Consider the following 56,646-nt stretch of genomic DNA (forward strand, 5'->3'; position numbering starts at 1 on the left):
CCAGCTGCTCCAGCCATAGAAGATACCTGGGATAGGGACTGGGCAAGTTCAGGAATGGTTGTCAGGCCTTGGCGAACGGTTTGGAACAGGACATCGGAATAACGACCAGCCTCGTCAGTGCTGGCCCCGTATGCGTTCATCACGGATTCCAGCAACTTGGTTGTGCTGTACAAATCTGCCCGGCCTGCAACAGCAAGCTGTTCGGCCTGGGCTATGTATTTCAGGGCATCTCCATATTCAATGCCTGCGCTCAAAGCTGTATAAATGGATTTATTTATGTCCTCGATGGACTGGGTAGATGTATTGGCATATTCGCGGATCTGCATCCGGAACTGATCGACTCCGTCACCCGTGTCATCAATCAAGGTGGCGATTTCACGGAACTGGCTGTCAAAATCCGCAGCAGCATTTATGGATAGAGCAAGACCACCGATGGCCAAAGCACCCAGGGCAGTCTGGAGCTTGAGGATCCGGTCGTGCATGTTGGCCAGGGGTTGAGTTGCACTTTGAACACCACCGGCAAGCTTGTCCATTTCCCGGGAAATATTGCGGATTACTGTTCCGGTATTATCCACTCCCTGGAACACAATCTGAACAACTCGCTCAAGGTCCCTGCTCATCATTTATCCTTGTTTAATTCTGCATAAAACATTGACCAGATTTCGTTTTCCACAGAGGTTAAATACCCATGGGGAAAGATATCAGGCCGGAGTTCATAAAGCATCTTGCCCCTGGCATGTCCTAAGTAGCAGGCCGTTTTGATTTCTTCTTTCTGCCAGAGGCTGGCTGCTCCCCCAGGGTCATTCCCTGTCCTGATAAAACCAGGATTTTATTGGTCAGGGCATATCCGTCCACCGGGGCAACCCTGAAGATTTTGCTTGCATTTTGAATATCAAGAACTGGCTCAACACAGCCCATGGCCAGGACTTCAATCCGTTTGGCAAGATCGCCGGGCATGTCGTCTCCAAGTCCCATTACGTCTTTTAATCCTTTGATTTTTTCATTCTGGGCCTGGCCAGCAATAGCTTCCAGAATAGCAGCAATATTCTTTGACTTATTCAGGGCTTCGTTGGCTCTGGCCATTTCTTCGCCTGTCAGCCCACGCACAAGAAACTCCGGCTTACTGTCTTCTTCAAAAAAATCAGCTAGAGCTGGAACCGCAACGGCCTCAGTCCTGGCCTGAAATTTTGCCTTGCTGAATTTTTTCAGATCAAAGCTCATACAACCTCCCAGGTTAAGCAGGGCAGGGTGGTGCCTGCCCTGCAGTATTACTCTGCAACCTCTATGGCAGGGCCGTCAGCGGTCAGGGTGCAGGCTGCCTGAATTGAGTCGCCAGCCGGAAATGTCCGGCTGATGCCAAGGATTCCCTGGGCCAGCAGGTGCGGAGCACGTAAGCGATGTGGATAAAACCTGAACCACAATTTTTGATTCTTAAGGGCCAACAAGGGGTCAGTCACCCCGTCTCTCAGATAGGCGGTAAAGCTGCCCTGGTTCAGAGCGCTTGAGCTTGCTCCGATGGCTCCTCCATATACCCCGGTCGAGGTCTGGCTATGGGTGGTTTCAGGTGGGATAAATTCAGAAGCAGGCTCAAGGTTTGCAAAAGATGGTGTGTAATATTCTGCAAACACGCTCTTGCATGTCCTGGTCACGCCGTTGTCATCACTGTGTATTTCAGGCAATGCTGAAATAAACTCGATTTTTCCTTCTCCGTAATCCTCGGCATAAAGTGGAAAGTCGTATCTTTCAGTTGAAACACCGACAACCTGCCTGACTGCATCAGCCGGGACAATCTCCGGATCAGATCCCTCAAGCCTGATCTGGGCAATCTCAATATGGCCTTCAGGAATCCAGGGTGGTCCGCCTGCCGTGCCACGGGTGCCGCTGAAAGCAGGGCCTTCATCCACACCAGAAACGATTGCAATTTCTCCTGCATCAGTAATGGTCACGCTGTTGATCCGGAATTTGTCCGTTGAATTAGTGGATCTCGTGACTGTCTGGGTGGCGATACTGGTCAGGTCAACCTGTTCTCCACCAAGATAAGCAGTTAGATTGCTGATATCGATTTCATTGTTTCCTGAACCTGGGGTGACTGTTCCACCGGTGATCAGTCCGTCCGGCCTGACCACCGGTTCATAACCGGCCACTCCGGACCAAGGTGCATCTGAACTTGAAAATGTCTTATTATCATTGGTTGACAATGCCTCCATGGCCACAAATTCTTGCCCCGCTTCATACTGGATAAGGGCTTGATCTGCCTGATTTGCTCGTAATGACATGATAATATCCTCCGTAAGTTATTCGTTGTTGCATGGATTGCCTGTTGCTGTTTCGAACGTAACAGTAATGGTTACAGCTATGGTGATAAGGGCCGGGCCAAGTTCAGACGGGTAATCAACAATTCCCCCGCCAGTGTAGATCAGGGCCACATAATCGTCACCGATTTGGATTTCACCACCGTCAAAACATGCTTTGTGAAGCTCTCCAAAAGCCGGTTCTCCAATATCAAACGCCTCCTTGCCATCTGCCAGGGAAAGCAGGGCAGACACATCAATTTGCATTGTACGCAGATCCGTACCGTACCTGGTACGTTCTGATGTTTCTGTCCCGGCTACAATTGTGACCACCGGCAAGGGGTCTTCATCCGGGTCAAATATTGTCCTGCCAGCATGAATTTCCGGCTCAAACTCTGCCCAGGAATATGATTGTAGCCTGGCTTTCAGGGTCTCGATAATTTGCTGTCTGACTGTCATCCCCATTTTCCCTGTTGTTTGCGAAATTCAGCATCAATTTCTCGTTGGATGTTCGTGTCCAGCCGCCTGGCAACTTCGGTCTGGATTCGAGTCCAGTTTTCCGGTGAATTGTACAGCACTTCGGGATGGGCCGTGGTTATGGCCTGGATCGGATATCTGGGAACAAGCCTGGAAATCTGCTTCGGTGGGTCGCCTTGTCTGCGGAAGACTATCTGCTTGCCGCTGATTCTTCCTGATGCCTTGAACGCCCTGGGAATCACGCGTCGGCCTGTACTTTTTCGGACATCAACGCTAATCCCTTTTTTTGTCTGTCTGGTTCCAGTGATGTCAGTCAGATGAACAGGTCCGCCTTTCGACTGAACATGGCCTCTGATGTTCTGCCGAGTAGCCTTGGCAATGGTGATGCGCTTTCTTAGGGCAGCTGCCTTGTAATTGTACCGTTCTCTGATAATTGAAACCAGGTCCGTCTTTACGCCGGTCATGGCCTTGTTCAGAGCCCGGACTGCAACCCAGGGCATTTCATTGGCCATGTAGTTAAGGTCGCGCTGGGCAGATCTGATATCGTCTGATGATATGCTGATAGTCGGCTGCATCACACACCATAGTTCAAGTTCTTGGTTTCACGGTCCACCTGCAGTGTCCAAAGACCGGCATCAAGACTGGGTATCCCGACCACATGGTAGACATGTCCACCATGGGTGATCCTGTCCCCTTGTTTGCAGACAGCCACTTGATCCGCCTGGACATACAGGGTTAAACTGGTGACAATCACTCCAGGGGTCCCTGCGGATTGGAGCATTGCTTCATCTGGTATGATTTCAACAGGTTCTCCATTGTAGGTTGCCTCTTCTGCAAATTCGTCCTGGTTAAAAAAAACCTCAGCCAGGTCTGATTTTATCTGGTCTTTAAATTCCATTTTTTTACCGGTAAAACAGTTTACTCGCCTCAAAATGCCGATCCCAATAGCTACCTCTCCAGTGGGTAGCTTTGGTCGGTCCGGTGCTTGATCCTGAGTGCCAGAACTCGGGTTGCTCAATGTGCATCCCCAGATGGCCGTAAGGTCTGCTCGGCTGCAGCGTCCACCAGACAACATAGCCGCATTTCGCCTCTGACCAGTGCTGATCCGGACCTGGAGTGGACAGGTAATAGCGTTGGCTTGTTGTCCGGGGGACAGGGCGGCCGATGAGTTTGGAAACCTTAAAAATTGCTCCAGAACAATCAAATCCACCAGCTGCAAAAGAGTTTCCACCCCAAACATATGGAGTGCCTTCAATGGTCAGCCATGCCTCCTGAATATCCTGGCAAAGGTCAGAAGCTTGCGCTGGCGATGACGAGTGACAGCCCCAGAATAAAAGAGGCAACAACAAGACCCAGGGCCATAGGATTTTCATAGAGCTTGTCCCAAATGTTATAGGCTTGACGTTTGTTCACCACCCAGATCCCGCTGATGAGCAGGACCGCGCCCAGCAGTCCAGCAAGCAGGCTGGTCAACAGATAAAGCTGAATACTCATTTGACTTCCTCCTGCCATAATTGGATCATGTCTTTATCCTGGTTATGTTTTTCTATGATCTCCAGCAGATCAATTGCATAATGCAGCAGGTCACTGTTGGTTTCGCCATCAAATTCAAGGGGATGACGCTTGACAAGCCAGGCAGCTGGAGGGGTCATGTAGATATACTCAGTCTTGGTAACTGTCTGGATCTGTGGCTTGCCGCAGCCGCTCAACAATAGGAGCAGGCAAAGGATCAAGAGCCCATTTCCGGGCTTCCAGTTCCAAACTATGCATGTCCTGTCTGAGTGTCTGATACTCATGTTTTAACTCCTGAACCTGCAATTCACGCAGAGCAAATAGCCTTTCAATGCGCTCTCGCTCAGCTTCGATTTCAGATATCCTTTGTTCCATGTCTTTAAGATCCTGTATCTGCTGTATGATAATCTGGGCCTGTCTACCGGTCTCTCTTAGGGCGTCTTCGAAGCGCCACCAGACAAAACCGGCTACACCGGCTAGTAAGAAAACCATAATCAAAGGAATGATGATTTTTTTAGATTTAAATATGGCGAAAAGGCCCATCATTATTGACCATTTCCTTCATTCAGTATTTTTGACCGGATCTCAGGCGTAAGATCAGGCATATAGCTGACCAGGCTTCGAAGCATCTTGAACTGAATGTTTGAAGTTTTATCCAGCTTTCTCAACTGGTCATGCAGTTCATTTACAGTCTGTTTGTATAAATCTTTGCGGACAAAACAGCGAAGCATGACAAAAATGGTGCTGACCACCCCTAAAATCATAGAGACCAAGCCGATTAAGATTGCTTCCAGGCCGGTGAAAGTCATTTATTTGTGTCCTTTGTTTTGTGCTGAAACAGCCATTCATATTTCTTGCAGATCCGTTCGGCCTGGACTCGGCTGATTCCAAATCCTCTGAGTCTGCAAAACAGGTGCAGGCTGTTGGTGTTGTGCTGCCACCAATTTATGGCTTTACGTTTCCAGTTCATTTTCCTTTGTGTCCCGACCGGGCGGGAGGTAGTGAATAACCCGGCCGGAACTGGCGGTGGAGTGTGGTTAAATGCCAACGTTAATCTTGATCAGACAAGTGGTGGCGGCACTGGCAGCGTCCTCGTATGCAATGCCAATGCAGGGCAGCTCAGGCTCAGATCCGGGTGTATTGGAAACCTTGCCTGTGGTAGCGTTCCAGTACACCTTTTTTCCCTGATCCAGTTCTTTTCCGGAGGGATCGGCTTCCTTGTCCAATTCCCAGACGTTTTCGATGGCGGCTGATCCCTTCTTAGTGTTATCGATATCGGTGATGCACACTGCTGCAATGTCCCCGACAATGACCAGTTCGCCGGATTTCAAGTCTGTGCCGGCAGTAATATCCATTACCCTGCCTTCGTATCTGTAATTAGTGGCCATGACTTATTCCTCATGCATTGCGGAGCGGTTTTATGCTCCGGTTAAGGTTTGGTTATGCAGTGCCGTCGTTCAGGACCAGGGTTCTGAATTCCATGGCTCCGACGCCAAAGAAGTGGCGGATTTTCCATTCAATGGCATCACTGGTGAATGCTTCCCGTTCCATGATCTGGGGCTGTTCGTATCCATCCAGATAAGCCACCTCAAAAGTGTCAAACTGGGCAGGGTCGGCGATTATGTACCATCCAAGGCCGGAAAAGACGTCCAAAAGGTACGGTTCGACTATGGATACAAACTTGCCCTGCATGGGGTTGAGCACTCCGGAATTCTTATCGTCAGTTACACTGGCCGCACTTCTGAGCAGGACATCAGTGACCATCTCTTTTTTGGGCGATACAAGCAGGAACCTGGGCTCGATATTCAGTCTGGATCCCTTAAGGCCTTTCTGGGCGCGCATGAGCTGGCGGGCTGCATCCAGATTCTCAGCGGTAATGGCTCTGCCAGTTTGCAGCAGGTTTTTATGGACCGTGGTTTTGAAAAGCTGCCTGTTGTCGCTCATGGTCGGGCCATGATTGTTGCTGCCACTGGTAAGCAGGCTGTACACCAGCTCGTTTTCTTTTCTGCGGGCTGCTGAGCCAAGCAGCCTGGGCAGCCTGGTAAAGGCACGCAGGTCATCATTGACAATGGATTCAAAGGTCAGCTTGACGATTTTTCCATATTTGAACACCCTGTATTTTTCTGCGGAGTCTTTGAGATCCCCATACTTGTATTCCCCGGCCTCGCTGACCAGATCCAGGTCGGGGGCTTCAGACAAGGACACATTGTACATGTCCTTGAAATCTGTTGCCGGGACCCTGTTGGTCCAGGCAGGATAGGTGACCGGAATCTCCTCATACGATTTCTGCAGGGTCTTGTTGGCAGCATCCCGGAATATCTCTGGAAAGTCGCTGGTGGTCATGGTCATCTGCCTGCTGTTGAACACGAAGTCCGCAACCATGCGCCGGGAGTGCAGGCTGGAAACATCGTGGCCAGACCTCATCAGAGACTCACGGATTATCTGGGCTATCTCGTAGCCCATGAGCTGTTTTGCTCCGGCAGTGGGTTTTTCAATGTGCAGGCCAGCGCGCATAACCAGGGCATCGACAGCCGCGGACTTGAATTTCTCGTTTTCGGTTTCACCCGACTGGATGCGCCCGGCACCAATGGGCGGGTTGGTTTCTGCCATCTTGGCAAAGATTTTTTCCCTGGCCGCATCAAGGGTGGTATCGTTTTCAATAAGCTCTTCGGCAAAGGCCTCCTTAAGGCCTGCCAGGCGAACGGCCTGACGAATTTCTTTTTGGCGGGTCTTTTCAGCCTTTCTTTCCTCGGAGCGGATCTTTTTTTGATCATCGCTGGAAAGATCGCCTCTTGCCAAAAGGTCCTTCATGAACTGCAGGGCCTGTTCATCGGTCGCATCCTTGGCCAGGCCCTTGGCCTCCAACAGTTTTCTGAGTTCTGGATTCATTTTCTCTTCCTCCGTTTTTATGTTGTTAACGCGGGCGCTGGCCGCACGCTGTAACGTCTGCGGTGTGGCTTTTCTGTCTGGAGCCTTCCCTGGAGCCCGGTCAAAAATTGATAGGTCAAACATTGCCTGTGCTGCCTGAGTATCAGGATTATTGCCGTCAAGCTGGTCAGCAAATCCTGCCTCGATGGCCTCTAACCCAGTGAACCATGTTTCCTGGTGCATCCAGCCCCGGATCTGGCCCAGGTCCTTACCGGAACGCTCAGCATAAATTTCAGACATAACTGTCTCAATCTTGTCCAAAAGGTCAGCTTCTTTGCGCAGATCCTCGGCCGTACCGATCATTAAAGCCCAAGGGTCGTGGATCATAAAGAATGCCGACCTGGGCATAATGATGGTCTGGCCGACCATGGCAATGATCGAGGCCATACTGGCGGCCAGGCCGTCTATGTAGACATTGATTTTTGCAGAATGGTTCTTAAGCCAGTTGTAAATAGCGGTACCTTCAAACACAGATCCGCCAGGGCTGTTGATATGCAGATTGATTTCGGTCACGTCTTTAGGCACTGCATCAACAATGTCCTGAGCTTCGATCCATGGCCAGCCAATGACGTCATAGATGTACAGATCAACGGTCTGTCCGTCGGACCGGGCAATGTGCTGGCCGAAATTCTTGGGAGCATCCGGGTCTTTGCGCAAGGCTATGATTTTTTCGGCTATGCTCTGCTTCCTTTCCGCATTAGCCTGGATTTTTGCTATCTTATTAATGGGAAAAGGCATGGCTATTCCTCCGTAGCGTTAAGTTTTTTCTCTTTAAGAATGGCCTCTTCCTCGGCCAGCTCTTCTATTTCCTCGTCCCAGTCCAATCCTCGCTCAGCTGCCAGACGGCGGCGGTTGGTAATCTTCATCCCGAGTTCAAGTTGTGCTCCCCGGGCATCTTTTTGGGGGTCGATCCATGGCCAGCCAGGGTTCTGCCACTGGACAGGGACCCTTTGCGGCAGGCTGCCCAGCATCTGGGCCAAGCGGGCATAGTCTATCCAAGACTTCCAGACCCAGTTGTTGGGGTGTCGGTTCAGAAAAAACTGCATTTTGCGGTAGCCGCGCCGTTCTTCCAGAATCGCCTGTCTAGCGCTGGAGTATGTTGACCCTTCATAGTCGTTGGAGAAATTTTCATAAGAAAGTCCTGACCCGGTGGATGCGGACTTAAGGCTGGTCTTGGTGAACGGTTCGTAGGTCTGACCGGGGCGGTTGTACTGTGCGGCGCTGATCTTCATGCCTATGGGCAAAACATCGATGCGTCCCGGCTCCATATATTTGGGAATATCTGCAATGCTGGGTGTGTCCTGGTCGGTGCCTGCAAGGGGGTGGGTCATCTGATGTTCTGCATAGGGCGACTCAATGAAGATGCCGAAGGCCGCGGCCAGGCGGGCGGCTATGCGCTCAGAGCTCTGGTACTCGCTGAAGTCACGCATTTCCATGATGATGGATGCCAGCCAGGACACACCTCGGCCCTGGGAGGCCCGGCGGCGGTGAAAGACATGTTTGATTTCAGTAGCTGGAATGCGAACAGATTCGTTGAAAGTGGATCCCCAGAGACAGTCACCTGGATGTTCCTTAAACATCCAGTAAGCCACGGGGCGTCCTTGAAGGTTATATTCAATGCCATTTTTGACCTTGTTTCCGCTGCTCCCTGTCTCGTTTTTACTGCTGTCAAGAAAATCTGTTTCCAGGATCTCAAGGCCAAGAGGGACCAACCCTTTTTCCCGCAGATCCTCGTCCCAGAAGCGATGCAGAAAGAACTCTCCCTCAATCCATGAATGCCGGACAAAGAGTTCCTGAAGGTCGTAAAAGTTGACCAGATCGTCCTCTGCCCAAAGCTGGAACCCCTCTTCGATACGGTCATTATGTGCCTTATGCAGCTTTCCGTCTGATGTTTTCAGGCGGGCCTGGGGAAAGATTCCGGTATAAACCACATTGTTGCAGATTTTATTGATAGCTCCGGAAACATGGCTAGAGTTGCGTTCCAGATCACGAGCCCGGGCCAGAAGTCTTGTTCGGTCACGAGCCAGGACAGCGTCGGCTGATTTGTTTGGAGGGTTCCAGCCTTGATCCGGACCTTTTGGCGAAGCTCCGGTATAATGGGAAAGGACAGCTCTGGAGTGCAGGAAATTCAGTGCGGCTCTGGGGGCAAACAGGCCGATGGCCTTGGCAACATACCTGGACCAGGGATCAGTCTTGAGCCGGGGATTGCTTTGCCTGGGATCAACCACGATGTCCCCCGAAGATGACATGTCCGGTATTGATCCGGCCTTTGCGCTGAACAATGGCTATTCTGGCTTCCAGCTCTGTTATTTTTTTTTCAATTTCGGCCAGGTCCGGTCGGCGTAATCGCCTGGAGCCGATAGCATACTCCTGCCCAATGAGGATTTTTTCACGGGCTGCCCGGTACAGGGCAAGGTCGTTTTGAAGGGTGGTAAGGTTTGCCATGCCTCACGCATGACAGGGAAAAGAGGGGATGTCGTAAACTTTTCTTAAATTAAGAAAAGTTTACAAGTCCTACTTGGTGGAGAATATTATTTGTATGAAATTGTTCACAAAATCTTTTCCTGGTCATGTTGACAAGCCACGGTACTATATATAGTATCATTGTCAAATATGAGGCACTGGCTTAATGGGGAAAAGAGACAAGCTGTTATCTAAGTGGGAAAATGATCCGCCGAAGTTTGCACCGAAAGAACAAGTTTTAGGTGTTCTGGATTATCATTTTAAAAACCAATATGAGTATAAGGGTTCTCATATTGTGATTAAACACCCCAAGCTTAAAGATTACCCTGAAGACTATGGCCCAGACGGTCACTTTGTTGTTTCCGTAAGGGGAGGACAGCAAGTCAAAGGTGTTTATCTGAAAAAATTAGCAACTACCATTTCTTTTTTAAAAGATTTGGGAGAGTTGGGGTAGCAAAGAGGAGGTACATGTTATGCACAAGGTTGAAAAAAATATAAATTATTACTTAAAGCTGCCATATAAAATGGAAATTCTGCCGATCCCTGAAGGTGAAGGAGGGGGGTTTATGGCAACCCTTCCAGAACTCGGAAGAGAAGTTTTTGTTGGAGACGGCGACACAATCGAAGAGGCCATCGAAAGCCTTGAATCAATAAAAAATATAATGTTCGAGGAGTATCTTCGTAGCGGGGTAAATATTCCAGAGCCAGAATCAAGGCCTGCAGACTCGTTCAGTGGAAAGTTTGTTTTAAGGGTTCCGAGAATCCTGCATAAGGAACTGGCCAGTGGAGCAAAGAAAGAAAACGTCAGCCTAAATCAATATGTAAACATGCTGCTATCTCAAACAAATGAACGTTTGCAGCTTTTCAAGAGACTGACATCCGTAATTGACTGTCATTTTATGTCCATTAAGCAGGATATTGAAAAGCTGTCTTTTCAGATTAATACGTCTGACAAAGGCGCAAAGAAATGTCCCCTTTCAGATAAGATGTTTGATGGTCAATATAATTTTGAATATGCCAAAGCGGTATAAGAGGGACGATCATGAAATCTAAAAAATCAGAAGATTTCAAAATTCCACCTGACAAGTACAGGGAGATATTAAGGAATATAAGGTTGAAGGAGATTGTCTTGCTTAATGCCAACATTAAGTCAAACCGGGATAACTTCGCCAAGTCTTTGAAGGTTGATATAAACTTGTCGTCAAGCTCTTTTCAAAAGCATGATGATAATGTTGATATTGATATTAAATGCCGACTAGTCGCGTTTGAAGAAAAAAAGTCGCATTATGCTATTTTGATGGAATCATTTTACCGAATGTCAATAATTGCTGGGGAAGGCTTTGATGAAGATTTTTTTGAAATATATAAAGAAATCAACCTGCCGGTAAATATCTGGCCGTATTTTAGAGAGTTTATTGCTAACACTTCCTACAGGATGGGCATGCCGCCAATGACTCTCCCGTTTTATAAGACCTAACAAAAGGCAACATAAAAGGTTTATACAAAAGCCCCGGGAATGTCCGGGGCTTTTGTATTTTTATCTTCTGTGCAGGCAGTTGGCGTACTTGATGGCATCCACCGATTTCATGATCATTTATATGGTGCCGGTTACAAGAAGTTCTGTATTTATTTTTTAATGAGAGTGAATTACCTCTTCATTAGTAATGCGGATGGCTTTTTGTTCAGCGTGGTAGGCCTCTGTGCGTTTGGCATTAGCCTCAAGTGCTAGGCGGTTAATTTTAGACTGTACCGATGAGTCCTTCAGAAGCGGGACAGGCGTCTGAGCAACATGGTGATCCTCAATATGCTTTTGAACAGAACCGTACATGAAACGAAGTAATAGCTCTCGACCATACTCTGACGCCAAGAATATGAATAGATATCCTCCAATTTCAGGAGAAGAAGGTTCCACTCGTATGATATCATCGCTTGCAATAAGTTCATTCCAGTGTTCTGGAACGAGTGCAACTTTTCCGATGGTTCCACTTCGAGTTATGATGGTCATATTAGCAGTAAGTTTCAGGTCATGCTCTACTCGATCTCTGTGCTTAGCAAGGGACAAATATTTCTTTGTAGATGGATCGAGTTCACAGATTTGTTTTCCGCTAAAAAACGGTACGCCTTGGCCTTCTTTAACATACACGCGTGCAAATCGAGCGGGATGAATAATACGTTTTGATATTTTTGGATTGCCAATGACAGTTACTGCGAGGGCTTTCTTTTTTAAAAGGCGCATGATGGAGTCTATGACCGGTATATGATAGGAAGCGTCAAGTCGACCATCTATCTGGGAAAGATTGACCTGATAATTGAGTAAGTTGGGTTTGCCGTCGAAAGCATGCTGTCGCAGTTTTTCCAAAGGAGGTAGCTTGAGTGCATCATATAAAAGCCTTTCTGCCTCCGAAAGAAGGTCATTTGACTCGTCACGCAATGCATAAGAATTCATTATAAGATCATGTACCTTTCGTTTCAAAATGGGTGGTGGGTTTGGAATGGGAATGGATTCAAGATGCTCTGGCTCGATGTGCGATACTACAGCACCATATTCGCTAGTACGAATCAAAGCTTTACCGGTTTGGGTTTTCAGGAAAGCATAAAGATATCCAGTGTCGTGGTGTTCTTTGCAAGTTATACGTAAAAGGTCGTGGCTGAATATTTGACCATCCAAAGTTTTTCCGACGAGAGCTGTTCTTCCGATTGTACCTGAACAGGTTAGCAATATTTGGCCTTTGTGTACCTTTAACGCGTCGATATCGGTATTGGTCTTATATGAAATATAGCCACTTGGCTTTGGGTTTATTTCTGTGATTTGGGAGGGCTGAAAGATTGGGATGCCTGGCTTGTCAACCCAAATTCTTTTAAATCTTGGGCGGTGGTAGGCAGTGGACAACCCAGTCTCACCTGAGATTACTGTTTGCTCCCATTTACATTGATCAATCAGCTTTCGTGCATGCCTACCTTCAATATTGAAAACGCTTGCTTCAAGTCTTGAGCCGCGCTCTATTACTTCAGCAAGCATCACCGAACTCCAGTGAAATTCCTCCTCAGGGAGGTCTGTAGGATCAAGAGGAGCAACAACGTCTGAAGTGGTCCCCAATAACTGGACAGGGCTTTTGTGGACAGCTGATTTTACCATGACAGTCCCTCCTGTTTGCGCCACTGATGAAATACATTTGGGACAAGTTCTGTCTGGTCGTCTATTACTTTTCGTTTTGACTCTATTCTGCTGGTTCTGGTTCCATCAGCGATCTGATCCAGTTCGATGATTTCTACATCAGGGACAAGGATCTCATTGCCGTGCTTATCCCGCTTAAATAAAGGATTACCTCTTTTATCATGGCCAACACGTTCTACCGTTGCCATGAAAATAGGATAATCGGCCATATTGCCAGTTTTTTCTTCCTCGACAACCTGCTTTTCATCCTTTTTTTGAAGAAACAAAACTGATGTTTGTGTGCCGTTACGTGGTTGAAATGTGTCTGCGTGAAGATCGATACTTGCTAGAATGCGGGTCTTACGAATGAGCCATTCCCGAATATAGCCGAGACCGGGTGCCCCGAGAATGGAATCAGGTAAAACGATTCCCATACGCCCGCCCGGTTTGAGAAGCTGAAGACATCTTTCGATGAAGAGATGCTCAGGCGGTACCGATTTTTGCAGGCGTTTAGTCAACTTCCAACGGTCTCGATTATTTTTATCCCGCTCCCATATATGACCGAGTTCATATTGTTCTAGAATATGAGAATCTTTGATTGGGATTTTGCTGCCAAAGGGTGGGTTAGTTACGATAACGTCATAAAAGTTGACTTTATCACAGCTACGCAAAGCAGACTCTTTCACATCGAGAGCCCTAGCAAGATTTTTGCGAAAATCAGCGTCCCAAGCGTGGGGCGGCAACAATGAGTCGGTTTGAAAGATATTGCCGCTACCGTCGTTGTTCATTACCATATTCATTTTTGTGGCTTTGACCAAGTCAGGATTGAGGTCGAACCCAAAGAAGTTTGTTGAAGCAATTTCGGCAATTCGTTGCTGAAAAAGACGTTTTTCGTCATCTGTCCATTTTGACATAGGTCTTTCCCACTCATCAACAAGGCTTGATTCCATCTCTTGTATGACTTTGTTCATGGCAGTAACAAGAAAGCCGCCAGTACCACAAGAAGGATCAAGAACTTTATCTTCAGATGAGGGAGATAACATCTCAACAGTCATGTGCATGATGTTGCGTGGCGTAAAGAATTCGCCTCGATCGCCTCTAAGGTTAGCCCCGACTAGTTCTTCGTATGCCTTACCCTTGATGTCTATGTGCGTATTGAGAAGCGAGTATTTTTGAAGTTCGCTGACAATATAGGCCAAGCTACGAGGCTTAAGTTTGATTTCGTCATTCTGGTCAAAAATTCGGGAGTGCTTTCTTTTGACTTGATCAAAAATTGAGGCGATGCGTTTTTTGACGGTAAGCTGGCCATCAGGGCTAGAGCGTTCTCCAGAGGAAGCGTAAAATTCCAATGGTTTTCCTAAATTTCGTTCGTCCTCAATCTTGCAGAAAATGACTTTCAAGAGTTCAAAGAAGGCAGGCTGTTTTTGCATGCCATCTGTAACATAGATGTGATTGTGGCAAGTCTTAAAAACAAAGAGCAGATTGTCTTCAACTGCGTTCTTAAGGGTGTTGCGTTTGGGGCGATCAATGTCTTCAAGGCGACCGTCAGCTGAAGGAATGTCGTTAAAGTCAACAAATTTTATTTTACCATTTTCATTAACTGTTTTCCGGAAGACTTCTTTGTGTTTGCCATTGGTCCACATCCCCCATTCGCAGTTTGGGCATGCTGACATGTAGGATTGGAGCTGCCCCACGCCGTCCTTTTTCGCAGTGGGCAAGACGTTTTCTCTTTTGCATTCGATAATGGTTTGAATATGTTCCTGGGTGCGGCTAGGCGCTTTGGCAGAAAATATGACGATATCCGCACGTGGCTTACGGGAGCCAATATTTACAGTAAATTCTACTGCAATTTGTTCTTTTGGGTATTTGTGTTCATTTACAAGCCGTTTTTCAATATTTTGACGAACATATTCTTCTGGAGTGTCATTACGAAATTTACCATCAATATAATCACATATTTTTCCTTCGGGGATAACAATCAGCTTCGTCATTCCTTCTGACCTTTAATGTTGACAAGATTTAAGTTATTATTAATTTAGCAAATGATTTGTTTTAGCTTTTGACCTATTTTAATCGCATTGCATTCTTCTCCACAACACAGCTTACACCGTGAATTTTTGTAAAAAGAGTGAAAAGGATTGGTTGCGTTTTGATCAAAAAGAAGCTCAAAGTTAAAACCATCTCCATGAAGTTCAATGATTGAGCATTTATCATGCAGGCTTATCATAAAAGCCTTGAAGCAGAGACGATCAATGCTGCACATTCTGCATGCTTGAAGGAGATCCTTATCGCACGATACAACCAGAGCGCCTTCCTGAAAAGCGAAGTAAACAATCTTTCCGTCTGTAAAGTCATTAAGAATCCTCATCATATTGCTGGCCTTATTATAAAAAAAGTCCAGCACATCTTCTTTTGAAAAATCATGCTCATCTTCTAAGATTTTGCAAAGGCACTTGTAATGGTTGCACGGGCTTTCTAGGTACTGCTTCCTGCTGACCATGCAGTTATTATATTCTACAATCCAATCCAGAAGGGAGCAGGCTTTATCTGGAGAAACGTTATAGATGGGGGACATGACGTTGGCATCGAAAATTATTAGTCTGTTATCCATTTTCCAGATCCAATGACAGTAAAGTATTTTTGAGAACATTTTCGGAAAAATCATTAGTATAGATGTGAAGAATGTTGCGAATCAGTTCTTTTTGCTCGTTCAGAAATAGATGAATACTGCCTGCCGGGCCGTGTTTAATGCCAATCTGTTCAAGGTGACCTTTCACCTCTGTTGGTGTGACGTCCTTGTTTCTAAACATGAGCTGATCATGAATGGCATAAGCCAGGACATCCCGGCTGGTCCGGCTCTGATCCACAACAGGCTGAATATCGTCCGGATCTACATTCGGATACTGGACAGCCCACTTCTCTGCCTGTTTAAATGGAACAAGGAAATGCTGGGCAAATTTATCAGATTCAAATTCGACCATTTCATCTTCTGTCAAATATTGGTTGAATCGCCTGTAGCCTTTTAAAGGAGAAACTTCGGTATCTCTGTGAAAAAGGAAGTGAGCAAGTTCATGAAGCAGGGAAAAAATTATTCTAACAGGCGCTGTTTCACTATTTACGCAGACAGCATATTTATTTTCAGTGCAAAGCAGGAAGGCATCAAAATCATCAGCCTTGACGGGAATAATTGGAAGGTTGATCCTTCGGAAAATAGATTCCGGAGTGTAACCGATTTCCTTTATACTTTCTGAGATATTGCTGATCTGACCAGACATGACGCCTTGCTCTTTGAGAGAGCGGTCAGGCGGGGCTATGTCAAGCACTTCAGGAGTTGGCAGGTATTCAGCGACAAGATAAAATGCCTGCTCAACCTTTCTAGCTGAGCTCCGTCCAGCAGAATTGAGGTTTCTGAAGTGGACCTTGGACGGAGAATATTCCTTTGAAAGCACCCAGAAGGGATTAATTCCCAATCTGGAACAGACTTTTTCAACAAGATCAATATCAAAGCCAGGCTTGCCCGCAAAAAGAGACAAAATGCGACTGACATCTTCTCCAATATCAGCAGCTATCGCTTCCGGATGGATATTACTTCTTCCAGCCTCATCGCTCAGTCTTTTGCCTATCAACTTATAAAGATTCATAAATCTCACCTGACAAAAATAAATTCCAAAGATGTTATTATGATTTTTTGCAAAAGTTAAGCCTTTTTACCATGGTCAGGTAGTGACTCTTCCCAGGACCTCACTCTTTCTCCTAGGACACACAATGGACACTGCGGGTTCTCACATCGGTGATATCTGAGCCGGCTGTTTCCCAGCCAGGGCTTGGTGGTTTGTACCCTGGTCTTCAACCCACAAAATGGGCATAGCGCCCCGTGCTTAGGGCTATACTCCACTCCTTCCCTGGCTGCATCCAGGGCTTTGGCTATTACGATCAATGTTTTGTCCATCCATCACCTCGCAAAAGGGTTTGATCCCTCAGTGAAGGGGTTCTTGGAATCCTTGCGCTGGCTGTGTTTCTGCCTGGTCTTTTGTTGAACTTGCTGGCTGCGGAATCTGATTCCCAGGATGTCTGCCAGGGCCAGGTTGTACACGGAACAGTCCCAGCCATGGTTGGCCCGGTTGGAAGGGCATTCCCAGCGCTGTTTTTTTTCATTCAGGTATTCAGCGCACATATGTCTGGCCCAGTCTCTGGTGGTCTCGCTGTGCATTCTCCAGGCCCCAGGGTCCATGGCTGAAATCTGTAGACGGCCAGACAGCTCATCTTTGTAGTGATGGACATCCAGTTGAAGCAACGACAACCCGCCTGGAATTGATCTGTTTGATCCGGGGTAGGTGTCCAACTTGCTGTACTTATACGGTTTGTTGGAACGGTTGCGCATGCCCTGGACAGGATAGGCCTTACCCCGGTGTGCCCTGCAGAAGTCATAGACCTCGCTGGTTTTGTGCCCCATGGCATCTATTGCGGTCAGGGCCACAGTGTATTCATTGCCCATGGCGTCTAAGTACTTGTCTTCCCAGAGTAGCCTGCGCAAAGGATCAAATGCTTGATGGTACATCCATTGCCGATCCTGCAGGTCTTCAGGAGACATCTTGTGCCAGGTGGCCGGGATAAAACCTTCCCTGACCTGCCAGGAGTCCAGGGCGAAGCCGCGTCCCCAGGCCCGGATTTCATACCAAAAACCGTCGTCCTGAGTGTCAACTGCAGCAGTCAGACAGAATGCATCCGACGGCACCAGTCCCCTGGGACGTTCATCGCGTAGTTCTAGGATCTGGTCTTCAACCCGTTCTGTCTCGTATTCCATCCAGGGTTCTGCTGCGTACCCATTGAGAAAGTCCCGCAACAATGTTTTGGAGGAGAGTCCGCGCAGGAAGGCAGCTGCGCATTCGGACAAAGAGACAAATGTAGACAGCCAGGCAGGTATGTGAAATCCGATGCGCGTTGGCCTGGACAGCTGCAGCTCAGTCATGAGCTCCCGCCCGGTCTGAACGCAACGCCATTCACCAAGAAGAACTGCCTGATCCCGGCGGGAGTCGTCCCAGCCTGATCCGCATTTTTCACATTGATACCAGGCCAGGCGCTCAGTCTCGATAATGGATGGGTCCCTTTCATCTGCAGGCCATTTTATGCCCCCTCTGCTGTCCTTTTCTCCAAAGACCATGGCCTGCATATGCCTGCATTCCGGACAGCAGACAGAGTATCTGAACGTCTTCTGAGCTGAGGTCAGGCTGCGCCAGATGGGGCCATGTTCCCAGGTGGGGGAGGAAATTTTGATAATCTTGCGGTCGTCCGGATAAGTGCGGGTACGTTTTATTCCAAGGGAAATAGGGTCGGTTTCTTTTTTAAGGGTGTCCGGATACTTATCAACTTCATCAAAAATAACGTACCGTTTGGGCTTGGTTGCCAAGCGGGGCACAGAAGTGGCCCAGGCAATATGGATGGTCATGTGTTGCAGAGCTAGGCGCAAGCTGGACATATCCCTGGCCGCGGCTGTCTTGTACTGGCTGAGACGGGGGCTGTCATGGATCATGGTTTCAATGCGTTCGGACAGCTCGTCTTTGGCTGTCTGCTCATCAGCGAAGACAACCATGGCCGGACCGGGATCCTGATCAATCCACGAACCCAGGCAATTATAGCTCATATCTGTCTTGCCAGTCTGTGGAGCGGCGCATACGGTCACATCCTGCACATGAGTACAGCCTGTTGCATCCATTATACCGGACAGATAAGGGGTGGTCTGGTTGGACCACTGGCCTTCGCGTGAACTGACCCGGACCCAGCGATGCTTTTCCGCCCACAGGGAGTTGGGCAGCTTGCGCCGTTTGCGCAGGACCCGGCGCTCGGGCCGGGAAAAACCGGTGGCGTGGATCACTTGGTGGCCGGCCTGGATCTGGTTCCGGATTGATTCAGGCAGCCAGGCCGGGCAACGAGTATAGTATATCTCTGGTGCTGCGGACATTACTCAATATTTCCTTCGTTCTCGTCTCCAAATATCACCTGGAATCGGTCCATCCGGGCAAATTCGTTCATTGCCTGATCAAGCATGGCCAGGGCAGCAGTGATCAACTCTGGGACGAGTTCGTGCTTTCCCTGAACCAGGGCTGTCCATTCACGGGCTCTGGACCTGATTCTGGTTCTCAACTGAGAGTCCAGGACAGCAGCCCTGGATGCTAGCTCCAACTCCAGCAGTTCTCGCGGGACATACTTGCCCAGCTCTTTTTGGTATTCGAATTCCCGCTTTTTATTTTCCCAATTCAATTTCTCGATTTCTTTTTTCAACTTGACTTCATGAAGCTCTCCCACCTCATCCACATGCTGCTGGGTTTCTGGGGCGGCGAATCTGTCAAGCCCAGCACGAACGGCGTAAACATCAAGATCTCTGGGCAGGATGGAGCCGTCGGACTGGATCTTGACCAAGCCTTTGTTGCAGTCCTGGTAAAATTTTGTCTTACCTATCTTCCAGCCCTGGCGCTTGAGGTGAGCCACGGCCTCAAGTCTGTTGCGGGGAATAACCTCATCATCTGCCCCGGCATACTTGATCCACATCCGATCAACTGCCTCCTGCAAGCCCGCCCTGGCTGCATCCCAGTCTTTTTTTCTGGCCAGGGTGGATTCTGTATTATAAGCCTTGGCACACTTGATCTGGGCATTATACAGGATCTTGAGTTCGGTCTGATCAGCCTGGTCAGTTACTTCCAGGAGCTGGGTCAGTTTGTCAGGTGGATGATTGGACATTTTTATATCGCAATATTTCTAAGTGGATTATTGATCAGCATGGCCCATGGCCGGGAATCAGCAAGGGCTTTTTTTGTTTGCGGGCATAATCAATGGTGAACTTTGTGCCACGGCTGAGTCCGTCCCAAAAAGCAACGATCTGATCAGAGTAATCAACCAGGTCACAGTTACGCATAAAATACCATTTAACATGGTATGCTATATTCGGATCAGTTTTATGCAGCGGCAGAAAGACCTTGAATGGCAGTGCCCGATCTATGGCGTACCTCTGCGCCAGTGTGTCTGCGCCTTTTGCTCCACCACTGACAATCTCTGTGATGTCCATGGTGTCTAAAACCTTGCACATCAGGTTGTAGTTGTTAAAGTTTCTGGAACCAATTATTCCTGCTTTCATTGGCCACCCTCATCCTCAAGGTTTAAAGATAAAAGCCCGACATCCAGTTCATCGGTGTCAATTTCCCATTCCTTTTCAATGGGGAATCCAACACTGGATTCGTGTTTTGCAATGTCAATCTGATGATATGTGAATTTCATGTCCATTTTTCTGGCTAGGGCAAGCTCATTGCTTGTGCCTCTGCTTACACCGTCATGAATAAATATTGCCCGGTCTCCACCCTTGAGCACTGCTTTACTGCGATGTTCAAAGGCTCCTCGCAGATGCTTGAAGTTCAAAAAATGCAAGGTCAAAGGCATGGCTAATGTCTTGCACAGTTCTCGAACCACTCCACAGACACCTTCAGGCTCAGCATGGGTAACAATATGAGTTATGCCGTAGCGTTGAATTTCCTCCCTGAGCAGGATCTCCACCCGTTCATCTTTCAAAGTTCTACTTCCATGTACAGACAGCTTCATGGTCATTTCCTTTTTATGACGATTTTTTCTCCAGCGGCTTCCAGTAATTTCTGCGCGTGATTTTTTTATCCGGGTGCTGGAGCAGATACTCCATGACCTGATCATCATACCAGAACAGGTCATGAATTTCCCGGGAGAGTTCCTGATTTTCATGCCACCACATGTGATGTTCCTGCCATCTACCGGCTTTCTGATGTAAAGGCTTAATCGCCAGCTTTTGAGAGCTGCATATCAACATGACGTCAGACAGTTTGAGCAGGTCACCCATACGCTTGACAGAGACAGGAATGGCTTTCCGTTCTTCTGCCTGGTCTGCGCCTCCCCCTGTCTCCCTTTTCTCAACAGGCCCCGCCTCCCCTCTATTCTTCAATTCAGGCGCAAGCATTCCAATGCGCCAGGTGTTGGGCAGGGCATCCAGGATCCATTGGCGGATATTGTGGCCAGCTTTAATCATTTCCCCTGGATCTTTGCACTCCTGGGGATGTTGCAAGTGTCTGGCAGTAGTGTAGTTCTCAAGCCACCATTTAGCGGCCTGGTCGCCAGCACCGTCATTGTCCAGGGCCAGCATGATGCGTACGGCCCTGGCGCATGCATTGGAGGCCAGTTCATCTCTGGGTTTGGCACTGTTGGATCCCACGGCCAGAACCTGCACCAGGTCGCCTGCCTCCTGAGCCACCAGCATGGCATCGAGTTCTGACTCGCAAATAAACAGGCACTGACTGCGACCAGTCCAGGTGGATTCGGCAAAAAACATGGGCATGGGTTCTGTGGCCGATCCTGGCAGCATGTAGTACCTGGGGTCCACGTCCGGCTCGGGCCTGCGGATCCGGATGCGGACCAGACGTTGAGCTCGGAAGCAAGGTATTACCAGACCTCTGGGGATCCAGAGCAGCTTGGGTTTTCCGGTTTTTTCACTCATGACCTGAGGCAGCCCCCAGCTGGAACGAGATCTAAAAGTCTTTTCCGGTATCCAGCCCAACTGAAATCGCTGCACGGTTTGACGCGTGAATCCACGTTTTGTGAGCCAGCTCATAGGTTCGGATGAAGCCAGTAAGGATCTGTTGGTTTGCTCCATCAGGTGAAGGGCCTTTTGCTGCCATGCCGAGTCAGGGTCCTGGACTGAGGTGGCGTCGATCACGGGTTTAGTGGTTCTGGAGACATGGCGCAGCCCAGGAATGCTTACAGGTCGAACATACTTGCCGTTACCGGTGTCCTTGCCTGCAATCCGGGCTGCTTCGGGAAATGACAGTCCTTCGACTTGGCGCAGGTAGGTGATCATATCTCCTCCGATCTGGCAGCTGCGGCACCAAAAAGACCCTTGTCCATTGTTCTGGGCAGGCCAGACGTGAAAGCGGTCCTTGCCTCCACAGACAGGGCAGGGACTATGGTATTCACCACCCTTGGTTCCGGAAACCTTACAAGGCTGGATGCCGGCTTTGATGACAAGGTCGAGTATATTCATGTTCGAACCCTCCAAACCCTCCGCAAACCCTCCAAAATTTTTTCCTTATATTAATATTAGTTATTTTTATTTTTGGAGAGTTGGAGAGTTTGGATAGTTATAAAGGAAACTTTAATAAAATATTCAAAATAAAATTATTGGAAGACTTTCAATAAAAACCCTCCAAAATTTCCAACTCTCCAAACTCCGCACTAGGAAAATGTTTTCAGCTGGAGGGTTTCTGGAGAGTTGGAGGGTTTAATTGTCAGCTGCCAGGACTACTCCCTTATAAAATACTGCTCCATCTTTTTCCTTGGCAAACTTTTTGGTCATCCGCCGGCCAAACCATGTGATGCTGGGGACCTTGGAGCGGTGATATTTCTGATACCATTCAGAAAAAGAGGTATATAAATCGTTACCAGAGGTCCTGGCTGTCTCTGGATCATCAAAGACCACACATTTTTCCTCAATAAAGTCTGCAACAATGTCCTGTTCTCTCTGGTATGTCTCTGCGGCCTCGCGTACAGAAGGAGGAGGAGCCAGGCCGTTGCGCTGCCAAAGGATATTACCTCTGACCAGCCAGGCCAGAATTCCTGAAAGCTCATTGAGTAATTTCTGCATTAAGTGATCGTCCCGGACCTTCTCGGTTGATTTCCGGGGGTTGCGGACAAATTGGAATGGCCAGTCAACTTTGAGCAGTCGACTCCAAAAGGCAAAGTCGTCTGCTGGTGCGTACGGATCGTTATTGGTCATGAGCACCAGCTTATGTGTGGGTCTGAAGTGACGTTCATGCTTGTCATGTGGGTTTCGACCAACCAATGTATCGCCCCCGGTGAACCATTTAATACGGGAAGGACTGAATCTTCTGGCCTCGTCCGACTCTGAGGCTGTGGCCAAGCGACGGCTGTACAAGCTCATAATGTCAGGGGTAGGGCCGGATGATGACTTCTGGCGTCCCTGATCCAACAGCATTTCGGCTTGAATTGGTCCGGCATACGGACCCAGGATTCGTAGGATGGTCTCGATAAACACACCTTTGCCATTACGGCCCAGGCCTGAGAGGATCAGAAATACCTGCTCCTCGATCAGACCGGTGAGGCAGTAACCAAAAAAGCGTTGAAGGAAATCGATGACGGGTTGATCTTCCAAAGATTCCCAGAGAAATTTTTCCCAGGTGGGGCAGGGGGCTTCAATGTCCAGCATATCCACAGGGCAAGACTTGACGATCAGATCGCCTGGATGGCCGGGTCGGATTTCTCCTGTATCGAGCTCCAGGACTCCATTGCGACAACCCAGAAGCATGGGATTCTGGTCCAGGTTGTCCCCGCGGACACTTATTGAAAGAGGTTCGCGCAGGTGAAAGGCAAAATCCAGGCAGGCGTTAACCCCGGCCGGGGATCTTAAGCGTGATGCCCGCTTGTAGCACTGCTTCTGCTTTTCAGTATAATATTTTTCCAGGTCTTCTTTACCTTCACTTGCAGCCTGACGGGATCTATCCTGCATCTCACGGGCTACCTCCAGGTACTTAATAGCCACTTCTTCCACCAGCTCCCGGTCCTGGCTCATAATATCAGGTTCCCAGTGATGACCCTGCCAGATCAGTGTCTCGTCGCCCATCATATTTCGGAGCACCTTATTCTGGTGTATGATGGCATACAGGGTACCGTCTCCCCTGGAGTTTGCATCCAGGCATTCAAGTACCAGATCTGTGGTTATCCCCAGTTTGGGCATTAAGTCTCCTGATTCCATTTTTCCGCGCAATATTTCCATGTAAAAGTTCTGACTTTTTGCGGCTCGCTGATCCGCATGGCAGAAAAGCCCAGGAAGGACCCAAAAAGTTTCAACTGACATGGAGCGTTTGGTTTAGATGTAAGCAAAGGGGGGAAAGGGGGGAAGTCAGCAGCCCCTGACCCTTCCATGCTGACAAGGATCTTCTCGTTAACGCCGATCTTGCTTGAGATACCGAGAATCAAATTAAATCCCCTATTCTGGACCGAGGTCGTCTTTTCTGGCATGAATTATCCGAAAGATCATAAGGAGGAGTTGCATGACTAAGTTTTCCCTTGCCCAGCATAAGCAGTACGGTTTGATGTTGCAGGATTGCCATGACAAACTGATTGAGTTTCAAGTGGCTGTCGGACAGGCCTACGGTGTCAATTCTCCTGCATCAAAGTTTGTTCGCCTGGCTGTCCATGACATTAAAGACCTTAAAATCGAGATGGAAAAGATTGTTTTCTTGGAGAACCGCAGCCTCGAGCACCGGGAAAAGGTGAGCATTTACACTCCCAATCTCCGGGACAATTCCTGAATTCTGCCTGTCCATGGCTTTTCTTGCCTATGAGTATTGTCAGCTTAAACACCGGAGATATCCCAGGACAGGGGCAATGATAAAATACCGGCTCTTTCACCAAGTCGGTTCTGGGGTCAAACAGCTTGCCCAAAAAAACAGTCCTCTGTGGGAGACTTGGTGTCAGATATGCTTCAGGGAGGTCTCCCACAAAAATCACAGGAACGCTTACGTCCACAAGCATCTCTGTGTCTGTAAGCTTGTCTTCGGCAATCACCCTGCCTTCCAGCACAGACATGAGCATTGTCAGTTCACCTGCCTCTCTGCTTGGATATACAAGGGCCACATCTGCGTCCGGCAGCGTGTTCAAAAAGTCCTGTTGGTCGCATCCCTGGTTCCATATGCTGACATTAAGCCTCATAACTTTTCCTCCCTTTTGCCTAATTAATCGATCAAATAATCCTTGATTTGGGTCTGCTGGCCAGACGCCGAGGCCTGCAGACCCTCCCAAAGATCAGTGGATTGTGGTCAGCCGTTTGCAGCAGGGATGGCCGCGTTCTCTGCCTCGGATACTGGCCAGGGGTTAGGAGCGCACCCAAGGCTTTCATCGGGGCCGCCACGGACTCGGGCGCAAAAATTTTTAATGTGTAACCTCTCAATTTTTATTCCTTAATTTTTATTGTCTTACGCAAATCTTACTTTCATCAAACATTTGTCTTACTTGATCTGCCCAAAAAAACGGCGGTCTTACAAAGTCTTACCGCCGTATTACAAGCTACTTGCTGTCTAAAAAGTCAGGCCTGATATCCTTGTCCTTAATGCGATCCAAGCCCTGTATAAATTTTACCTGCGGCAGGCCTAGAACCAGGCATGCCCTGATAAGTTCAGAGACAGTTAGGTCCAGTTCAACTGTCTGTTTGCCCAATAATACTTTGAGTTCTTCGCTGCAGCGAAATGTGATTGATGTTTCAGACATGCGTACTCCTTATGGACTTTGTGGGGGTTTATCGTGTTGTCCGTTTAGACAGTTGATCAGCTTCACATAAACCATGTGGCTTACACATTTTTGCCTTCCCTTGAGGATTTTGCTGATTGTTGGCTGCTTGACTCCAATAATTTCAGCAAGCTGATTTTGAGTTAGCCCATCGTTGTTGATGATTTGGACGATTAGTGCTCTTAGATTCGTGAACTCTGTCATGCTTGAATGATATTCCTATGAGAATATAAATGTCAACACTTCATTCTTTGAAGGATATGACAGCAAGATAAAAAGTAGGGTAATGTTTGGTATGGATACAAGGAAACGACTAAGGGAGGGCATACTGCATGCTGCTAAACATTATGGTAGTCTGCAGAAAATGATTGAAAAAAATGAGCTTCATCAGCCAACTATCTCTAAAATTGTTAACGACAAATCCAATCCTCAGTGGAGTACTGTAGCGAAAATTTTTGATGCACTAAAAGCTGAAATCACTTTTCCTTTTGATGACTCCAAAAAAGATATCACCAAGTCCGTCCATTTCGTGAAGCCCAAAATTGTTACAGCCCTGCCTGATGACGGTCCCATTGACGATGATTATATTGCTGTCCCTCTTGCCTCAATGCCAGTGGCTGCAGGTAGAGGGATCATACCAGAAGACAAAATCAGGAGCTGGATCCTGGTCTGGAAGGGGCAGGAGGCAGTCAGGCACAGAGGTAATCTGGCAGCAGTTGAGATAGGCCCCAGGGAAACATCAATGATTCCCACATTACATCCCAAGGATATTGTACTCATTGATCGGGATGATTACAGGCCCAAGCCGCCGCCGGGTAATATTTACCTGGTGCGGGAGCCTCAGGGGGACGTTGACGGTCTGGCAATAAAGCGGGTCAGATTTCAGATCAAGAACAATAAAGAATTGATTGTCTTTTATTCCGACAATACAGACTTCGCACCAGACATTTACGACATGGAGACTGACTATTCAGGGGAAGTCTCCAGGGCGGTTGTTGGCCGGGTGATCTGGAGCTGGTCGGATATGACGAAGAAGTGAATAAGGGTTTTTCAGATAATAAATATAGTGGTCATAACGGGTGTATGGCGGCTGGTGGGACGTCTTTAGTTGTTTTCTGAACCGAACTAGCCAAAACGTTTGTGTGTTGTATCAGATTATTGCGAGGTTGCTATGAGGGAAAGTTTCAAACCTGTACCGAATGTTCCTATTAATAACATCAAGCTCGATATTTTTAACTTTAGATATTACGGGCAGCTGAGCAGTCAACGAGACTGCGTGAAAGCGATGCTAAATGATAAAAATTCTGGTCTTTTAAACATCGCAAAGGATATCGCTCAAAATGGACTAACTCCGGATCCAATAGTAATCTCCAAAGATGATGCTGATGAATGGGTTGTTCGTGAAGGCAACAGAAGAATCACTGCATTAAAGTTACTTAATCAACCTGCAATCATAGAAGATCATCCTTTATATCATAAATTCAAAGATATCTCTAATAACTATCAACAAAATTTTCCCAAGGCTGTGGACTGTTTAGCCTGCGACAATGAAGATACCATCCTTGAGTATTTGGACCGTGTGCATGGAGGCTTTAAAGACGGAATTGGCCGTAGATGGTGGAGTGCTGATAACAAAACTTTCTATAATATGCATAGAGGAAAGCCGGGTGAAAACGCACTGGCGATTAAAGCCAAACAGATTGCTGTAGAGAATGGGGCCTCTATTAAAGAGCCTTACTTTATCACAAATCTACAGAGAGTGTTGCAAAATTCCGGTGTTCAAAAAATGCTTGGCATGTCATGGGACGGTCAGGGTATTATTGCTTCTGTAGACAAAGGACTGTTTATAAGTATTCTCAAAGAGATTGTGATGAAGACCGCAGATAAGACGTCCAGAGATCTCTATCTCGCTGACGAGCAACAGAAGTTTGTTGCTGATATCCTTAAAGCACTTGACGTTGACGTTGAAGCCGCTGGAACAGAACCCTATAGCCTTGATCCAGAAGATCCGAAATCTCCCTCCAGCAAACCTTCTAAAAGAAAAACTGGGAGAACCCCCATCAAACCAACTTGGGATCGAAAGCGATTAATTAACCCTGTTAAGACCACCCTGAAAATATCCGATATTCAGGAAAACAGAAAGGCCCGTGATATCTACCTTGAACTTGCAAGAAAAATCGATGTTCGAGAAGCTACCAACGCTGCATCGGTCTTGTTAAGGGTTTTATTAGAGTTAAGTGTTAATCATTACCTGCGTAAGCATTCCTTGTGTGACAAGAATGCGTTGCATAAAAATATCAAGCAAATTGTTGGCGATATGTTTAATAGTGGTAAGCTCAAAAAAAACTACCACGATGAAATGTTGCGCTTTTGTGCTCATGATGAGCTTTTGTCTGCGAAATCCCTCCAGCGACTTGTTCATTCCCCAGACTTCAATCCTGATCCTAGGACGATTTGCACCTTGTGGGATAACATTGAAAAATTCGTAACCCTATGTTGGAAATAATTCTGGCCATCCTGCCTTGGTCATGCTATCCTTCCTTTCAGAAGGAGGGCTGATATGCAGTATTATTCGCCGCTTAGATATCCTGGCGGTAAAGGCAGATTAGCTACGTTAATAAAAGATATCATCGAAATAAATCAGCTTAACGATGGAACGTACGTTGAGCCCTATGCTGGGGGAGCTGGTGTAGCCTTAGCTCTGCTTTTGGAGGAGTATGTCTGGGATATTGTCATAAACGATATCGACCCCGCCATCTATGCATTTTGGCATACAGTATTAGATAAAACAGAATGGTTTAAAAAGCAGATACGTGACACACCTGTCACTATTGAACAGTGGGACAGACAAAAAGAAATATTTATGCATCAAAATAAATATTCTTTGAATAAGGTTGGATTCGCAGCCTTTTACCTGAATCGGACCAACAGGTCAGGGATCCTGCAAGGAGGGGTAATCGGAGGAAGGAAACAATCAAATTTCTACAAGATAAATGCTAGGTTTAACAAAGAAAGTCTAACCAAGCGCATAGATCTGATCGCCAGACATAAGTCAAGAATTCGAGTTTATAACAAAGATGCGACTGATCTTGTACAACATATCGCTCCAAAGATTGATAAAAATAACACTTTATTTTATTTTGATCCTCCATATTATTCTAAGGGAAACCTGTTATATACTAATCACTATACACAATCGGACCACTATTATGTTTCTAAATGCATAAAAAGTCTAACGTCATCGTGGCTGGTGACCTATGATGACAATCAGGCGATAAGAGATCTTTATGCTGGACTTCCTTGTCTTCCTTTTTCAATGACATATTCAGCAAACCAAGAGAGGTGTAAGGGATCGGAGATAATGTTTTATCAGGGGCTGAGGTTGCCAGAATATATTAACAAGATGAAGGCCCCATACTTTAGTCGGCACAATGTTAGAGACTTATCGATAGAACAATAATACCAAGTGACTATTATAACAAATTTTTGTCTACTTGAATTATTTGAGAATCATAACTAGAACAGAGGCCTAAAAAGAGGCTAAAGGCAAGATACGACAGCAATGAAAAGCCCCGCTCCGGCGGGGTTTTTTATTATCCCAATCCAACCCACCTTATCTGATAAACCCTTTATCACGGCAGATATCCAGCTGGGCAGACAAGCAAAGGCCAGGATTCCTCCTATATTCCCTGGCTACCCATAGGCATCTTTTCTCTTCAAATTCATGAGCATATCGTCTTAGTTCAAGCTCACTCATCTGCATCATTTCATGCATGGACTTTCTGTGAGGTTCCCAGTCAAGGAAGCCAGGCAGGCATGATTTTAAAGAGCTGAATGCCCCCTAGCATGCTGAGCCTCCCGGGTATCACTGCGATTAAAATCACGACTACAACCAGAGCTAGGAGGATCTCTTTAATGCTGACTTTTTGATTCAAAATTTCAACCCCCTGTTTTGCATGCGTTATTTTCTTTTTAATGCATCGCAACAACAATTTCGTCAATTCCCATCCGTCTTATTTTCCGACCTTAAGTCATCTTTTAGGTTAATGATCATGATAGTGTGCTGCTCACAGGGCAATCATAAAAAATGCACTTTTAATTCTTATAAGAATTTAATGTTGACAATATTATTCTTATAGGAATATCGTTTCTTGAACAACACGGGCAAACCTCACCGAAAGCGCCGCGACAATCGAATTGGCCGGCCAGTAGGGCGAGGGTTTGGTGTTGAACAGCTGGACCAGTTCTGAGAGCACAATCACAGAGGGCCTGAACCCGTACGGCAGTAAGGCAACCGGTGAAAGGCAGAACCAGGACAGGAAAGGCCAAAGTTGGTGAACAGTGAAATGAGGGTGTCGGGGACAGATCCGGGCGGTGCGGGCTGTAGGGCCGGTTTTAATCCCGCCTGAGTCACACAAAATTGCCACCCAGGGCCGCATTGTTGCGGGTGAAGGATCAGGACACTTCTTGCACACCCCTGATCTCCAGACTCGAAAAGCCTTGAAGAAGGTGGAAACAGATCCTTGGGTGGAAAAAAAATGAGGGAGGACTATGCGCCTAACTGCTGTGGAGGCCAGGAAAAAGATTTGTCCGTTATTGCGGATAGGGATGATGGTGGCCGCTCCGGAATCAAGGGTTACGCACACTGACTGTCTTTGTCTTGCTGATGGTTGCATGATGTGGGGGTGGGCTTGCCCTGATGCAGTCCAGCAGATGGGGTTTTGTGGGCTGGTTGCTCAAACCGGATATTTTAAGAAACACGGAAAATAATGAACATCCACGAATTTAGAGAATTCATTTCATACATCCAGTCTCAGGGCATCCCTCTGTCCCATCCCCTGGACGGGGTTATGATCAGGAGGTTCAGGGCAGCGAAGAAAAGGGGCGCCTGGTTGTCCATATCTGTCCCTGGCCCCAGGCGAGGGCGGGGAAAACATGTCCAGTAAATTTGCCAGGTTTCATCGGAAGATTTCAAGGCTGATAATCAACGACACGTGTCTTGACTATGGTCAGAAAGCCAAGCTGTTCAACTTGCTGGCCTGGAACGGTCCGGATGCTGCCTGGCATGAATACGAGGAGTTACGGTGCAAGATAGAAGACCGACCGAAAAGAAAATCAACTCCCAGCACGAGCTGGTCTGCTTCCAAGCCAAGTGTATAGCTACGGATCTGCAGGCCCGGGTCAGGCGGATGTCTTTTGTTGACAGTCCTGATGATTTGGAGAGGTTGCTGCGGGGGATCAGAGCGTTCCAGGAAACCTTGGATCTGCTCAAAAAACATGTGCAGGAAGCTGAATCATGAAAATGTTTCTGGCACTGGCAATTCTCTTATCATTTTTTGGCCTTGTGGGTAGGTTCGAAATGGCCCACCAGCTAGAAGCGGAGTTTTATGGTCAGCTTGAACAGTGCAGCGTCGCTGTTACCAGTGTCATGGTTGGAAGTGATTAATAATGAAAAATCAGCAGCCCCCGTTTCTTCTGTCTGTCTATGACTACACCGGCAACTGGGCAAAGCCATATGTCGAAGCTGGATGGCGTGTTCTTTTGTGGGATTACAAGTTTGAAGGCTGTATTCTGGAGAGCTTCGGCAGGCTGATGTCGTTGGTTGAAGAAGAAAACAATGGGCATATTGACGGATTGCTCTCTGCTCCCCCATGCACAGCCTTTGCAAGTTCAGGGGCCAGATGGTGGCCTGACAAAGACAGGCATGTAAGTGGGTTGCACCCCTTTGATTCATTTACAGAGTACATGATCGCTCTTGCTTTGATGGTTCTGGTGATGGTTGAAGCATTTAAGCCAAAATTCTGGGCATTGGAAAATCCTGTGGGACGAATTGAAAAGCTTGTGCCTGAGCTCAGATTTTATCGCCGCCTGATTTTTGATCCGTGTGATTATGGGGACCCGTACACAAAGCGGACTGTTCTCTGGGGAAAGTTTAATCCAAATTTAAAGAAAAACCCGATCAAACCGCTCCATGGATCATTGATGCACAGGCTGCCTCCAAGTCCTGATCGTACAACCATGCGCAGCGTGACGCCTCCGGGATTTGCGCAAGCATTTTACCGAGCAAACAACCTAAGCGGCCGGCCCACCGTCAGGACGACCATGAAGTCAATCAACATGCTGGAGGCCGTGTGAACATCCAAAAGAAAATGCCAGGCATCATCAAGAAACTGGATAAGGCCATAGAAGCTCTGGATCTACTTTGGGAGCTGACCGCAGACAGTGATCGCGAAGATCCCAGGGATACACGAATTCAGCTCAGGCGTGACCTGGCTGAATATGCCGACTACCTGGAAAGAGCAACATGGTGGAGACAATGAAAGCAAGTAGATACATGAAATACGGCAACAAGCCACCCATGACCAAGGCCAGGCGCCTCAAAAAGCAGACCGAGGCGGCTAGGCGAAAAGAGTTGGCAAGAAGAAAGGTTGTACTGGCTTCAGTGGCAGCCGTTGCCCAGGGATGTGCCGGCCAGATCGAAGCTGCTGCGCTCAAGGAGCTGGAGAACCACAGCCATAGAAGAGGGCTATACAGCACGATTGAACAAATGTGGAGGATCTGCAGCTGGTCTGAAGAGTGTCTAACAGGACTTGAGATTGGGAAAAAAGCCTTGAGCAGAGCCTGGGTTAATTTTGCGAATGTCCAGGCTATGCTTATGAAGTACATTCATGGGAGGTTGGACGGAATTGAACAGTATGCTGCTGTCTGGATGATGATCAGTTTCATGGCTGACGAGGCCAGAGATCAATACTCTGGTCAGGCCAAGGAGTGGAATTTTCTTGCCGGATGCATCGCAACCTGGTGCGTCTGGCTTTTGGAAGAGTGCGACGACCTGGAGCAAGTGGAGGCAATCGGCGGCGAACTCAGCCAGATGGCTTGGGAGGTGATCAGGTGCCAATAGTAGACTTGCACGGACTGGCTGAATTTCTAAACACACCCATTGCCACCATATATCGCACCTGGAGGGAATACCCCCATTTTTTCAAAAAGTCTGGAACAAGGCACGGAAAGAATGCCCTGTTTGACACTGATGATGTGCTGGCGTATCTCAAATCAAACTGCAGCGGTGGTGGAAATGGCGGTTACAGAGTATCAGACCAAGAAGGGCAGGAGATACCTGGCGGTCCTGTGGATGGACGGCAGGCGTATCGCTCGTCAGGGAGGCTTTCTGACCAAGAAAGAAGCCCGCGAGTGGGAAAGCACCGAAGAAAGGAAAATCTTGTCTGGTTTGAAGACAGACACGGCCTATTCAGTCATAGCCGAACAATACCTGAATGACTGCCTGCGTTACAAAAAGCGCAACACCTACGTGTACAAGCGGTCAGTGCTCCGGAAGCTGACCACCTATCTCAACGATCCCCACATCACTATGGGCGATATTGACCGCCAATTGGTCAAGAGTTTTCTGGCCCACTCAGCCGAGACGGTTACTTCCAAGGCAGCCAACAAATACCGGATAGAGATCAGTGCGTTATTTTCCTGGGCGCAAAAAGAACAGCTGTATAACGGACCTAATCCCGCAGCAGGCATTGAGCCATTTCCAGTGGAAAGGACACTACGCTATATTCCGCCGCCTGCAGACATTGCTGCGGTCCTGTCCATGGCTGGGGGCTGGCAGGCTGACCTGATCCAGTTGCTCATTCATACTGCTGCCAGAGTTAGTGAAATCACCAGTCTAACATGGGATGACATTGATCTTCGAACCGGGATTATAACTCTCTGGACCAGCAAGCGCAGAGGTGGCAATCGGGAGCCGCGTCGGCAGGCCATGACCGAAACCGCCAGAGCTGTTCTGCAAAAAAGGTTTGACGATCCCAACCGGCATTCAGAGCATGTGTTTTACAATCCAAGAACTGGGGGCAAGCTGGAGCGACATGCCCGGGAGCTGAAAAATATGTTCAAGGATCTGTGCAAGGCTGCCCAGGTGCGCCACTTTACTGCCCACAGCTTGCGTCATTATATGGCGTCTGCACTCCAGAACCAGAAATACGATCTCAGGTCCATCCAGATCCTGCTTGGCCACCAGAATTTGAAAACCACTCAGATTTATCTGCATGAACTGGCAGTTGACCAGGCCGTGGCTGGCCAGGTTGAGTCCATTTCAGAACAGATTTCCAACTCAATCGCCAATAAAATCGCCAATAGCCCTAATCTTCGCCAATAAAAAAGCCCCGCAAGCGGGGCTTCAATCGTTGACTGTGGCGGAGAGGGGGGGATTCGAACCCCCGAGACGGGATTAGCGCCTACACGATTTCCAATCGTGCTCCTTCGGCCAGCTCGGACACCTCTCCAAAAGAACGGGATATCTAAATAATAAATCAGAAAAAGGCAAGGACAAAAAATCAACCAAAAACCCACCATGTTCAGACTGACAAACGGTCCTTTCCCCAAGGATCAGGATTTGTCATCTGGGCCATTTTTATTAATGTCGCATTGTTGCCCCCGGCAACTTTGGTCTTTTCGAGGTCCTCAGCCTTGAAGGCCAAGTTTGGGCAGCACATATTTGGCTATGAGCACCCAGAAGACTATGACTAAGATCAACCATAAAACAGTACTCATTTTCCTTCCAGGGTTGGTTAGTTTGTAAAGTCAGGATAAGGCCTGCGGGAAAGGAAGCAGTTTCCGGTCAGGTAATGCCCTTGGGGCTGCTCCAGTTTCCCGCAAATCAGATCCTCAATTCTAGATTCCCAGTACATTGTATCCGGAATCCACGTAAAGAACCTCACCCGTGGTTCCGGAGGACAAATCAGAGGCCAGGTACAAGGCTGCTTTGCCCACATCGTTCTGGTCCACATTCCGTCTTAGGGGTGCTTTTTCTTCAATGGTCGACAAGATGGTTTTGAATCCACTGATGCCCGATGCAGCCAGGGTCTTGATGGGACCGGCACTGATGGCATTGACCCTGACTCCATTCATTCCCAGGTCAGCAGCCAGATAACGGGTGGATGCTTCCAGGGCGGCTTTGGCCACACCCATTACATTATAATTGGTAATGACTTTCTGGGAGCCATAATAGGTCATGGTCATAACCGAAGCATTCTTGGAAAGCAGAGGCTCAAAGGCCTGGCATAGAGCAGTCAGGGAGTAGGCAGACACGTCCAGAGCCAGTTTAAAGCCTTCCCTGGTAGTGTCAATGAACCTTCCCTGGAGGTCATCGCGGTTGGCAAAGGCCACAGAGTGGACCAGAACGTCCACCTGGCCCCATTTTTCCCTGACCAGCCGGGCTGCTGACTTTATCTGGTCATCACTGGTGACGTCGCAGTCAAAGATGAAATCTCCGCCCAGTTCCTGACTGATGGGCTCAACCCTTTTTTTGAGTGGTTCACCTACATAACTGAAAGCCAGAGATGCTCCATTTTTTTTGAAGTTTTCTGCAATGCCGTAGGCAATGCTTTTGTTGTTAGCCAGTCCGAAAATCAGGGCTTTTTTATTCTCAAGAAGCATTGACACCTCCCTTATACCAGGTTCTTGCCGGTTAGCAGCCTGTAGGCCAAAAGATACTTGTTGCCTGTTTCTTCGATGATCTCCCGGGGCAGGGCTGGTGCTGGGGCCTTTTTATCCCAGCCAGTGGTCTCCAGCCAGTCCCGCAGATACTGTTTGTCAAAGCTGGGCTGACTCTTTCCAGGCTCATATCTGTCCGCAGGCCAGAACCTGGAGGAGTCCGGAGTCAGGACTTCATCTATGAGTACCAGCCTGCCATTGATTTCCCCGAACTCAAATTTAGTGTCAGCCACAATGATTCCTTTTTGGGCTGCGTAGTCCCTGCCTTTGGCGTAGATTGCCATGGACAGTTCTTCCACTTTTCCAGCCAGGGTGTCGCCGATTCGGAGCCTGGCCTCGTTCAGGGTGATGTTTTCATCATGGTCCCCGACATCGGCCTTGGTGGAAGGGGTGAACAAAGGCTGCTGCAGTTTCTGGGATTCCACAAGGTCCTCGGGCAGGTCATATCCGCAGACTTTGCCGGTATTTCTGTAGTCCTTCCATCCAGATCCTGTGATATAGCCACGGACAATGCATTCAATGGGCAGGGGTTTGGCCTTCTTGACCAGGACTGACCTCCCTTCCAGCTCTTCCCTGTAGGGTTCGAGATCCTTGGGAAACTCATCTACATCAGGGGTTATCAAATGGTTCTCAACGATGTCCTGGAACATTTCCATCCAGAACAGGGTGATCTGGTTCAGGACTGCTCCTTTGAATGGAATAGGTTCATTCATGACCACGTCAAAGGCGCTCATCCGGTCAGTGGTCACAATGAGCAGGGTGGACGGATCTATTTCATAGATATCCCTTACCTTGCCTCTGGATAAAAGGGGATATTCCTTGATGCTGGTTTGGGCCACTACTTTCATGTTTTATTTATCCTCCTGGTTGTCAATGTTTGGTGAATCAGAATGCACACCCATCCTCTTGAAAAGTAACAGGGCAGGCAGGTTATCTGTGCAGACGTTCTTCAATACTTCGGGCATGGGCTTCCAGACCTTCAAGCCTGGCCATGCGGGCTATCTTGGGGCCATGTTTGTGCAGATAATCCTGGTTTGCAGACAGGATGCTGATATTTTTTTGAAAAGACTGCACTGACAGGGCCTGGGAAAAGCGGGCCGTGGTAAGGGTGGGCAGGACGTGGTTGGGCCCTGCGAAGTAGTCCCCCACAGGTTCTGGAGAGAATTCTCCCATAAAAACAGCTCCGGCGTTTCGGATCATGCCCAGGCAGGACCAGGGGTCTTTAAGACAGAGTTCAAAGTGCTCAGGGGCGATGGAGTTGGAGAGTTCAAATCCGGTTTCAAGATCCGGGACCAGAAATGATGCTCCCCAGTCCTTAAGGGCTTTCTGGGCAATGTCGGCTCTGGCAAGCCTGGCAGTCTGTTTTTCCAGTTCCCGGGCTGTTTCCTTGATCAGGTCTTCTTGAGTGGTGATGAGATAGGTTCCTGCCAGGGGATCATGTTCAGCCTGAGAAAGAATGTCGGCTGCTATAAACTCAGGTTTGCCGGTCTGGTCGGCCAGGACTGCCACCTCGCTGGGCCCGGCAATCATATCAATGCCAACCTGGCCCACAAGCATTTTTTTGGCAGTAGTGACAAAAATATTCCCTGGCCCGGCAATGAAATCTACATGAGGTACAGTCTCTGTTCCGTAGGCCATGGCTGCCACAGCCCAGGCAGAGCCGCACAGGTATATTTCTTCAATACCCAGGATATGGGCCGTGGCCAGGAGGTACGGGTTAAGGGTTTTATCCTTTCGGGGCGGAGAAACAACGCAAATCGACTCAACCCCTGCCACCTGGGCGGGTATGGCGTTCATGAGCAGGCTAGATATCAGGGGGGTCTCACCGCCTTGTCCGCCAGGAACGTACAGGCCGGCCCTGAAGACCGGGGTCACCATCTGACCCATAATGGCTCCGTCATCATCCGGGATGAACCATGATTTCTGGGCCTGATGTTCATGAAATTTTCTGATGCGCAGGGCAGCTTCCTTGATGATGTCCAGGTCCTGCTGGTCCACCAGGGACAGGGACTGACCAATGAGTTTCTTATCCAGCCTGATATCCTGGACCTCAAAGTCCTGGCAGTCAAATTGGCGGGTATATTCCACCACAGCCCGGTCACCCTGGGTCATGACCTTATCCAGGATTTCCCGGACAGGGCCTTCCACTGACAAATCAGGCTTCATTCTGGTCAAAAGCCAAGACTTTATTGGGGGCCAATCATTTTTGGATGTATAGGTGAAGTGCTTTCCGAACATGCTGTCTCCAGAGCAGTGCTTATTATGTGAGATCCCAGTTGAGCAAAAGTTTCAAAGAATAAAATTTAGGTTGGTTTGAAATATTTATCAAGGAAAGTTTTAAGGGCCTGCCTGCTGAATCAGGCTTTGAACCAAAATGAGCATGGTCCACATGATGGGCTGGGGCCAAAACAGGGATTAAAAAGGGCTTGCCCAATTAGTCAGCTGCATGCTCAGCGGTCAGGGCATCGCCGGCCCTGATTTCCGGCATAAAAGAGCTTATGCTCTGCTGGTCAAGGCCCAGCCGGCGATTGTAGACAGCCTTGTATGTGAATACTTTTTCCACGTAGTCCCTGGTCTCAAAAAACGGGATGTTTTCCACCCAGACATCGGCTGCCACGGACCGGTCCTGAGGCAGCCAGGCCTTGATCCTCTGAATTCCTGCATTGTAGGCCGCAGTTGCCAGAACCGGGTTGTTCTGCAGCTCCTGGAGCCGTCTGCTCAGATAAAAGGTGCCGAAACGAATGCTGGTCTCCGGGCAGAGCAGGATGTTAACGTTTCTGAAGCTTTCACCCATCATGGAGGCAATCATTCTTCCTGTTCCGGGCATAATCTGCATGACCCCGAGGGCACCGGCCGGAGAGCCAACATCGGGCATGAACATGCTTTCCTGTCTGGCCAGGGCAAAGACCCAGACCGGATTCAGGTCTCTGGTCCTGGAATGATTGAAGATATACTCATGATAGGACAAAGGGAAGCGAAGCACCAGGTCATCGTATTCTCCAGCACCAGCTGCAGCAATTATGGCCCGGTCCTGCCACCCCAGGTCATGGGCCAGGACAGCAGCAGCCTTCAACTGGGAGCTGTTTCTGCCGGACAGGGCCAGATTCCATTCTCTGCGGGCATCAGGCATTCGATCCAGATGAAAAAGCTCCACAGCCCGGGCAATTCCGGGTTCATTTTTCAGGGCAAGGATCTGCTGACCATGAGAAACAATGGCCCTTTGAGGTATGTCGTATGGCTGATTCAATCTGTCAGAAGCCAGCAGGGAAAAATAGTTCTGTCTTCCGGTCAGACTCTGATACAGGATCCGGGCCTGCTGAATCTGGCCGGTTTGCTCCAGAGCTCTTGCTTTCCAGTATGTCCACCTGGGAGAGTTTTTTCTTTCCCTGTCCAGCCCTTCCCAGGCTGCCAAGGCCTCGGACCAGTTTCCAGCATAGATGGCACTTCTGATATGCCATTCCCTGAGGGCAGGGGTTTTGACCTGATCCGGCAGATTTTGCAGATATTTCAGAGCCTGAGGGTGTTTTCTCAGAGCCAGGTAAAGACCTATTTCCTGGTCAATGGGTCTGGTGTCAAAGGATCTGAAATCGTATTCTTTTTTCAGTTGCTCCCATTGAGCCAGAGCCTTGGGGGTATCCTCGCGAATGAGTTTTCCCATGCCCTGAGTCAGGATTATCTGACCAGCGGGATGGTCAATGGCGTTCCAGTCGATTTCCAGGGTTGTGGATGGTTTTTCCAGAACTTTAAGCCAGAGGTTAAGCCAGGATCTGTCCTGATCTGAAAGATACCTGCCCAGATAGCGGGCCAGCCCGGCCTGGCCCTGGTCAATGGCCAGCTGAATCCGATGCCAGACCAGGTCTGAACTCAAGCGGTTCTGTTCCCTCCACTGGTTAAAGACTGGATCGCACTGTTTAGGCCTTGAACGTCCAAAGAGCCAGAGGTTCTCAGCCTCGTTCCAGGCTGCAGGGGTGTTGCCGGTCTCCAAAAGGGCCCTGGCGTACGAGCATTGCAGGGCCTGGGGGGCAGGAGTCCTGAAGTCCCTTACAAGCCTGTCCCAATGGTTATTTTTGGCCAGATATTCGGTCCATTCCTGCCTCAATCGTCCAGCCAGGGGGGTTGAGGCGTATTCTTCCAGAAAATTGAGGATCCGCCCCTCCTGAGCCAGAGAGATGTTCTTTCTTATTTCCTGATATTCAAGATAAGGATAAAGAGGGTAGTCCTGAAGAAGGGAAAGGTGCTGCCGGTATTCATCTGTACGCCCCAGTTCCAGGGCTTTTTCAGCATCCAGAAATCTTTTGCGCTGATCCTCCAGAGTGCCGGCAAAAGCCTGGGACACAAGGCTAAGCAGGGAAAAGCAGACAATCACAAGAGTGAATACGGGTATTTTACGGTCCATAGTCTGGGTTGGAATGTGTTTTGTGCCATTCCCAGGCAGTCTTGACGATGGTCTCAAGTTCATTGAACTCGGGCTTCCAGCCCAGGCAGTCTTCTGCTTTCCGAGAGGAAGCCACCAGGACAGGGGGGTCTCCTGGACGCCGGGCTGCAGCCCTTACCGGTACCTTGACTCTGCTGACCCTTTCCACAGTCTCCACCACTTGCTGTACACTGTGCCCATGGCCTGTACCCAGGTTGAAGCAGTCGCTCTGACCATGCTTGGTAAGGTATTCAAGGGCCAGGATGTGGGCTCTGGCCAGGTCGGTGACGTGGATATAGTCGCGGATGGCGGTTCCGTCCGGGGTCTGGTAGTCCTGTCCAAATATGCTGAGTTCTTTTTTCAGCTTCATGGCCGTCATGATGGCCAGAGGGATCAAGTGGGTTTCCGGATGGTGGTCTTCGCCGATCAATCCTTGAGGATCAGCCCCGGCTGCGTTGAAATAGCGCAGACTGATATTTTTTATTTCATAGGCCCGGTCAAAATCATTCAGGATCTGTTCAATCATGAGCTTTCCCCAGCCATAGGGATTGATGGGGTTTTGAGGATGACTTTCTGTAAGGGGTGTTTTCAAAGGCTGGCCATAAGTGGCACAGGTGCTTGAAAAAATGATTCTCTGGCAGGAGTGCCTGCGCATTGCTTCCAGAAGAGTGAGGGTCCCGGCCACATTGTTCCGGTAGTATTTGGCAGGATCAGTTACAGACTCTCCAACATAGGTGTAAGCAGCAAAATGAATAACTGCTTCAGGCTGGTGACTGGTGAAGATAAAGTCCAGGACTTGCGGCTCATTGATGTCGCCTCTGATCAAAGGTCCCCATTTTACAGCCTGTTTATGGCCATAAACCAGGTTATCCAGAGTGACTGGCAGGTATCCGCACTCAGCCAGCTCCTTGCAGGCATGGCTTCCGATATAACCGGCTCCGCCGGTAACGAGAATTTTTCCTTTGCTCATGTTCAGCCTTGTCAATAAGGATGTTGTCCAGGGAAGATTTTTTGAGAGCAGACCTGATACCGCCTGCTGGTCGGGAGTTACGGTCAGATCAAAAATACTACAGGTTGATTTTTATTTCAACCCTGCCTGGAGAGTAGCCCTTTAGTTCGGACAGCATGGCCTGGAGAGTTTTTTTAAAGATCCTTTCCACAAAGGGGTTCATCCCGACAATCTGGCCGTTGACCCTGATTTCACATTCGGAGTTGACCGCCAGGCAATCCTCCTGGCCGGCCTGGCCAGCCAGGATTCTTTTCCCAAGATCCCTGCATGTTTCATGTCCGCATGACCCGCAATCAAGTCCAGGCAGGATAAAGCCTTTTTCCTGGATCAGATCGGCCAGTTCCTCAATTCTGTTTATGTGGGGCAGGTAAGCGGTTTTAATGTCGCCCCAGGTGGCCATGGCCAGGCCGTAGTCCAGTTCCTCGGCTTCCCGGGGATGTTTGAGGACCAGTATCCTGGGCAGCCAGCCAAGTTTTTTTCCTCCCTCCACCAGGAGCAGGTCTCCTTTCATCAGTGGAAGCAGATCTGGAAGGTACTTCCTGTTCTGCCAGAAAAATATGGTCTGTTCTTCAGACAGACCGGCCAGGTCCACTGCCTGACCAGCCAGAAGATCTGTATCAGTGTTTTGGCGGTCAAAGCCGTGATGGGAAAACTTGGCTGCAGACAGCTTGCTGCCCCTTTTTTTAAATTCCCTGGCCAGCTCGAGCATGAGGGTTGTTTTGCCGCTTTTTTTAAAGCCGACTATGGATACGCCTTTATTCATTTTCACCCTTTATTATACTGGTTCAGTTACATTTTGACATTCCATCCGGCTTTGAATAACATCTGATGGTTTAAGGGCCGGATCAGGCTCAAGTTTTTGGACAAGACCGGACAGGGGACATCTGTGCAGCCCATTTGAGTTCTGCCCTGCGGTTCTGCAAAATAGGGGCAGCCATATTTTGTTTGCCGGAGTTGTCTTGAACAGGCTGACTTTCTAGCTAAGAAACCTACTATGTCTGGTTTCCGGTGTCCAGTAAGCCGGGTATGCCCTGATAAACTGGGTTTATACCTGACCTGGCTGAACCCGAACCGCAGCATATTTAACCCTGAATATTATTACTGATGAGCAAGATAAGCAGAATAAAAGGCTTTTTTGACCTTTTTCCTCCTGAAAGTACGGCTTACGTATTTATGGAGGAGACGGCCAGGGATATTTTCTCCAGGTATGGATACCAGGAAGTTCGAATCCCTGTTGTGGAACAGACCGAGCTTTTTGCCCGCTCCATAGGGCAGGAGACGGATGTGGTCCAAAAGGAGATGTACACTTTTCCCGACCGCAAGGGCAGGAGTATCACCTTAAGGCCTGAAGCCACCGCCGGAGTGGTCCGGGCATATACTGACAGTCCCCTGGCCGGGACCGGAAATGTGAGCCGGCTGTTCACCTTTGGCCCCATGTTTCGTTACGAACGTCCGCAAAAGGGCCGGACCCGTCAGTTTCACCAGATCAACGTGGAGGTGCTGGGTGAAGACTCCCCCTGGTCGGATGCTGAAGTGATAATCATGCTCTGGACTTACCTCCGGGCTCTGGGTCTGAGCAAACTGGATATTGAACTCAACTCCCTGGGGTGCTCCCAGTGCCGCCCGGCCTTTCATCAGGCTTTGAAACAATACCTCCAGGGGGTGGATCATGACGGGCTTTGTTCGGACTGTCAGCGCAGGATGAGCACCAACCCGCTGCGTGTTCTGGACTGCAAGGTCCCAGGATGCAGAGATCTGGTCATGGATTCTCCCAGGATCAATCAAAATCTGTGTGAAAACTGTGAAATCCATTTTGAGCGGGTGGTCAGCATGCTTGACAAGGCAGGGCTGAATTATCACCTGAATCCAAACCTGGTCAGGGGCCTTGACTATTATCAGCGGACCACGTTTGAAGTAGTTTCTCACGATATCGGAGCCCAGAGCAGTGTGGCTGGAGGCGGACGGTACGACGGTCTGGTCCGGGCCCTGGGAGGGCCTGATGTGCCCGGAATCGGCTTTGCCTGCGGCATGGAAAGGCTGGCCATGCTTTTGGGCCAGGTCAACCAGAAGCCTCAGGATTTCTATCTGGCTGTGCTGCATGAGCAGGCCATGGACAAGGCCCTTCTGCTTGCCCAGCGGCTCCGGGAAAAGGGCTTTTCCGGAGAAATGGGCTTTCAGGTCAAAAGCGTTAAAGCTCAGCTCAGACAGGCAAACAAACTCGGGGTTAAGACCTGTCTGCTGCTGGGAATTGACGAGTTGAACAAGGGAGAGATTCAGGTCAAGGATATGGCCACCGGGGTGCAGCGCGGGGTCAGCCAGGATGATGTTGAGCAGGCCCTGGGATTGAACATCAAGGCAAAGAATAACAACTATCTAAGGAACGGATAAATGGAAGAATCAAGGACCGAATTGCAGGTTAAGCCTCTGGGCTGGTGGGTCAGGACTCATAACTGCTGTGAACTGACTCTGGAGAATAATGAGCAGCAGGTTTGTCTCATGGGCTGGGTCCAGTACCGGCGGGACCATGGCGGGCTTATTTTCATCGACCTGCGGGATCGACATGGCTTGACTCAGGTGGTCTTCACCCCGGATTCCAGTGCTGAGGCCCTGGAAGAGGCGCATGGGCTGCGTTCTGAATATGTCATGGCTATCAAGGGAATAGTTCGGGCCAGGCCCAAGGACATGATCAACCCTAATCTGAAAACCGGTCAGATAGAGGTGGCTGTAACCGAATTCAGACTCCTGAACCGTTCCAAAACCCCCCCGTTTATTATTGAAGACAGGGTGGATGTTGCTGAGAGCCTTCGCCTCAAGTATCGCTATCTGGATCTGAGACGTCCTTCCATGGCCAGAAACCTTGAGTTTCGGAGCAAGGCGGTCCAGACAGTGAGAAGCTTTCTTCATGAAAACGAGTTCCTTGAAGTTGAAACCCCGGTGCTGACCAAAAGCACTCCAGAAGGAGCCAGGGATTTTCTGGTCCCCAGTCGACTCAACCAGGGACAGTTCTATGCTTTGCCGCAATCGCCCCAGCTTTTCAAGCAGCTTTTAATGTGTTCAGGTCTTGACCGCTATTATCAAGTGGTCAGATGTTTCAGAGATGAGGATCTCCGGGCTGACAGACAGCCCGAATTCACCCAGATTGATCTGGAGATGTCCTTTGTTGACGAGGAAGGGGTCATGTCTCTGGCCGAAAGCTTAGTCTCAGACCTGTTTAAAAAAGTCATGGATATTGACCTGGAGACCCCGTTTACCAGAATCAGCTATGCCCAGGCCATTGCTGATTACGGTCTTGATAAGCCTGATATCAGGTTTGATCTGAAGCTCAGGGATGTCACCCATATTGTCAAGGGATCAGAATTCAGGCTGTTTGCAGAAGCCCAGCTGGTCAAGGCCCTGGTCATACCGGCAGGGAGTGTTCTGTCCAGGAAAGAAATTGATGATTACACTGAATTTGTCAAAATCTACGGTGCCAAGGGGCTGGCCTGGATTAAGATCAAGGATAACGAGTGGCAGTCACCCATAGCCAAATTTTTAAGCCCTGAGGAGCGCACAGCCCTGAGCGCCGAACTGGAGCTGCAGACTGGAGATATCGTATTCTTCCAGGCTGGAGCGCCTGACATGGTCAATACAGCTCTAGGCTTTTTAAGAGTTAAACTTGGTGAACGTTTTGACATGATTCCTAAGGATGTTTTTGCCCCATTGTGGGTCACGGATTTCCCCCTGCTTGAATGGGACGAAGAGGAAAAAAGATGGATGGCCAGACACCATCCCTTTACCGCACCCAGAGATGGGCACATTGATCTGCTCAAGACCGATCCCGGCCAGGCCCTGGCCAGGGCCTATGATTTGGTGTTGAATGGACACGAGGTGGGCGGGGGATCAGTGAGGATCCACAATACCCGGGATCAGCAGGCCATGTTCAACGCCCTGGGCATTGAACATGAAGAGGCCGGCAGCAAGTTCGGGTTTCTGCTTCAGGCCCTGGAGTACGGGGCTCCTCCCCACGGCGGTCTTGCCTTTGGTCTGGACAGACTTATCATGCTTATGACCAGTTCTTCATCCATAAGAGATGTGATTGCTTTCCCCAAAACTCAGAAAGCAGCCTGTGTAATGACTGAGGCTCCGTCTCAGGTTTCCACTGGCCAGCTTCGGGAACTGGGCTTGAAGCTCCGGGAAAAACCCGGACAGGGATGAACATGTCCAGAAAATTAGTCACCTATCCAGAGGAGATCCTTAGCCGCAAGGCCGAGCCTGTGGCAGAAATCAACGACTACATAAGGGATCTGGCTGGAGATATGGCCGAAATCATGTACCAAAACCGGGGCATTGGTTTGGCCGCACCCCAGGTCGGCGAGGGACTCAGGTTGATAACGGTTGATCTCAGCGGACCAGATAAGAGGGATGACCTGATGGTCCTGGTCAACCCGGAAATAATCGACAGCCAGGGAGAGTCGGAAAGTGAGGAGGGCTGTCTCAGTGTTGTGGGCTACAAGTCTTCGGTCTGCCGGGCTGAAAAGATCAGAGTCAGAGCCCTGGATCTGAAGAACAACCAGGTCATCCTGGATGCCGACGATCTGCTGGCCACCTGTCTTCAGCATGAAATTGATCATTTGGACGGGATCCTTTTCATTGACCGGATCAGCCGGTTGAAGCGGAAAATGTATGACAAAAAGCTTTCAAGATGGATAAAAACCAAAAAAGACTAGTATTCATGGGTACTCCGGATTTTGCCCGGATCATCCTGGAGCATGTCCTGAACTGGTCCGGGGGCAGGGTCGTGGCGGTTTACACCCAGCCTGACCGGCCCTGTGGCCGGGGCCAGAGGCCCAAGGCCTCTCCAGTGAAACTGCTGGCCCTGGAAAAGGGGATAGAGGTCCTTCAGCCAGCCGGTTTCAAGGATCCGGCTGACATTAACACCCTTGAATCATTCAAACCGGACTATATGCTGGTGGCTGCCTATGGACTTATCCTGCCCCAGCAGGTCCTGGATGCTGCCAGACTGATGCCCTTGAATGTTCATGCCTCTCTTTTGCCCAGATACCGGGGTGCTGCTCCTATTCAAAGGGCCATTATGAACGGGGAAGTAGTGACTGGAATAAGTATCATGCGCATGACCCGGGGGCTTGACAGTGGACCAGTTATCCTGCAGCGGGCCATGGGGATCGGGATATCGGACACAGCCGGATCCCTTCATGACGAACTTGCCCGGATGGGTGGTCAAATGCTGATTGAAGCCATGGAAGGTCTGGAGACTGGAAATCTGGCCCTCATGGACCAAAACGAGCCCATGGCCACGTACGCTCCCAAGCTGACCAAGAATGAAGGCTCGATTGACTGGGACCAGCCCGTCAAAGAGATACATGACCGGATAAGGGCCCTTTTTCCGTGGCCTGGCTCCTATTTTGACTGGCCTGGTCCCGGGCAAAAAATGATCAGGCTTCAAATATATCCCGGAAAGATCGGGCCGGAAAAACCTGAAGGTGTTCTGCCTGGAACCATTATGAAGGAAAAGGACGGTTTTTTGCCCATTGCCTGCAGGGACGGATTTTATCTTGTGCCCAGGATCAAGCCGGGCGGAGGACGGGAAATGGATGCCAAAAGCTTTGAATGTGGTTTTCTGAGCAAGTGTGACGGGTAAACGGCTGCAGCTGCATCAGGATTTCAATGTCCCAGCAAGAAGAAATATTTCTGGAAAAGGAGATCGAGTCTTCTTTTGTGGCCAGGAAAAGACTCTTTATTGGTCTTATTACCACCACGTCGGTCCTGGTTTGCCTGATCCTTGTCCTGTTGTGGCTGATCCCTTTTCTGGGTCTGGCCAATATCCATCCTGCAGCCCCCTGGGTTCTGGGCGGGGTCATTTTCCTGGCCATTGCTTTTGTTGCCTGGGCCTCCCTGGCCCTGGTCCTGAATATCCTGCTTAAGCGCAGAATCCTTTTTTCAGGGAAGATCAGGGGGATGAGTATCAGGATATTCCTGCCTCTGATGACCATCATCGGCCGGATGCTGGGCATACCCAAGCAGAAAATCAGATCATCCTTTATCAAGGTCAATAACGAACTGGTACTTTCGGAAAACCGCAAGTACTCTCCTGACCGGGTTTTGATGCTCATGCCCCACTGTCTGCAGAAAAGCGTCTGCAGCAGGAGGCTCACCTATGACGTGCATAACTGCAAAAGATGCGGTGAGTGCGCCATTGCCGGACTTCTTGATTTGAGCCGGGAGTTCGGGGTCCATCTGGCCATAGCCACGGGCGGGACCATAGCCAGGAGGATCGTGGTCAATCTTCGGCCAAAGATAATCCTGGCCGTGGCCTGTGAGCGGGATCTGGCCAGTGGAATCCAGGATACCTACCCCATTCCGGTCTACGGGGTTTTAAATGACCGGCCCATGGGACCCTGCCTGGACACCCAGGTGGCTTTGGAGCATGTGCGCAGGGCTCTGGACCTTTTTGTCAGCAGAGATGAACAGCCTTCTGGTTCACCAGGACCTTGAAACCAGTGCTTTGTCTTCCCCTGTCTGCCAGGATGTCTGGATGAGCAGCTTCCGGGCAGCAAATGCGAATCCGGATCCACCTTCCTGTCTCTTCACAATAACCAGCAAGAAATAATATGCCTTCTCCAGATCCAAGGTTGTCAGTTTTAAGAGCAGTCTGGCATTGCCTGGCCGGACCGGCAGACCTGCAGGAAGCCCTTGACCGGGAATTACAGGCTGTTGTTGATGCCAGGGACAGAGGATTGATAACTGAAATGGCTTACGGGTATTTACGCTGCAAAGGCCGAATCGATTTCAAGCTGGGTCTTTTTCTGGACAAGCCGGAAAAACTTCCGTTCAAGCTGCGGATTCTTTTGGGGCTGGCTGCTTACGAACTTCATTTTCTGGACAGGGTTCCGGATTACGCAACCGTTTCCAGGGCTGTTGAACTGGCAAAGCAGTTCTTTGGACCCAGGATGTCCGGTCTGGTCAATGCTGTTCTGCGCAAGATCAAAGGTCTGGACATGCATTCCATTAAGGAGTTTGCAGGTGATGACCCTGATGAGCTGCTTTTATGGTCCAGATTTTATTCCTGCCCGTTGTGGATTGTCCGGATGTGGAAAAAGACCTATGGAAGAGAACTCTGCCTGAAGTATTTACGTCAGGGTCTGGAAAAGCCTCCCTTGGGAATCAGAGAGCTTCGGCCTGAGGCCGGGGTGTCCATCCCTGACAGCCAGGTGATGCTTCGGATGGGCAGAAGCATTCTGGTCAACCCGGAGTGGCCCGGGCTCAATGAATTCCTGGCCAGAGGGGGAGGAGCGGTTCAGAGTTTTGCTGGCCAGCAGGCCCTGCATGAACTGGGAATGACCAGCTGGACTGGTCCAGTCTGGGATATGTGTGCCGGCAGCGGTGGAAAGACCCTCCTGATGCTGGACCATGGCTTGGAGGTCTATTCAAGCGATGTCAGCCTGAAACGTTTGAAAAACCTCAGTCGGTTCAGAACGGCCTATGGCAGATCTGCCAAGGTCTTCAGGGCCTCGGGAATATTTCCTCCGTTAAAAAATAAGCCAGGAACCATTCTTGTTGATGCCCCCTGCACTGGGCTGGGAGTATTGAGCCGCAGACCTGATATCAAGTGGAAAAGAAGGCCTGGGGATGTTAAGCGATTGGTCCAGATTCAGACCGGACTGCTTGACAGTGCTGCCCGGAGCATACAGATGCCCGGCCGGGTGGTTTATCTGACCTGCACCCTGAGCAGACTTGAAAACCAGGGCCAGGTTGATGGTTTTTTAGCCAGGCACAAAGATTTTGTTTTGGAAAGAATTTTTGAGACTGAGACCGGACTTGAACTCAATGAATCCTTTTTTGGTGCGGTTTTTAAACGGATATCCTAAGACTTGAGGGCTGAAGATTTAAATCCGGTTGCGCTGTAGCCTGGACAGGATCTAAATGCTGGATGAAAAATGAAAGAACTGCTTCCTTTTCTACCAAAACCCAGTCATTACCTGGGCAACGAGATAAACTCCATTCACAAGGATAAGGCCCATGTAGCTGTCCATCTTGGTCTGGCATTTCCGGACCGGTATGAAGTCGGCATGTCCTATCTGGGACAGAAATTACTTTACAAACAGATCAATGACCAGCCGGACTTCTGGGCTGAACGGATTTTTGCCCCGTCAATGGATGCGGCCCGGATACTCAAGGAACACAACCTTCCCCTGTGTACCCTGGAATCAGATACTCCGCTCATGGATCTGGACATCCTGGCCTTCAGCCTGACCCATGAACTCTGCTACACCAATATTTTGTTCATGCTCGATCTGGCAGGGATTCCTCTAAGGTCGGCTGAAAGGAGTGATCAGCACCCCTTGGTGATCGCTGGTGGAGGGGCTGTATTTAATGCCGAACCAGTGGCGGATTTTTTTGATCTCATGGTCCTGGGTGATGGTGAGGAACTGCTGGTCATTATAGCAGAGGCGGTGAAGCAGGCCAGGGAGGCGGGATCTGGAAGGAATGAGCTGCTGGCCAGGCTCAAGGACTTTCCCGGGGTTTATATCCCGTCTTTTTTCAGGCCTGTTCCCCAGGGAAAGCCCATCCCGGTATTTAATAACTACCAGAGGGTTTTTAAGGCCTTAGTCAATGACTTGAATCAGGTGGACTTTCCCACCAGTCAGGTACTTCCCTTTGGCAAGATCGTTCATGACCGGTTAAGCGTTGAAATAGCCCGGGGCTGTACCCGGGGATGCAGGTTCTGCCAGGCAGGGATCATTTACCGGCCGGTAAGAGAAAGAAAAGTTCCAGATCTTGTAGATATAATTAATAATGGACTGAAAGGTACCGGACTGGAGGAGCTGTCTTTTCTTTCCTTAAGTACCGGTGACTTTTCTGCTCTGGAACGACTTTTTCTGGAAACCTTTGCCGGATGTCAGAGCAGGCAGGTGTCTATTTCCCTGCCTTCCCTGCGGGTGGGATCGGTTAGTGAAAGACTTATGCAGCTTATGGCCCGCATCAGACGGACCCATGTTACCCTGGCCCCGGAAGCCGGAACCCAGCGTCTGCGGGATGTCATCAACAAGGGAATCCATGAGGATGAGCTTTTAAGCCATACCCAGGCCCTTTTCAGGCTGGGCTGGAACGGGGCTAAACTGTATTTCATGCTCGGTTTGCCTACAGAAACCCTGGAGGACATAAAGGGGATCAGGGACCTGTGCCTCAAGGTTCTGGAAACCGGAAAGCATGGTCCCAGGAGGATTCAGGTTACTGCCTCAATTTCCCTGTTTGTGCCTAAACCCCAGACCCCGTTTCAATGGGAAAGCCAGATGGGCCTGGAAGAGGCCAGGGAAAAAATCAGCTATTTAAGAGAGCTTTTCCGGCCTCACAAAAAACTGAGCCTGAAGTGGCACGATCCAGAAATGAGTCTGTTGGAAGGGGTATTTTCCAGGGGTGGGCGGGAACTTTCCCGGGTAGTTGAATCAGCCTGGAGAAAGGGACAGGTTTTTACAAGCTGGTCGGATCATTTCAGCCTTGAGCCATGGCTGGAGATCCTGAAACAGGAAGAACTTGACCCAGAAATTTATCTGCGGTCCAGGACACAGGACCAGGCTTTGCCCTGGGATCACCTTGATTCCGGAGTGAGCAGGAAATACCTTGCCTCTGAAAGAAGCAGGGCCCTTGAGACTAAAATTACCAGGGACTGCCGTTACCACACCTGCCGCAGCTGCGGGGTGTGCGATAGGAAAAACAACCCTTCAAGACTGCAGGGACCGGGCAGGACCCGGGTAGACAACATCCTGAACCTTGAGCACAGAGACCAGGAGGGACAGAACAAGGCGGTTGATTTTGAGCAACAAGAGCTCTTTGCCAAGAATTTTCATTACCGGATCTGGTATGAAAAAACCGGGCTGTCGGTATATTTGAGCCAGCTGGAGCTGCAATCCCTGCTGGAAAGGGCAATGCGCAGGTGCGACCTCCCCCTGTCTTTTTCCAGGGGATTCAGGCCCATGCCCTTGATATCTTTTGGTCAGGCCCTTTCCGTAGGTATTGCCAGCCTGGCCGAGTGGTTTAATGTGTTCCTGCGCCAGGCTGAACCGGAAAAAAAGATAATAGACGGTTTGAATATGAATCTTCCCAACGGGTTGAAAGTCTTGAGGGTGGAGGAATTGAGCCTTGGCCGCAAACAGGCCCAAGCCAGGCTGGAAGAGTTCAGAGTAGAATTTCGTCCAGACAGGCAGGATGTTTCAGAGCTGCAGAAAATCTGGTCGGACTTTGTCAAGAGTGATCTGTTCATGGTGGAAAAACAGGGCAAGAAAAAAGTGACCAATAGAGATATCCGAGGGCTGGTCAAAAGCTCCCAGTGGCAGGGTCATGTCCTTGAGCTGACTTTTTCCTGGGAAAAAGAGTATTTAAGCCCTTTATTTGTGATCCAGAGGGTTTTTCAGGATCTTGGCCCTGATGGATTTACCATGACCAAGACCAGGCAGATCATCTGACATCAGCCCAGCATCTTTTTGAAGTAGTAGCCTTTGGTGGGATAGGCCAGAAGGACCTGTTTTATTTTTTCCACCGGCAGTTCAAGGCGTATGGCCAAAGCGAACATATTGGCCAGTTCTTCAGCACCCATGCCCAGGACATGGGCGCCAACAATCACCTTTCTGTCCTTGTCCAGAAGGATCTTGCATGCCCCGTGCCTTTGACCCAGATGGGTCCAGGAAAACCAGTCCGACATGTCCAGGTGTACTTTTTCCAGGGTGATTTTTTTCTCCAAAGCCTGCTCTTCCAAAAGACCGACAGCGCAGAGAGGGGGAGAAGTGAACACCACTCTGGGTACTCCCAGGTAGTCGCAGGCAGTGCTGCCTGATTTAAGGATATTGGCAGCAGCAACTTTTCCCTCCAGGTCTCCTGTGGGAGTCAGGGCATAGGGGGTGTCAGCCACGTCTCCCACAGCGAAAAACCTCTTGTTGCTTGTGCTCTGCATGTGTCTGTCCACTGTAATTCCCCTGCTGGAGAGTTCAACCCCGGTCAGCTCCAGGTTCAGCCCTTCAACATCAGGGGTCCGTCCTGCTCCGTGAACCACCATGTCTGCTTTGATGGATGATTGCTGGCCATTTTTCCGGAAATTTACAGCATACTGGCCGTCTTTTCTGTGCACGGACTCCAGGTCTGCATTGAGATGGATTTTTACGCCGGCATCTTCCATGGCCTTGACCAGCCCGGAGGTCAGGTCAAAATCAAACTGCTTGAGCACCCTTGGTCCCCGGTGCACAATGCTGACCCGGGCTCCGGCCAGGGCTGCCACAGAAGCCAGTTCAAAGGAAATAAAGCCACCGCCGATGAAACATATCTGTCCGGGAAGGGTGTTCATGATCAGAAAGTCGTCACTGGTGGATAAAAGCTCATGCCCTGGGAAACTCAACAGGGCCGGCTTGATGCCTGTTGCCAGGACAAAGTATGACCCCTGCAGTATTTCAGACGACACCCTGATCCGGTAATTGTCCACAAATCTGGCCCTGCCGCTATAAGTATCAATTCCAAGGTCCTGGTAGGCCCTTTCAATTTTGTCTTTTTTCCCCTTGACGAACTCGTCTCTGAATTTGGCCAGATCTTCCCAGATGATGGTTGATGCCCGGTCCAGGCCCTTGCCTGTCAGGCCCTGGGCCAGAGCCACGATTTCTGCAGCCCCGGTCAGGACTTTTTTGGGATTGCAGCCCCGCAAGGGGCAGGTCCCGCCAAAACCGTAGTCTTCAACCATGGCCACCTGGAGCCCGGATCTGGCACATTCTGCAGCACAGGCTCCGCCAGCCGGGCCTGCTCCAATGACGATCACATCATAATTGTTCATTTTTGTCTCCTAATAGGGGGTCAGGGTACAGCTATACACCACTGCTGAAAAATTCCAACCTGAGATTTTCATGTTATATTATAAATTTCAATCAAAATGACCTGAATGTATTTAATAAATATATTAGACAATCACTGACAGTTTTAAGTAGCTATAGGTGCAATACTGATTGCCGCGATCTCCAGGTAGTCCTGGGTTAACATCCTAAATATTCAAACAAAGCAGGCTGAGCGTGGAGTTGCTGTTCATCTGCCCAATCCGGAAGATGGAGTTTGCCACAACCGTGTGGTCCATACCCGGACCCCTCGATTTTTTTTGGGATGAGCAGGGCAATAAGAGGCTTGAAGGAACTGTGGAGGCCTATTGCCCATTTTGCAGGATTGATCATCATTATACACCAGAAGAGATTCCCTGTCCTTTGTCAGGGAAAAAGCCGGGCAGGAAATCTGATTAATCTATCAGGATACTGCAGGTCCAGAACACTGTAAATAATGGGAGGAATGAATGACCAGGAAAAATGTTTTTGCCACGCTGGGGGGAATAATTGCAGTGGGGGCCATCATCGGAGTGCTGGCACCCATTCTGCAGAAACTCGGCAATCCGGCCAATATGGGCATCTGTGTTGCCTGTATGGAACGAGACATTGCCGGAGCCATTGGACTGCACCGGGCTGCTGTTGTCCAGTATCTCCGTCCGGAGATACTGGGCTTTGTCCTTGGGGCCCTTGTTGCCGCTCTCATGTTCAAGGAGTTCAAACCATCCGGGGGATCAGCACCCATGACCAGATTTGTTCTGGGCATAATTGCCATGATCACCGCCCTGGTCTTTCTGGGATGTCCGTGGCGGGCCATCCTTCGTCTGGCTGGTGGGGATGGAAACGCCATCCTGGGTCTGGCTGGTCTGGCAGCTGGTGTCTGGATTGGGACTCTGTTTTTTAAAAAAGGGTACAATCTTGGTCGCAGCTATAAGCAGTCAACTGCCACCGGCCTGATGCTGCCCCTGATCATGCTGGGTCTTCTGGCTTTAAGGCTTATCTTTCCGCCTGCTGAAGGCGCGGACAAGAGCGGGATTCTGTTTTATTCCCTGCAGGGACCAGGAGCTGCCTATGCACCCCTGGCCGTATCCCTTGCTGCTGGACTGGGTATCGGATTTCTGGCTCAGCGCAGTCGGTTCTGCACCATGGGAGCCATCAGGGATCTGATTCTTTTCAGGCAGGTCCATCTCATGGCAGGATTTTTGGCCCTTCTGGTGATGGCCTTTGCTGTCAATCTGGTTCTGGGGCAATTTAATGCCGGTTTTGAGAATCAGCCCGTGGCCCACACTCTTCATTTCTGGAATTTTGCCGGGATGCTGGTGGCTGGCTTGGCCTTTGCCCTTGCCGGAGGTTGTCCTGGAAGACAATTGTTCATGTCCGGCGAAGGAAACAGCGATGCCGGGGTATTTGTCATGGGGATGATTGTTGGTGCGGCCCTGGCCCACAATTGGGGCCTGGCCAGCTCACCTGCAGGTCTGGGGCCGCACGGTGCTGTTGCCACGATCATTGGGCTGGCTGTTTGTTTGTGGATTGGCTTTGCCAATCTGAAAAAGGCCTGAAGAACCATGAAAGCTGGTGACATGGATTCAGTTGGGAACAATCCTTGATCCAGTAGGAGTATTAATCAGGAACACCGGCTAGAGAGCTTTGATGGACGGTGTTCCTGATCCTGCTGAGCCGACCAGGTCCAGTCAGATGCCCAGCCCAGCCGGCCAGATGCATCCATGGTTGGTTGCCTCAGGCCAGTGCTGGCTTTTGTTCAATTTGGTTAGAAAGTGAAATATTCAAAAGACAAGTGAACAGAGATACTTCCTTATTGATCCTTAATCCTTAAAATGGAGAATAATCATGGCATATAAAGTCGACGCCCGCGGCCTGGCCTGTCCCCAGCCAGTGCTTTTGACAATGGAAGCAATTAAAACTACAGGTGAGCCTGAAATTGAGATTCTGGTGGATAACCAGGCAAGCCGGGAAAATGTCAGCCGGGCTGCCGCATCCCAAGGCTGGACCGTGACTGAATCCGACCAGTCCGGAGAGGATTTCAGGCTGCTGATCAAAAAATAATGAGATTTCTTAAAAGCATCTTTGCCGGATTCTCAGACAAGACCAAAGGGCTGTCTGAAAAAGGAATCCTGGTTTTTCGACATACCAGCGAAGTGATCAGGGCCGAGTCTCTGCTCAAAGAACAGGGACTCGATGTCCTGGTCAAGGGGCCGCCTCCGGAGATTCAGACCGGTTGTGACATGGTTATTGAATTTCCGCTGATAATCCAGCTTCAGGTCCTTGATATTCTTGAGAAGGGCAGGGTGGAACCCATCCAGGTGATCACAGTCCAGGACCATCTCCTGGAGCCGGTTTCACTTTATAATGTCAAGGATTTCGGGGAATATCTGATGGTCAGGGCTGCCAATATGAAAATCACCGTGAATAAAGACACTCTGGAAATAGTCAATGTGTCTGGCGGGGGATGCCCTGATGTACCTTTTCTGGCGGAACAGATGGTTGGCAGAAATCTCTTGCAGGCTCCAGAGCCCAGGAGTCTGGGACAGACCCTTTGTGGATACTCCCTTCAACTGGCCTACGAGGAGATGAAACGAAGATGTCGTGGCTGATTGTCGGGACTGTTCCAGATGAAGATTTTCCCCTGGTGCGGGGCAGGATCAGGATAGACCGGGATTTTTTGGAAATCGGACAGCACCAGATCAAGATTGCCAGAGGGACCCCGGCATTGGCCGCCACCGCCTGCATGGCGGCATCAGTACTGGGGATAGAGCCTCCAGAGGCCCTGCTGGTTGGAGATACTGGAAAAGGGTCCGGGAGCAGAAAGCTTTATGCTCATCTGGTGGAAGCTATGCCGGACCTGGAGCTGGCCGGAATCACCTTTCACTATCTTCTGCCTGATGTTTATTGGCATAACCAGGTCCTGTGGGCTGCCCAGAAAAAAAGCAGGCAGCCCTTGCTGGTGGCTGATGCAGGCTTTATGTATGTGGCCAAGATGAGTGGTTTTGCCGCTGACTACGACCTTTTTACTCCGGACATCGGTGAGATGTGTTTTCTGGCTGATGAAACAGCTCCCCATCCTTTCTATACTAGGGGATTTTTGCTTGAAGATGAATCCAGGGTTGAGGAGTATATATCCAGAGCGTATTCTGAAAAAAATGCTGCCAGGCATCTCATGGTCAAGGGAGCCAAAGATTATATTGTCCAAGATCAGGTGATTCTGTCCACAGTTTCAGAACCAAGCATTGAGGCCATGGAAGCCATAGGCGGAACCGGGGACAGCCTCACCGGCATCATCACTGCTAATCTTATGGCCGGTTATGAGATCCCTGCTGCCTGTCACAAGGCTGCCTTGAGCAATCGTTATTTAGGTCTTCTGGCCCGGCCTTCTCCGGCTTTCAGCGTGGCCGACCTCCTGCCTTTTCTTGAACAGTCCATTAAGCTGGGCAACCCCAGATAACCGGCCTGGTTCAGGGTCGGAACCTTTATTGCGTTTCAGCATCAAAAGTTTACGGCCAAGACTTGCCACTTCCCTTCATTTGTCCATGGATCTAACCAATGGGTTCCAACTAATATCTTGTCTATCGCTGCCAACGGTGTTATGGTTAGCAGTAATGGCTTGAAGATAAAAAATGACCAGGAGGTAAGTCTATGAAAAAAATAATTGTACTGATGATCTTGTCCATGTTTCTTTTGAGTTGCGCAGGTCAGAAACATACTGCCGGTGGAGCAGCCCTGGGAGGGGTAGGCGGCGGTATAATCGGAGCTCAGATAGGAAAAGGTCATGGCAGAACCGCAGCCATAATTGCAGGCACCCTTGCCGGAGCAGCTCTGGGAGGATATGTGGGCAGTTATCTGGACAGGATGGATGAGATGGACCGGCGTCAGATGAATTCGACCCTGGAGACCAAGCCCACAGGAAGCACCAGTCAGTGGCAAAATCCAGACACCAATACAGCTTATGCAGTCACACCCACCAGCACTTACCAGCAGCCGGATACTGGCAGGTATTGCCGGGAGTATACCACTGAAGTCCAGATCGGCGGTGAAACTGAAAAGGCTTATGGAACCGCCTGCCGCAGAGATGACGGAGTCTGGGAAATCATCAAGTGAACTGAAAGGAGATTATCCATGGTCCTGACTGTTGTGGCAGGATCGGTATAGACAATACATTTTTCATCAAGGTGTGATTAATGGAAACAAAGGCCGGTTTTACCGGCCTTTGTGCTTTGTGAATCAAAGCATCATGATCAGGGTCCCTGCCAGGGCCAGAAATACATTGGCAAAAGCGTATGTCCCTGCATAACCCAGGGCTGGTACCGGGCTTCCTGCGGCCTTGATCACAGCGTTGAGGGCAGGTGTGCTGGTCATGGCTCCGGTTATGGCTCCCAGGAGGATTACGGGATTGAATTTCAATACGTATTTCCCGAAAACAAAGCCGACAATGACCGGAACCGTAGTGATCACAATCCCGCTCACAAAAAGGACAGGCCCCAGGGTAAGGACAGCATCAACTATGCCCGGGCCGGCCTTAAGACCTATTCCGGCCATGAAAAATAAGAGCCCGAGTTCCATGAAAAGCCATCTGGCAGCTGGCGGAACCCTGCCAAAGGTAGGATGGATTGACCGCAGGAATCCAATGAGTATACCGGTCAGCAAAAGACCTCCGGCTGTTCCCAGGCCCAGGGAAAGGGCACCAACCTTGAAGGTGATCTTGCCGACAAAGAGCCCGGCTGCAATACCCA

The 56,646-nt window shown here is 49.4% G+C and carries 59 protein-coding genes and 1 tRNA gene (2 of these 60 only partly in view); 25 read left to right on the forward strand and 35 right to left on the reverse strand.

Features of this window, described 5'->3' with window-relative positions:
* The 15 genes from P771_RS17150 to P771_RS0109945 all read right to left on the reverse strand — a co-directional run.
* Window positions 1-575, reverse strand: the 5' end (the start) of a protein-coding gene (locus P771_RS17150) for a phage tail tape measure protein (RefSeq protein ID WP_161635960.1). Its footprint begins 2,266 nt before the window's first position; 575 of the gene's 2,841 nt are visible here — the first part of the coding sequence; it begins with the start codon at window positions 573-575; the stop codon falls past the left edge of the window.
* Window positions 576-741: 166 nt separating this feature from the next.
* Window positions 742-1,221, reverse strand: coding sequence for a hypothetical protein (locus tag P771_RS17165; RefSeq protein ID WP_051617246.1), 480 nt, complete (start codon window positions 1,219-1,221; stop codon window positions 742-744).
* Window positions 1,222-1,268: 47 nt separating this feature from the next.
* On the reverse strand, window positions 1,269-2,276 hold the full coding sequence (locus P771_RS0109885) for a hypothetical protein (protein WP_028575028.1): 1,008 nt from the start codon (window positions 2,274-2,276) through the stop codon (window positions 1,269-1,271).
* Between the two features lie 18 nt (window positions 2,277-2,294).
* Complete coding sequence (locus P771_RS0109890) at window positions 2,295-2,750, reverse strand: hypothetical protein (RefSeq protein ID WP_028575029.1); 456 nt, start codon at window positions 2,748-2,750, stop codon at window positions 2,295-2,297.
* Window positions 2,747-3,343: a phage tail protein gene (locus P771_RS0109895; protein WP_028575030.1), complete on the reverse strand. Its 597-nt coding sequence runs from the start codon at window positions 3,341-3,343 to the stop codon at window positions 2,747-2,749. The genes P771_RS0109890 and P771_RS0109895 overlap by 4 nt, the downstream gene beginning before the upstream one ends.
* A complete protein-coding gene (locus tag P771_RS18710; protein WP_084301819.1) occupies window positions 3,343-3,666 on the reverse strand; it encodes a head-tail joining protein in 324 nt (107 codons plus the stop codon). The genes P771_RS0109895 and P771_RS18710 overlap by 1 nt, the downstream gene beginning before the upstream one ends.
* Before the next feature lie 4 nt (window positions 3,667-3,670).
* Window positions 3,671-4,141, reverse strand: coding sequence for a C40 family peptidase (locus tag P771_RS19230; RefSeq protein ID WP_084301821.1), 471 nt, complete (start codon window positions 4,139-4,141; stop codon window positions 3,671-3,673).
* Entirely contained in the window at window positions 4,059-4,262 is a 204-nt protein-coding gene (locus P771_RS0109905; protein WP_028575032.1) for a DUF350 domain-containing protein, read from the reverse strand. The genes P771_RS19230 and P771_RS0109905 overlap by 83 nt, the downstream gene beginning before the upstream one ends.
* On the reverse strand, window positions 4,259-4,501 hold the full coding sequence (lysC, locus tag P771_RS18950) for an Rz1-like lysis system protein LysC (protein WP_422614948.1): 243 nt from the start codon (window positions 4,499-4,501) through the stop codon (window positions 4,259-4,261). The genes P771_RS0109905 and lysC overlap by 4 nt, the downstream gene beginning before the upstream one ends.
* Window positions 4,431-4,826: a hypothetical protein gene (locus P771_RS0109915; protein ID WP_028575033.1), complete on the reverse strand. Its 396-nt coding sequence runs from the start codon at window positions 4,824-4,826 to the stop codon at window positions 4,431-4,433. Before P771_RS0109915 ends, lysC begins: the two co-directional genes overlap by 71 nt.
* Entirely contained in the window at window positions 4,826-5,089 is a 264-nt protein-coding gene (locus P771_RS0109920; protein ID WP_028575034.1) for a hypothetical protein, read from the reverse strand. Before P771_RS0109920 ends, P771_RS0109915 begins: the two co-directional genes overlap by 1 nt.
* A gap of 228 nt (window positions 5,090-5,317) precedes the next feature.
* Entirely contained in the window at window positions 5,318-5,668 is a 351-nt protein-coding gene (locus tag P771_RS0109930) for a DUF2190 family protein (protein ID WP_028575035.1), read from the reverse strand.
* 52 nt (window positions 5,669-5,720) lie between these two features.
* On the reverse strand, window positions 5,721-7,946 hold the full coding sequence (locus P771_RS18345) for a ClpP-like prohead protease/major capsid protein fusion protein (RefSeq protein WP_051617247.1): 2,226 nt from the start codon (window positions 7,944-7,946) through the stop codon (window positions 5,721-5,723).
* Between the two features lie 2 nt (window positions 7,947-7,948).
* Window positions 7,949-9,457, reverse strand: coding sequence for a phage portal protein (locus tag P771_RS0109940; RefSeq protein ID WP_084301825.1), 1,509 nt, complete (start codon window positions 9,455-9,457; stop codon window positions 7,949-7,951).
* Window positions 9,429-9,653: a DUF6148 family protein gene (locus P771_RS0109945; RefSeq protein WP_028575037.1), complete on the reverse strand. Its 225-nt coding sequence runs from the start codon at window positions 9,651-9,653 to the stop codon at window positions 9,429-9,431. Before P771_RS0109945 ends, P771_RS0109940 begins: the two co-directional genes overlap by 29 nt.
* Window positions 9,654-9,837: 184 nt before the next feature.
* Between P771_RS0109945 and P771_RS0109950 the strand changes: the two genes are divergently transcribed.
* From P771_RS0109950 to P771_RS0109960, 3 genes are read left to right on the forward strand one after another with little or no spacing between them, the layout of a single operon-like run.
* Window positions 9,838-10,125, forward strand: coding sequence for a hypothetical protein (locus P771_RS0109950; protein WP_028575038.1), 288 nt, complete (start codon window positions 9,838-9,840; stop codon window positions 10,123-10,125).
* A 19-nt stretch (window positions 10,126-10,144) separates the two neighbouring features.
* Complete coding sequence (locus P771_RS17175) at window positions 10,145-10,702, forward strand: toxin-antitoxin system HicB family antitoxin (protein WP_051617248.1); 558 nt, start codon at window positions 10,145-10,147, stop codon at window positions 10,700-10,702.
* Window positions 10,703-10,713: 11 nt separating this feature from the next.
* Entirely contained in the window at window positions 10,714-11,148 is a 435-nt protein-coding gene (locus P771_RS0109960; protein WP_028575039.1) for a protein-export chaperone SecB, read from the forward strand.
* A 156-nt stretch (window positions 11,149-11,304) separates the two neighbouring features.
* Here the strand turns inward: P771_RS0109960 and P771_RS0109965 are convergent, their stop codons facing one another.
* The 10 genes from P771_RS0109965 to P771_RS17190 all read right to left on the reverse strand — a co-directional run bounded on the left by P771_RS0109965 (window position 11,305) and on the right by P771_RS17190 (window position 23,584).
* Window positions 11,305-12,807, reverse strand: coding sequence for a restriction endonuclease subunit S (locus P771_RS0109965; protein ID WP_051617249.1), 1,503 nt, complete (start codon window positions 12,805-12,807; stop codon window positions 11,305-11,307).
* Window positions 12,801-14,816 carry a type I restriction-modification system subunit M gene (locus tag P771_RS0109970; protein WP_028575041.1) on the reverse strand — a complete coding sequence of 672 codons (2,016 nt, stop codon included), beginning with the start codon at window positions 14,814-14,816 and terminating at the stop codon, window positions 12,801-12,803. Before P771_RS0109970 ends, P771_RS0109965 begins: the two co-directional genes overlap by 7 nt.
* A gap of 44 nt (window positions 14,817-14,860) precedes the next feature.
* Window positions 14,861-15,436, reverse strand: a complete 576-nt coding sequence (locus tag P771_RS0109975; RefSeq protein WP_028575042.1) for a hypothetical protein — start codon at window positions 15,434-15,436, stop codon at window positions 14,861-14,863.
* Window positions 15,429-16,466, reverse strand: coding sequence for an ImmA/IrrE family metallo-endopeptidase (locus P771_RS0109980; RefSeq protein WP_028575043.1), 1,038 nt, complete (start codon window positions 16,464-16,466; stop codon window positions 15,429-15,431). Before P771_RS0109980 ends, P771_RS0109975 begins: the two co-directional genes overlap by 8 nt.
* 311 nt (window positions 16,467-16,777) lie before the next feature.
* Window positions 16,778-18,784 carry a terminase gpA endonuclease subunit gene (locus P771_RS17180; protein ID WP_051617250.1) on the reverse strand — a complete coding sequence of 669 codons (2,007 nt, stop codon included), beginning with the start codon at window positions 18,782-18,784 and terminating at the stop codon, window positions 16,778-16,780.
* Window positions 18,784-19,560 (reverse strand): hypothetical protein, encoded by a 777-nt coding sequence (locus tag P771_RS0109990; protein WP_028575044.1) that lies wholly within the window; start codon window positions 19,558-19,560, stop codon window positions 18,784-18,786. The genes P771_RS17180 and P771_RS0109990 overlap by 1 nt, the downstream gene beginning before the upstream one ends.
* 34 nt (window positions 19,561-19,594) lie before the next feature.
* Window positions 19,595-19,954, reverse strand: coding sequence for an SLOG family protein (locus P771_RS17185; protein WP_035244280.1), 360 nt, complete (start codon window positions 19,952-19,954; stop codon window positions 19,595-19,597).
* Window positions 19,951-20,412, reverse strand: coding sequence for a hypothetical protein (locus P771_RS0110000; protein WP_028575045.1), 462 nt, complete (start codon window positions 20,410-20,412; stop codon window positions 19,951-19,953). Before P771_RS0110000 ends, P771_RS17185 begins: the two co-directional genes overlap by 4 nt.
* 13 nt (window positions 20,413-20,425) lie before the next feature.
* The gene (locus tag P771_RS0110005; RefSeq protein WP_084301827.1) at window positions 20,426-21,874 is read right to left on the reverse strand and encodes a primase-helicase zinc-binding domain-containing protein; all 1,449 of its coding nucleotides are present in this window, start codon (window positions 21,872-21,874) and stop codon (window positions 20,426-20,428) included.
* A gap of 237 nt (window positions 21,875-22,111) precedes the next feature.
* Window positions 22,112-23,584 carry a DNA primase family protein gene (locus P771_RS17190; RefSeq protein ID WP_051617251.1) on the reverse strand — a complete coding sequence of 491 codons (1,473 nt, stop codon included), beginning with the start codon at window positions 23,582-23,584 and terminating at the stop codon, window positions 22,112-22,114.
* A gap of 316 nt (window positions 23,585-23,900) precedes the next feature.
* Here P771_RS17190 and P771_RS0110030 point away from each other — a divergent pair, with 316 nt between their 5' ends.
* Entirely contained in the window at window positions 23,901-24,161 is a 261-nt protein-coding gene (locus tag P771_RS0110030) for a hypothetical protein (RefSeq protein WP_028575048.1), read from the forward strand.
* A 964-nt stretch (window positions 24,162-25,125) separates the two neighbouring features.
* On the opposite strand, the gene P771_RS19235 is transcribed toward P771_RS0110030, so the two are convergent.
* Window positions 25,126-25,338 carry an XRE family transcriptional regulator gene (locus P771_RS19235; RefSeq protein WP_035244283.1) on the reverse strand — a complete coding sequence of 71 codons (213 nt, stop codon included), beginning with the start codon at window positions 25,336-25,338 and terminating at the stop codon, window positions 25,126-25,128.
* A gap of 160 nt (window positions 25,339-25,498) precedes the next feature.
* On the opposite strand from P771_RS19235, the gene P771_RS0110050 reads away from it, so the two are divergent.
* The 9 genes from P771_RS0110050 (at window position 25,499) to P771_RS0110105 (ending at window position 33,298) form a co-directional block, all read left to right on the forward strand.
* Window positions 25,499-26,173 (forward strand): S24/S26 family peptidase, encoded by a 675-nt coding sequence (locus P771_RS0110050; protein ID WP_161635963.1) that lies wholly within the window; start codon window positions 25,499-25,501, stop codon window positions 26,171-26,173.
* A gap of 132 nt (window positions 26,174-26,305) precedes the next feature.
* Window positions 26,306-27,640 carry a hypothetical protein gene (locus P771_RS0110055; RefSeq protein WP_028575052.1) on the forward strand — a complete coding sequence of 445 codons (1,335 nt, stop codon included), beginning with the start codon at window positions 26,306-26,308 and terminating at the stop codon, window positions 27,638-27,640.
* A 54-nt stretch (window positions 27,641-27,694) separates the two neighbouring features.
* Window positions 27,695-28,594: a DNA adenine methylase gene (locus P771_RS0110060; RefSeq protein ID WP_028575053.1), complete on the forward strand. Its 900-nt coding sequence runs from the start codon at window positions 27,695-27,697 to the stop codon at window positions 28,592-28,594.
* A gap of 1,475 nt (window positions 28,595-30,069) precedes the next feature.
* Complete coding sequence (locus tag P771_RS18825) at window positions 30,070-30,294, forward strand: hypothetical protein (RefSeq protein ID WP_150112175.1); 225 nt, start codon at window positions 30,070-30,072, stop codon at window positions 30,292-30,294.
* Window positions 30,295-30,430: 136 nt separating this feature from the next.
* Complete coding sequence (locus tag P771_RS18905) at window positions 30,431-30,580, forward strand: hypothetical protein (protein WP_153304079.1); 150 nt, start codon at window positions 30,431-30,433, stop codon at window positions 30,578-30,580.
* Between the two features lie 2 nt (window positions 30,581-30,582).
* Window positions 30,583-31,269 (forward strand): DNA cytosine methyltransferase, encoded by a 687-nt coding sequence (locus tag P771_RS17200; protein ID WP_051617253.1) that lies wholly within the window; start codon window positions 30,583-30,585, stop codon window positions 31,267-31,269.
* The gene (locus P771_RS0110095) at window positions 31,266-31,454 is read left to right on the forward strand and encodes a hypothetical protein (protein ID WP_028575057.1); all 189 of its coding nucleotides are present in this window, start codon (window positions 31,266-31,268) and stop codon (window positions 31,452-31,454) included. Before P771_RS17200 ends, P771_RS0110095 begins: the two co-directional genes overlap by 4 nt.
* The gene (locus P771_RS0110100) at window positions 31,451-32,035 is read left to right on the forward strand and encodes a hypothetical protein (protein ID WP_150112176.1); all 585 of its coding nucleotides are present in this window, start codon (window positions 31,451-31,453) and stop codon (window positions 32,033-32,035) included. The genes P771_RS0110095 and P771_RS0110100 overlap by 4 nt, the downstream gene beginning before the upstream one ends.
* 174 nt (window positions 32,036-32,209) lie before the next feature.
* Complete coding sequence (locus tag P771_RS0110105) at window positions 32,210-33,298, forward strand: tyrosine-type recombinase/integrase (protein ID WP_161635964.1); 1,089 nt, start codon at window positions 32,210-32,212, stop codon at window positions 33,296-33,298.
* A 35-nt stretch (window positions 33,299-33,333) separates the two neighbouring features.
* On the opposite strand, the gene P771_RS0110110 is transcribed toward P771_RS0110105, so the two are convergent.
* From P771_RS0110110 to P771_RS0110155, 7 genes are all read right to left on the reverse strand, one after another.
* Window positions 33,334-33,425 (reverse strand) — tRNA-Ser (locus P771_RS0110110).
* Between the two features lie 388 nt (window positions 33,426-33,813).
* The gene (locus tag P771_RS0110125; protein ID WP_028575060.1) at window positions 33,814-34,578 is read right to left on the reverse strand and encodes an enoyl-ACP reductase FabI; all 765 of its coding nucleotides are present in this window, start codon (window positions 34,576-34,578) and stop codon (window positions 33,814-33,816) included.
* Window positions 34,579-34,589: 11 nt separating this feature from the next.
* On the reverse strand, window positions 34,590-35,483 hold the full coding sequence (locus P771_RS0110130; RefSeq protein WP_028575061.1) for a phosphoribosylaminoimidazolesuccinocarboxamide synthase: 894 nt from the start codon (window positions 35,481-35,483) through the stop codon (window positions 34,590-34,592).
* 82 nt (window positions 35,484-35,565) lie between these two features.
* The gene (gene hisD / locus P771_RS0110135) at window positions 35,566-36,873 is read right to left on the reverse strand and encodes a histidinol dehydrogenase (RefSeq protein ID WP_028575062.1); all 1,308 of its coding nucleotides are present in this window, start codon (window positions 36,871-36,873) and stop codon (window positions 35,566-35,568) included.
* Between the two features lie 196 nt (window positions 36,874-37,069).
* Window positions 37,070-39,094, reverse strand: a complete 2,025-nt coding sequence (locus P771_RS17205) for a transglycosylase SLT domain-containing protein (RefSeq protein ID WP_084301833.1) — start codon at window positions 39,092-39,094, stop codon at window positions 37,070-37,072.
* Window positions 39,021-40,019: a UDP-glucose 4-epimerase GalE gene (galE, locus tag P771_RS0110150; protein WP_150112177.1), complete on the reverse strand. Its 999-nt coding sequence runs from the start codon at window positions 40,017-40,019 to the stop codon at window positions 39,021-39,023. Before galE ends, P771_RS17205 begins: the two co-directional genes overlap by 74 nt.
* A 97-nt stretch (window positions 40,020-40,116) precedes the next feature.
* The gene (locus P771_RS0110155; RefSeq protein ID WP_028575064.1) at window positions 40,117-40,821 is read right to left on the reverse strand and encodes a molybdopterin-guanine dinucleotide biosynthesis protein MobB; all 705 of its coding nucleotides are present in this window, start codon (window positions 40,819-40,821) and stop codon (window positions 40,117-40,119) included.
* 341 nt (window positions 40,822-41,162) lie between these two features.
* On the opposite strand from P771_RS0110155, the gene hisS reads away from it, so the two are divergent.
* The 7 genes from hisS (at window position 41,163) to P771_RS0110200 (ending at window position 50,518) form a co-directional block, all read left to right on the forward strand.
* On the forward strand, window positions 41,163-42,446 hold the full coding sequence (gene hisS, locus P771_RS17210) for a histidine--tRNA ligase (protein ID WP_035244286.1): 1,284 nt from the start codon (window positions 41,163-41,165) through the stop codon (window positions 42,444-42,446).
* A complete protein-coding gene (aspS, locus tag P771_RS0110170) occupies window positions 42,447-44,252 on the forward strand; it encodes an aspartate--tRNA ligase (protein ID WP_028575066.1) in 1,806 nt (601 codons plus the stop codon).
* A gap of 2 nt (window positions 44,253-44,254) precedes the next feature.
* Window positions 44,255-44,764 (forward strand): peptide deformylase, encoded by a 510-nt coding sequence (def, locus tag P771_RS0110175; RefSeq protein WP_028575067.1) that lies wholly within the window; start codon window positions 44,255-44,257, stop codon window positions 44,762-44,764.
* Entirely contained in the window at window positions 44,740-45,696 is a 957-nt protein-coding gene (fmt, locus tag P771_RS0110180; RefSeq protein WP_028575068.1) for a methionyl-tRNA formyltransferase, read from the forward strand. The genes def and fmt overlap by 25 nt, the downstream gene beginning before the upstream one ends.
* A gap of 26 nt (window positions 45,697-45,722) precedes the next feature.
* Entirely contained in the window at window positions 45,723-46,550 is an 828-nt protein-coding gene (locus tag P771_RS17215; RefSeq protein WP_051617255.1) for a DUF116 domain-containing protein, read from the forward strand.
* 116 nt (window positions 46,551-46,666) lie between these two features.
* A complete protein-coding gene (locus P771_RS0110195; protein ID WP_028575069.1) occupies window positions 46,667-47,923 on the forward strand; it encodes a transcription antitermination factor NusB in 1,257 nt (418 codons plus the stop codon).
* Window positions 47,924-47,992: 69 nt separating this feature from the next.
* Window positions 47,993-50,518, forward strand: coding sequence for a TIGR03960 family B12-binding radical SAM protein (locus P771_RS0110200; RefSeq protein ID WP_028575070.1), 2,526 nt, complete (start codon window positions 47,993-47,995; stop codon window positions 50,516-50,518).
* A 2-nt stretch (window positions 50,519-50,520) separates the two neighbouring features.
* Here the strand turns inward: P771_RS0110200 and P771_RS0110205 are convergent, their stop codons facing one another.
* Complete coding sequence (locus P771_RS0110205) at window positions 50,521-51,867, reverse strand: dihydrolipoyl dehydrogenase family protein (RefSeq protein ID WP_028575071.1); 1,347 nt, start codon at window positions 51,865-51,867, stop codon at window positions 50,521-50,523.
* 504 nt (window positions 51,868-52,371) lie between these two features.
* Here P771_RS0110205 and yedE point away from each other — a divergent pair.
* The 5 genes from yedE to P771_RS0110240 all read left to right on the forward strand — a co-directional run bounded on the left by yedE (window position 52,372) and on the right by P771_RS0110240 (window position 56,014).
* A complete protein-coding gene (gene yedE / locus P771_RS0110215; protein ID WP_028575072.1) occupies window positions 52,372-53,460 on the forward strand; it encodes a YedE family putative selenium transporter in 1,089 nt (362 codons plus the stop codon).
* A gap of 289 nt (window positions 53,461-53,749) precedes the next feature.
* Window positions 53,750-53,965 carry a sulfurtransferase TusA family protein gene (locus tag P771_RS0110225; RefSeq protein ID WP_028575073.1) on the forward strand — a complete coding sequence of 72 codons (216 nt, stop codon included), beginning with the start codon at window positions 53,750-53,752 and terminating at the stop codon, window positions 53,963-53,965.
* Window positions 53,965-54,513 (forward strand): putative Se/S carrier protein, encoded by a 549-nt coding sequence (locus P771_RS0110230; RefSeq protein ID WP_035244288.1) that lies wholly within the window; start codon window positions 53,965-53,967, stop codon window positions 54,511-54,513. The genes P771_RS0110225 and P771_RS0110230 overlap by 1 nt, the downstream gene beginning before the upstream one ends.
* Entirely contained in the window at window positions 54,501-55,361 is an 861-nt protein-coding gene (locus P771_RS0110235; protein ID WP_028575075.1) for an NAD(P)H-hydrate dehydratase, read from the forward strand. Before P771_RS0110230 ends, P771_RS0110235 begins: the two co-directional genes overlap by 13 nt.
* Window positions 55,362-55,552: 191 nt before the next feature.
* Entirely contained in the window at window positions 55,553-56,014 is a 462-nt protein-coding gene (locus P771_RS0110240; RefSeq protein ID WP_028575076.1) for an RT0821/Lpp0805 family surface protein, read from the forward strand.
* 123 nt (window positions 56,015-56,137) lie between these two features.
* On the opposite strand, the gene P771_RS0110245 is transcribed toward P771_RS0110240, so the two are convergent.
* Window positions 56,138-56,646 carry the 3' end of an aspartate:alanine exchanger family transporter gene (locus P771_RS0110245; RefSeq protein ID WP_028575077.1) on the reverse strand. 1,168 nt of this gene lie beyond the right edge of the window, so 509 of the gene's 1,677 nt are visible here — the last part of the coding sequence; its start codon lies beyond the right edge, outside the window — the gene reads right to left on this strand; its stop codon occupies window positions 56,138-56,140.

Origin of the sequence: Desulfonatronovibrio hydrogenovorans DSM 9292 (genome assembly GCF_000686525.1) — a bacterium.
GTDB classification, from domain to species: domain Bacteria; phylum Desulfobacterota; class Desulfovibrionia; order Desulfovibrionales; family Desulfonatronovibrionaceae; genus Desulfonatronovibrio; species Desulfonatronovibrio hydrogenovorans.

Coding starts and splice junctions, on each gene's coding strand:
- P771_RS0110195 (WP_028575069.1), top strand. CDS start 46,667: ATGCCTTCTCCAGATCCAAGGTTGTCAGTTTTAAGAGCAGTCTGGCAT.
- P771_RS0110230 (WP_035244288.1), top strand. CDS start 53,965: ATGAGATTTCTTAAAAGCATCTTTGCCGGATTCTCAGACAAGACCAAA.
- P771_RS0110155 (WP_028575064.1), bottom strand. CDS start 40,821: ATGAATAAAGGCGTATCCATAGTCGGCTTTAAAAAAAGCGGCAAAACA.
- galE (WP_150112177.1), bottom strand. CDS start 40,019: ATGAGCAAAGGAAAAATTCTCGTTACCGGCGGAGCCGGTTATATCGGA.
- yedE (WP_028575072.1), top strand. CDS start 52,372: ATGACCAGGAAAAATGTTTTTGCCACGCTGGGGGGAATAATTGCAGTG.
- P771_RS18710 (WP_084301819.1), bottom strand. CDS start 3,666: ATGGAATTTAAAGACCAGATAAAATCAGACCTGGCTGAGGTTTTTTTT.
- P771_RS19230 (WP_084301821.1), bottom strand. CDS start 4,141: ATGAAAATCCTATGGCCCTGGGTCTTGTTGTTGCCTCTTTTATTCTGG.
- P771_RS0109960 (WP_028575039.1), top strand. CDS start 10,714: ATGAAATCTAAAAAATCAGAAGATTTCAAAATTCCACCTGACAAGTAC.
- P771_RS0110125 (WP_028575060.1), bottom strand. CDS start 34,578: ATGCTTCTTGAGAATAAAAAAGCCCTGATTTTCGGACTGGCTAACAAC.
- P771_RS17190 (WP_051617251.1), bottom strand. CDS start 23,584: ATGCCCAAACTGGGGATAACCACAGATCTGGTACTTGAATGCCTGGAT.
- P771_RS0109920 (WP_028575034.1), bottom strand. CDS start 5,089: ATGACTTTCACCGGCCTGGAAGCAATCTTAATCGGCTTGGTCTCTATG.
- P771_RS0109930 (WP_028575035.1), bottom strand. CDS start 5,668: ATGGCCACTAATTACAGATACGAAGGCAGGGTAATGGATATTACTGCC.
- P771_RS18345 (WP_051617247.1), bottom strand. CDS start 7,946: ATGCCTTTTCCCATTAATAAGATAGCAAAAATCCAGGCTAATGCGGAA.
- P771_RS18825 (WP_150112175.1), top strand. CDS start 30,070: ATGTCCAGTAAATTTGCCAGGTTTCATCGGAAGATTTCAAGGCTGATA.
- aspS (WP_028575066.1), top strand. CDS start 42,447: ATGGAAGAATCAAGGACCGAATTGCAGGTTAAGCCTCTGGGCTGGTGG.
- P771_RS19235 (WP_035244283.1), bottom strand. CDS start 25,338: ATGACAGAGTTCACGAATCTAAGAGCACTAATCGTCCAAATCATCAAC.
- P771_RS0109980 (WP_028575043.1), bottom strand. CDS start 16,466: ATGAATCTTTATAAGTTGATAGGCAAAAGACTGAGCGATGAGGCTGGA.
- hisS (WP_035244286.1), top strand. CDS start 41,163: ATGAGCAAGATAAGCAGAATAAAAGGCTTTTTTGACCTTTTTCCTCCT.
- P771_RS0109940 (WP_084301825.1), bottom strand. CDS start 9,457: ATGTCATCTTCGGGGGACATCGTGGTTGATCCCAGGCAAAGCAATCCC.
- P771_RS0110005 (WP_084301827.1), bottom strand. CDS start 21,874: ATGAATATACTCGACCTTGTCATCAAAGCCGGCATCCAGCCTTGTAAG.
- P771_RS0109945 (WP_028575037.1), bottom strand. CDS start 9,653: ATGGCAAACCTTACCACCCTTCAAAACGACCTTGCCCTGTACCGGGCA.
- P771_RS0109885 (WP_028575028.1), bottom strand. CDS start 2,276: ATGTCATTACGAGCAAATCAGGCAGATCAAGCCCTTATCCAGTATGAA.
- P771_RS0110200 (WP_028575070.1), top strand. CDS start 47,993: ATGAAAGAACTGCTTCCTTTTCTACCAAAACCCAGTCATTACCTGGGC.
- P771_RS17165 (WP_051617246.1), bottom strand. CDS start 1,221: ATGAGCTTTGATCTGAAAAAATTCAGCAAGGCAAAATTTCAGGCCAGG.
- P771_RS0109950 (WP_028575038.1), top strand. CDS start 9,838: ATGGGGAAAAGAGACAAGCTGTTATCTAAGTGGGAAAATGATCCGCCG.
- P771_RS0110225 (WP_028575073.1), top strand. CDS start 53,750: ATGGCATATAAAGTCGACGCCCGCGGCCTGGCCTGTCCCCAGCCAGTG.
- P771_RS17185 (WP_035244280.1), bottom strand. CDS start 19,954: ATGAAAGCAGGAATAATTGGTTCCAGAAACTTTAACAACTACAACCTG.
- P771_RS0109895 (WP_028575030.1), bottom strand. CDS start 3,343: ATGCAGCCGACTATCAGCATATCATCAGACGATATCAGATCTGCCCAG.
- P771_RS0109975 (WP_028575042.1), bottom strand. CDS start 15,436: ATGGATAACAGACTAATAATTTTCGATGCCAACGTCATGTCCCCCATC.
- P771_RS0110060 (WP_028575053.1), top strand. CDS start 27,695: ATGCAGTATTATTCGCCGCTTAGATATCCTGGCGGTAAAGGCAGATTA.
- fmt (WP_028575068.1), top strand. CDS start 44,740: ATGGATAAAAACCAAAAAAGACTAGTATTCATGGGTACTCCGGATTTT.
- hisD (WP_028575062.1), bottom strand. CDS start 36,873: ATGTTCGGAAAGCACTTCACCTATACATCCAAAAATGATTGGCCCCCA.
- P771_RS17205 (WP_084301833.1), bottom strand. CDS start 39,094: ATGAACTTGAGACCATCGTCAAGACTGCCTGGGAATGGCACAAAACAC.
- P771_RS0110205 (WP_028575071.1), bottom strand. CDS start 51,867: ATGAACAATTATGATGTGATCGTCATTGGAGCAGGCCCGGCTGGCGGA.
- P771_RS17175 (WP_051617248.1), top strand. CDS start 10,145: ATGCACAAGGTTGAAAAAAATATAAATTATTACTTAAAGCTGCCATAT.
- P771_RS0110235 (WP_028575075.1), top strand. CDS start 54,501: ATGTCGTGGCTGATTGTCGGGACTGTTCCAGATGAAGATTTTCCCCTG.
- P771_RS0109970 (WP_028575041.1), bottom strand. CDS start 14,816: ATGACGAAGCTGATTGTTATCCCCGAAGGAAAAATATGTGATTATATT.
- P771_RS0110055 (WP_028575052.1), top strand. CDS start 26,306: ATGAGGGAAAGTTTCAAACCTGTACCGAATGTTCCTATTAATAACATC.
- P771_RS0109990 (WP_028575044.1), bottom strand. CDS start 19,560: ATGTCCAATCATCCACCTGACAAACTGACCCAGCTCCTGGAAGTAACT.
- P771_RS0110240 (WP_028575076.1), top strand. CDS start 55,553: ATGAAAAAAATAATTGTACTGATGATCTTGTCCATGTTTCTTTTGAGT.
- P771_RS0110000 (WP_028575045.1), bottom strand. CDS start 20,412: ATGAAGCTGTCTGTACATGGAAGTAGAACTTTGAAAGATGAACGGGTG.
- P771_RS0109890 (WP_028575029.1), bottom strand. CDS start 2,750: ATGACAGTCAGACAGCAAATTATCGAGACCCTGAAAGCCAGGCTACAA.
- P771_RS17215 (WP_051617255.1), top strand. CDS start 45,723: ATGTCCCAGCAAGAAGAAATATTTCTGGAAAAGGAGATCGAGTCTTCT.
- def (WP_028575067.1), top strand. CDS start 44,255: ATGTCCAGAAAATTAGTCACCTATCCAGAGGAGATCCTTAGCCGCAAG.
- P771_RS0109905 (WP_028575032.1), bottom strand. CDS start 4,262: ATGAGTATTCAGCTTTATCTGTTGACCAGCCTGCTTGCTGGACTGCTG.
- P771_RS17180 (WP_051617250.1), bottom strand. CDS start 18,784: ATGTCCGCAGCACCAGAGATATACTATACTCGTTGCCCGGCCTGGCTG.
- P771_RS0110050 (WP_161635963.1), top strand. CDS start 25,499: ATGATTGAAAAAAATGAGCTTCATCAGCCAACTATCTCTAAAATTGTT.
- P771_RS0110100 (WP_150112176.1), top strand. CDS start 31,451: ATGAAAGCAAGTAGATACATGAAATACGGCAACAAGCCACCCATGACC.
- P771_RS17200 (WP_051617253.1), top strand. CDS start 30,583: ATGAAAAATCAGCAGCCCCCGTTTCTTCTGTCTGTCTATGACTACACC.
- P771_RS0109915 (WP_028575033.1), bottom strand. CDS start 4,826: ATGATGGGCCTTTTCGCCATATTTAAATCTAAAAAAATCATCATTCCT.
- P771_RS18905 (WP_153304079.1), top strand. CDS start 30,431: ATGAAAATGTTTCTGGCACTGGCAATTCTCTTATCATTTTTTGGCCTT.
- P771_RS0109965 (WP_051617249.1), bottom strand. CDS start 12,807: ATGGTAAAATCAGCTGTCCACAAAAGCCCTGTCCAGTTATTGGGGACC.
- P771_RS0110130 (WP_028575061.1), bottom strand. CDS start 35,483: ATGAAAGTAGTGGCCCAAACCAGCATCAAGGAATATCCCCTTTTATCC.
- P771_RS0110105 (WP_161635964.1), top strand. CDS start 32,210: ATGGCGGTTACAGAGTATCAGACCAAGAAGGGCAGGAGATACCTGGCG.
- P771_RS0110030 (WP_028575048.1), top strand. CDS start 23,901: ATGACTAAGTTTTCCCTTGCCCAGCATAAGCAGTACGGTTTGATGTTG.